Below are 42,350 nucleotides of genomic sequence, written 5' to 3'. Positions count from 1 at the left end.
ACGCCGACGACGGCGCTCCGGCTCGGTCAGAACTTCAATGCTTTCCACGATTTGCCTAGGCTTGAAACTAGTCACAAGACTCCCTCTTATTTTAAGGGGTGTCTCGTGTCCTGAGAATCAAGGGGCTACTCCACCCACTGCGCGAGCGCTCGCGCGTATCGGCCGCTGCCGTGCGCAATAGCGAGTTCCTCTGTGAGTCGCGGCATCTTGAGATAGGCCACCGTGTAGCCTAAGCGGCATGCCTGATTGGCAAGCGCGCATCCGAGCCAGGTCTTACCGAGGCCGGTCGCGCCGATAATCAGCGTGTTGTGCTTCTCCCGAATCCATTCGCCGGTCAGCAAGCGGCCCATGAGTGCGCGATCAAGCCCGCGCGGGGTGCGGTAGTCGATGTCTTCGGCCACGGCATCGGAGAACTTCAGCCTGGCACGCCGAAGGCGCGATGAGGTTTGCCTCGATTCGCGTTCGCTCGCTTCGCGCTCCACAAGCAAGCCCAGGCGCTCTTCGAAACCCAGCGCTTCGATATCGGGGTTATTCTGCTGTTGCGCCAAGGCGGCTGCCATGCCGTTCAGCCTCAGCGCGTGGGACTACCGATCCAGCGTCTAATGGTTGATTTGCGACTGAAGTCCTGCGTGCGAGTCAAGAAGTATCGCGCCTACAAGGGCGAGGTAGGAAAGATTGCGCCAAATGTTCTCGAACGTCAGTTCGATGCAGAATCGCCGAACCAGAAGTGGGTAACAGACGTGACCGAATTCAACGTTCGTGGGGAGAAGCTCTATCTCTCTCCAGTCCTTGACCTTTACAACGGTGAGATCGTTGCATACCAAATGGCACGACGTCCTTTGTTTGACATGGTAGGCACTATGCTGGAAAAAGCATTCGGGCGGCTCAAGCAGAGCGACAAGCCAATCTTACATTCCGACCAGGGCTGGCAATATCAGATGGCGGTGTACCGGCGCCTTCTTGAGAACCGTTCGATCACACAAAGCATGTCGCGCAAGGGCAACTGCTATGACAATGCCGCCATGGAGAGCTTCTTCGGCACCCTCAAAGCGGAGTTCTTTTACCTCAACAAATTTGATAATCTTGACGAGCTGGAGGTCGGCATAAAGGACTATATCCGGTACTACAACAATGACCGTATCAAGCTAAAACTGCAGGGCATGAGTCCCGTAAAATATCGGACTCAATTCGGTCAGGCGTAGCCATCTAACCGTCCAACTTCTGGGGGTCAGTCCATTAAGTGGATACGATGCTCCCAAGACCTTCAATGCAACTCAAGACGGGATGGCTAGGCGCTTACGCACAGGCATCCAAAAACACCTATCTCGCTGCCGCGTCTGATCAGCCGACATAGAAACGCTCAAGAATTAACTCAATTGTTTCAAAGAACATCACAACCGGTAAACCCAAGACAGCAACGGCAATCACCGCTCTGGTACCTGTCAACAAGCGCGTTTCGCTGAGCCGACGACTGACAAACGGTACGATGACCATCGCAAGCAACGGGAAAATCGGCAAAAAGTAACGTCCTTGAACCCCTTCTATTTCCTTTGCGCCGACCGCCGACCAGAAGGCGTATAGGCCATAAAATATAAGCGCACATGAAGCAAGAAAGGAAAGGAATGGCCAGAGCGGCGTAAACAGTGACGACGGATTGCGGTCATCCGCACTCCGACGCAGAGCGCCGTAGACGATTGTCAGCAGGATAATCACCTTCGCCACCGAATACACACCTGTCGGAAAGTACGTATCGAGCCAACCTAACACGCCGACAAAAGACCGCACATACAAGCCACCGTACGTAATGAACGTCTGGCGTATCAGTTCCGGTATCGAAGAAAGGTGTGTAAGAACATACTGAGTCTGTGCACCCATCGATCTACCCGACCGCATATTCCCGCTCGCCAAATGTGTTTGAACCAGATAGATGATCGCAATTGCCACAAACGTCGGCGCAGCCCAAACCAGACGCCGCAACCATCCGTAACCTTCGCTGGATGCCGTTACTCTGATCGAAGGATGCAAGAAGAGGAGCATGAACGCGATGTAAGGTATCCGCGCGATCGATGCTGTCGTGATCAACACTGCGAGACCAATGGCCGTATTGCGAGTAAGGGGTTTCTGTGTAAAGCAAAGAAAGTCGAACCACCCGATGATCAGGAAGCCCAATGGAATAAGCGTCGCATCCTGACTGACCGACGCCATTAGCGACAAGGTCATCGGCAACAGCGCGACGACGAAGATTAGCGGCCGGGTGTGCCGCGCCAAGCGCAAAGCAAGAGCCGTCATGCCGATTGCACAAATGGCATTGAACAAACAAGCGAAACGATATATCCGAAGCAACGAACCATCGCCGTGCCCGAACACGAGAAAGGCGATGGCTTGCGGCAAATAGTTTGGGGCCGGATACGGTGCGGTGTTCGGAAACGCTGTGGGTATCTCTTCTTTTGTCAACTTTGCGTTGACGGCCTCGATCGCGAGCGTGTCAGTCCATTTTCGTTCCTTATGGAACTTAAGGGGCTCCTCGAGGCCACCGAATGCGACAACGCCACTATCGATAAAGCCCCCCGATGATCCCCCCACGTGTTTACCTATGAGGACTCCACGCGATACTTGGTAGGCCCTGAAGAAATGGTTCGGTGCATCTGGTGTCTGAAACGGCGGCGTGGCGATAACAAGAAATCCACAACTGGGTGCCGCGATAGCCAGAAAAACCCAGACAATCCGAGAACCCGCCAAAAAGCGCTCAATCGCCTTTGCCCAGGTCCAAACCGCAAGGAACCGCACGTCAGTCGAACTCATTATATCGGCCCATGGGAAACACCCGAAATTGTGTCGTTATAAGATTGATGTCCGCTATTCGCCCGGGAATCCACCGCGAGCGTAGCACTTGCGCGATATTGACCCGAGCGCCAGCGCCAATAATGGAGGCACAGTTCGCGACTAACCGCACCGTAAGACGGGCTTTTCTCCGCCCGGCGTCCGGTTACTTAGTCGGGCCTTTGCGCAATGCATCACCGTTTGAGTTAGTGGCTTCACTCGAACTACCACTCGTCGGCGCCGTTACTTGATTCATCGAACCCTGCTCGCAATACGGAGCTGGCACCGACAAATAGGCGATCCGTTTCGCCTCCTTACGGCCATGCGTCACCGCGTCGAGGACGATGCCGCAGGTAAATAGAATGGCACCCAGAATCATGATCGCAACGCTCAGCAACGCAGTCGGTATCCTAGGCACCATTCCGGTCGCAAGATATGTATTGAGCAGTGGCAGTGACAAACAAATGGCAATCAACGCACAGAGCGCGAAGCCCGTCGAGAAGAAAGCAAAGGGCTTTTCAGTTTTGAAAAGCCGCAAAATCGTGACCAAAATTCGGAAACCGTCACGATAAGTGTTCAGCTTGCTATGTGAACCCTCCATTCGCGAACCATAGACTGTAGGCATTTCCGCTACTGGCATCCTCATACCCAGCGCATGAACAGCCAGTTCGGTCTCGATCTCGAATCCGTTGGAATGCGCCGGAAAGGACTTTGCATAACGCCGAGAGAAGACGCGATACCCTGACAGCATGTCGTTAAACGAACGCCCGAAGATCGTCGAAGCGCAACGCGTTAGCAGAACGTTGCCAAACCGGTGGCCAAGACGATATGCCTCCTGCTCATCGCTTATACGGGCCCCCACAATCATATCTAGGCCACGTTCGAACAACGCACTGACGAGTTGGGGTGCAGCGAAGGCGTCGTAGGTGGCATCCCCGTCCACCATCACATAGGCATCAGCTTCGACGTCAGCAAACATACGTCGGACGACGTTGCCCTTACCTTGCAAGGTCACGGACACAACGCGGGCGCCCGCTGCCAACGCAATTTCAGCGGTCGCATCGGAAGAGTTATTGTCGAAGACTATAATTTCCGCAAAAGGCAATGCGTCCTGAAAGTCGCGGATAACAGTGGCAATCGCCGTAGCCTCGTTATAACAAGGAATAACAACAGCGATGCGGCTTTTGGCAATATTCATACTTAACCTTCGGTTATATTTTGACTCGCCAAGCTCGACGACAAATGTTCAATCGTAGCCGTGCGAAAACATTGAGACGCGTCAACCAATGCCTAACCTTTCAACGAAGCCTCGTAAGCTTTAACGACATCGTCGACCGGGCCATACGCAAGAACCCGCCCGCGCTCCATCCAGACCGCCTTGTTGCACATCTTCCGGATCACGCCGTTGTCATGCATGGCAAGTAGGACAATCTGCGCGCGCGCGTGGAGATCCAGTAAGCGGTCATTAGCCTTTTGCTTGAATGACGCGTCTCCCACGCCGATAACCTCGTCGAGCAAAAGAATGTCTGCGTCAACGGCTGTAGATACCGCGAACGCAAGGCGTACACGCATGCCGCTCGAGTAAGTGCGGACAGGCAAATCCAGGTAGTCTCCAAGCTCACAAAACTCCGCGATTTCCTCCTGTTTATCTCGCATCTCGCTCTCGCTCATACCAAGCAAAAGTCCACGCAGGCGGATGTTCTGACGTCCCGTCGAATTCTCGTCCATGCCGAGGCTAATGTCGAGAAGCGGGACAACTTTGCCCTCGCGCTGCACCTCTCCGGTAGTGGGCGAATAGATGCCGGCCAGCAACCTCAACAGAGTGGACTTCCCGGCACCATTGTGTCCGATCAGCCCAACACGATCCCCCTCGTTCAACTCGAGATCGATGCTATCGAGCGCCCGTACGATCACGATCCCGTCGTTGTCTTCGGCGATCCGATTTTTACGGCCGAGGCGCATGACCTCCTTTTTGAGTGAACGACCTTGGACATCGTATATTGGCAAATCGAGGGTTGCTTGCGTCAGCTTGATGTACGACATATCTAATCCAAATTGGAGACTGCAGGTACCGAACCGTCGGCAAACTCGGCCTCACACCCAGTAAGCGATCCGCTTGATGTAACGTCCCGTGAAGAGCAGAGCCGCGGCCCATCCCACCACGGCCATGCACAAACAAATGCCCCACGTCGTCGGCGTGGGCACCTCGCCAATGAGAGGTTGTCGCACGATGTTCAAGAGATACGATAACGGATTAAAATGGACAACCCATGAAAAACGAGTGAGCGAATTTGGACGATAAACAATAGGAGTTATGTAAAAAGCGACTTGCAAAAGCGCGTTCACGATTTGCGGCAAGTCACGGAAGCGAGCAGCTAGCAAGCCCGTAATCATCGCAACCCAGGTTGCATTCAAAACGAACAGGAGGAGGCCTGGGATGAACAACGGTAAAGTCCACCAGTCTTTCGTGCCGAATACGGCGAGCAGACAAATGACAATGATGAAATTGTGGCAAAGAATCACCAGATTTCGCCACACCACCTGCAAGATATAAATCAGCTTGGGGGTAGCAGCCTGTCTAATATAGTTCGCACTGTTGATATACGCGGTGGCCCCTTCCGAGACTGTTTGCGCAAAGAGGCCCCACATGACCAGACTTATCGAAATGAACGGCAGATAGTCCCGCAGCTTTTGGCCGAAGAGCGTCCCGTAGACCACGCCGATGGAGCCGATCATGACTGCCATGCTGATAGTCAGCCAGAATGGGCCGAAGCGCGACCGAGCATAACGCTGGCGAATTTCCAGCCAACCCAGCAAAGTCCATAAGCGCCACGAGGCGATGCTCTCACGGAGATCGTTAATTGCAGTAGTTATCATAGAGCGTGATATAGTCGTTTAGCGGTGCGCGCGGGTAACAGGATGGGACGGTTCGCAGCATCACGAAAGCCCGGATTGTACAGTCGCAGCCAAGCTCAGGGAAACCTGGCACGGTGGTCCGTCCAGTCGCCCCGGACACTCGAAGAAGGATGCTGTTTCCACGTGCCATAAGGCATAGCATGTCAATACTGTTGCTTATAAGCGCCCAGACGTCCGCGCAACCCGTCGAAGATGCCGCGTAACGCCATAGTCAGGTGAGCCGTCCGCTCTGACGGCATGAGCGAGTAAATGAGCAAGCGCACTGGCAGCTTAACGAGCTCTGTCGATTTCCATGTCCATGGCACGTATGACCTTAAAACGAGCGCTGTCACGTTGCGAAACAAGTAATAGTGGCGTAGGGGGCTATGCATCGGGTAAGAACGCCCAAACACCCGGACCGGCTCGCCTCCGAGCTCGTGGTTCATCTTTATCCACGGTACGCCAAGGACGCGATATCCCGCCCGCTTCGCCTTGACACACCACTCGAGGTCGACCAGGTCGATGAAGAGCGAATCGTCCATGGCCCCCACCTCCGGCCAGCAAGCCAGATTGATACAGGACCCGGAGGTGATGAGAAAGTCGACGTCGACGACGTTATGTCCGGTGGCCGGCACGCGCTCAAGTTTGAACGGTTTGAACCGTACGAACGGAGCAACGCCACCAAGGCGGACGTCGTTATATGCGGGCGCAACCACGGCGACACGCTCGCCGCGACCTACCATCCTTGTCAATATCGATGGAAGTTCACGAATCAATTCGACCGATGGATCGCTATCCTGGTCAAACAACAAACCCGTTCTACAACCTTCGCACACAAGCTCGGCGATGCCGCGGTTCAACGCCGTGGCAATACCCAGATTCTTCCCCGCAGGCAGATAGCGAACGCTGGGGTTCAGCCCCGGCACGGAATCGGCACCTGGCGTATTGTCCACCACTACGCAAAAGGTACTTTCAGCGAGTCGGTTGGCGTGCTGTATACAGGCCTCGTCAGGATGAAAAAAAACGATAACCGATCCGGATGATGCATTCCTGCCCTGCATCGTCATCGTCGCTCCATGCACAAACGCAACGCGTCACGCCAGTCGGGTGCCCGCACGCCGAACGTCGCAGCCAGCCTGTCATTTGACATCCGCGAATTACCAGGCCGCGCAGCAGGCGTCGGATAAGCCGAAGCCGGGATCGGCGTCACCGAAGGCTTTTCTGCCAAATCCGAAAACTCGAAAATCGCCGCAGCAAAACCATGCCACGACGTCGCACCAGACGCCGTCAGATGATAGATGCCGGAATGTTGCTGCCACCAGTCGCCATCACTCATCACCGGAGCCTGCGCGAGCACATTCGAGCTCAACGCGGCAATGGTGTTCGACCAAGTCGGCGCACCGAACTGATCCGCCACCACGCTCAGCTCGTCGCGGTCAGCGCCAAGGCGCAGCATCGTCAGCAAGAAGTTCTTCCCGCGCGTGCCATACACCCAACTCGTGCGGAAGATCAGATAAGCACAACCCGAAGCCGCAATCGCCTGCTCACCCGCAAGCTTACTCTTGCCGTACACGTTCTGCGGATTGACTGGGTCGCCTTCGACGTAAAAGCCATTTTTCGTGCCGTCGAACACGTAGTCCGTCGAATAGTGAACTAGCGCGGTGCCGAGGCGCTTGGCCTCCTCCGCCAACACACCAGGTGCTTCGGCGTTCAGGCGCATGGCCGCTTCGATGTCGCTTTCAGCTTTGTCGACCGCCGTGTGCGCCGCCGGATTAACGATGATGCCCGGTTTTACCTCACGCACGACCCGACGCACCTGATCCAGATTGGCAAGATCCAGCGAATTGCGATCCAGCGCGACCACTTTGCCCAGACCTTGCAGGCTACGCGCAAGTTCGAAGCCGACTTGCCCATTCACACCGGTCAGCAGAATGGTTTGTTCTTCACGCTTTGCCATTGAAGACCTCACGCGAAATGCTCGGCTTCTGCCAACTGCTTACCCGCAGCATCCTTCGCAGCCAGCAATGGCTCGAAGTCGATCGGCCATTCGATCCCGATCTCGGGGTCGTTCCAGACAATGCTGCGCTCGTGTTCGGGGAACCAGTAATCCGTGGTCTTGTAGAGGAACTGCGCAGACTCGGACAGCACGACGAAACCATGCGCAAAGCCTGGCGGCACCCACAATTGACGATGATTCCCTTCCGACAGGATCACGCCGATCCACTTGCCGAAGTTCGGCGAGCTCTTGCGAATGTCGACCGCGACGTCGAACACTTCGCCTTCCACGACGCGCACCAGCTTGCCCTGCGCATGCGCGATCTGATAATGCAGACCGCGCAGTACGCCCTTCGCCGAACGCGAATGGTTGTCCTGGACAAACTCGACGCCAGCCTCGACGCGTTCGGCGAACTCGCGTCCGTTGAAACTTTCGTAGAAGAAGCCACGCGCATCGCCGAACACCTTCGGCTCGATGATCTTGACTTCAGGCAGAGCCGTAGCGGTTACTTGGATGGCCATGCGACTTGGTCCGTGAGAAGGTTTTGCAGATACTTGCCGTACGCGTTCTTCGCGAGCGGTTTAGCGAGTGCCGAGAGCTGCTCGCCATCAATCCACTGCTGCCGGTAAGCGATCTCTTCCGGACACGCAACGACGAGCCCCTGGCGCTTTTGCAGTGTGGCAATGAACGTCGCCGCTTCAATCAGCGAATCATGCGTGCCGGTATCGAGCCACGCATAACCCCGTCCCATGATCTCGACATTGAGCGCGCCGTTGGCGAGATACCGCGAATTGACATCGGTAATCTCAAGCTCACCGCGCGGCGAAGGCTTGATATCCGCCGCGATATCGCAGACCTGCTTGTCGTAGAAGTACAGGCCCGTTACCGCGTAGTTCGAGCGGGGTTTCGCCGGCTTCTCTTCAATCGACAGCGCACGAAACTGCTTGTCGAACTCCACCACGCCATATCGCTCAGGATCTTGCACGTGATACGCGAACACGGTTGCGCCGTCTGCCTGCTGGTTGGCGCGCTCGAGCTGCTTGGCGAGGTCGTGTCCGTAAAAAATGTTGTCGCCGAGAATCAGCGCCGACGGATCGTTGCCCACGAAATCGCGGCCAATGATGAAGGCCTGAGCCAGACCATCGGGCGACGGCTGAACCGCATACTGGATATTCATGCCCCACTGGCTGCCGTCGCCGAGCATCGTCTCGAAGCGCGGCGTGTCTTGCGCCGTGGAGATAATCAGAACATCACGAATACCCGCCACCATCAGCGTGGACAGCGGATAGTAGATCATCGGCTTGTCGTAGACCGGCAGCAGCTGCTTCGATACGACATGGGTGATCGGATACAGCCGCGTACCCGACCCGCCTGCGAGAATAATGCCCTTGCGCGCCATGACGGTACCCTTACGCGCGCTGCGCGTAGTTGGTCTCAACCCACTTGCGGTACTCACCCGAAGCCACTTCGTCCACCCACTCCTGGCTATCGAGGTACCAGCGTACGGTCTTCGCCATGCCCGTCTCGAACGTCTCAGCCGGCTTCCAGCCCAGCTCGCGCTCCAGCTTGCGGGCGTCGATCGCATAACGACGGTCGTGACCCGGCCGATCCGTCACATACGTGATCTGCTCGCGGTACGAGCCTGCCGCCTTCGGACGCGCTTCGTCGAGCAGGTCGCACAGGGTATGCACGACTTCGAGGTTCTTCTTCTCGTTCCAGCCGCCCACGTTGTACGTCTCGCCCGGCACGCCGCGCGCGAGGACTTCGCGGATTGCGCTGCAATGGTCGCCCACATACAGCCAGTCGCGCACGTTCTGACCGTCACCGTACACCGGCAGTGGTTTGCCAGCCAGCGCGTTGGCGATCATCAGCGGAATCAGCTTCTCGGGGAACTGGTACGGACCGTAGTTATTCGAGCAGTTCGTTGTCAACACCGGCAAGCCGTACGTGTGGTGGTAAGCGCGAACCAGATGGTCGGAACCGGCTTTGGTGGCCGAATATGGACTGTTCGGGGCGTACGGCGTGGTTTCCGAGAACTGCGGGTCGGTCGCGGACAGCGAACCAAATACTTCGTCGGTCGAAACGTGCAGGAAACGGAAAGCAGCCTTGTCGGCCTCGCTCAGTGTGTTCCAGTAGGTACGGGTGGCTTCGAGCAACGCGAACGTGCCCACCACATTGGTTTGTACAAAATCGGCCGGGCCATGAATCGAACGGTCGACGTGGCTTTCGGCCGCGAAGTGCAGCACGGCGCGCGGCTTGTGCTCGGCAAAGAGTGCGTCGAGCGCTGCCCCGTCACAGATATCGGCTCGCACAAAGACATGGCGCGGGTTGTCCGTCTGTGACTTGAGCGTGCGCAGGTTGCCTGCGTACGTCAGTTTGTCCACATTCAGGACTGACTCATCCGAGGTGTTCAACCAGTCAAGCACGAAATTGGCGCCGATAAAACCGGCGCCGCCCGTTACCAGGATCATGAATTTCCCTCTAGATGTTTGTGGCCGACGTGACCGGACTTGCTGATCTGGTCACCCGCGCTGTGGTCATATGCAGCGATTTCTATCGCCTTACGCCTACGCCCCATATGCAAAAAGGCGTCAATAAGCGCTATTTTAGGAAGCCCCGATTATAAAGCGGCGGCGAGCAAAAACTAGAGACCTAACAACTTGAAACAGCTTGACAACATTCATTACCGAACGGTAGGAAAAAAACATATCTTTCCTGAACTTAATACCGATGACATGGACTGCTCCCGGCGCAAATCATCCGACGAAAGCGGACCGGCGGCGACCAATCGTTCTCAAGGGCAAGGCTTACGACACCGAAAGGCCGACGTTGCTCCACAACAACACCCTATGCCGCCAGCATCCACGCCAACGTCTCGCGAAATCCGATCGCCTCAAGGTCCGGCACCAAGTTGCGCAGCTTGACCGGCGACCCGAGCAGCACCTTCACATCGGTTTGCCGCACGAACGCCGGATTCACCCGGATCTCCAGTTCGTGCCCGGTGATTTCACTGGCCATCGACAGAATTTCCCTTAGCGTATAGGGCTGCCCGGTACACACGTTCACCGTCTCGCCGACCGCAGCGGAATCGAGCATCGCCTCATAAGCCCGCGCCACGTAACGCACATCCGAGAAGTCACGCGCCACGTCGATATTGCCCAGCGAGATCTCAGACTCGCGCCGCGCGAAATGCCCGACGATCTTCGGCACGAGAAAGTTCGGCGTCTGGCCGCGGCCCGTGTAATTGAAGGGCCTCGCAATCAGAATGGGCAGCCGGTCGAACCACGTGCGCACCAGCGACTCCATGGCCGCCTTGCTCGCTGCATAGTGGTTGACCGGCGCCACCGGAAAGCTTTCGTCGATGGCGTCGCTGGTCACGTTGCCGTAGACATTCGCACTGCTCGCAATCAGTATCTTGCGCGGCGTATGCCCCACATCCGCGCAGGCCTGCAGCAGATTCAGCGTGCCGAGTACGTTGACGCGGTAAAAGTCGATTGGATCGTCGTGCCCGACAAAGCTGATGGCCGCCAGATGCACGAGGTAGTCGGGCCGCACTTCGTCGATCACGCGCCGGCATTCTTCGGGCGACGTGATATCGAGCCGGCGCCGTGAAGGTGTCAGCGGCGTGCCTTGCCCCGCCACGGTCTCAGTGACGGCATGTCCGCTCGCGAGCAGGTTGCCGATCAGCCAGGCGCCAGTGAAACCGCTGGCTCCGGTAACGAGTGTTCGTGTCAGGCGTTCAGCATGCGTTGCTGGTTTCGTCGTTTCTCCGCTCACCCGCGTTCTCCTGTTTACCGCGTGTTGATAAGCCGTTTGCTCCCGCTATCTGGCACATCACGACAACATCACGACAGCCTTGTATCAAGGTCGTCATCGCGCCGCACCAATCGGGCTATTATGTCACGCTACCGAGTCGCAACTTCCGCCCGCGCATCCCTGATTCCGCCCCAGATGACCGTTTCCAGCCTGCCGAATTCCATCCCCCTTGCCTTCGGTGACCTGCAAGGTTGCCGCACCCAGTACCAGCAACTGCTCGCGAAGGCCTCGCCTTCTCCGGACACGCCGCTGTGGTTCGCCGGCGACCTCATCAATCGCGGTGACGAATCGCTTGCCACGCTGCGCGATGTCATCGCGTTGGGCGAACGGGCGAGGCCGGTGCTCGGCAATCATGACCTGCACCTGCTGTCGGTATCGGCAGGCATTCGCAAATCGAAGAAAGGCGACACGATCGACGAAATTCTCGCCGCGCCCGATGCGCAAGACATGCTGCACTGGGTCCGCCACCGGCCGCTGGCGCATTTCGAGAACGGCATGCTGCTGGTGCACGCTGGCGTATTGCCGCAATGGGATGTGACGCTCACGCTCGAACTCGCCGATGAACTGCAACGCGCACTGCGGGCGCCGAACTGGAAGGAAACGTTGGCGGGTCTGTACGGCAACGAGCCGAATCGCTGGAAGCCGGGCCTGAAGGGCATCGATCGTCTGCGGCTCACTTGCACCGCCCTCACCCGTATGCGCTTTTGCAATCAGGACGGTGCGATGGACTTCAGCACGAGCGGCGGCCTCAACTCGGCGCCGCCGGGCTATATGCCCTGGTTCGACGTGCCGTCGCGCAAGACCGCCGACGTCACCGTGGTGTTCGGCCACTGGGCCGCGCTGGGCCTTCTGATGCGCGACAACCTGATCGGCCTCGATTCCGGTTGCGTCTGGGGAGAAAAGTTGTCCGCCGTGCGACTCGCAGCCAACCCGGCCGATCGCACCCTCACCCAGGTGGCGTGCGAGGGCTGCCGCGCCTCCGCTGATTAGGCGGAACGCCCCTGCTGGTCGGCACCGTCGATCAGCGTCTCTTCCTGTGCACTCAAGCCACCAGTTGCGGTGTTCGTGGCACCTGTCCTGACGACCGCCGGTGCGCTCTCGCGCACGGCCCCGAACGCGTCGGTGCCTTGCAGGTTGCCCTGCAGACCGCCCTGAAGATCGCGCAACGCAGCACCAATCGTCTGCTCCGCCTCTGCCGCCAGCGAGCGCCGGTCGGCGCCGGCTGCCAACGCTTCACCCACATAGACATGCGCCGTCAGCGGCCCGCCGCGTAGCAACGCATCGAGCGACTCGGCGAGCGAAACCTCGCCTATATACGCCAGCGCGGTCGATTGCCGACCCGTTGCGTCCTCGTACATCAGGCAGAGCGGCTGTACCGGGCTTCCCGCCGACACCGCCGCCTGAAACATGTTGGCGTGAAACGGCAGCAACTCGAGGCCATCGGACGTCGTGCCTTCCGGAAACACGCACATCAGTTCGCCCGCGCTCAGCCGGTCCGACAGTTCATGCATGATCCGCTTCGCATCGCTGCGCTTCTCGCGCTGGATGAACACCGTCCCGAGTTGCTGCGCGAGCCATCCCACCACCGGCCACTGCCGGATCTCGGCCTTGGAGACGAACGGCGTCGGCCGCCACGCGTTGATCACGTAGATGTCGATCCACGAGATGTGATTGGCCACCACCAGCGCGCCGGCATCGAGCCGCGCGCTGTCGTTATGGACTACGAGGCGCATGCCGCACAGTCGCAGCATCTTCAGCGACCACGCGCGATTCAGCGCCTCCCGTTGAGCGGCACTCGCGCGCGGAAAACGCGTCGCGACCGTCCACATACCGTGCAGCAGATGAACAACAAGCCGGGCCTTGCGAAATGCGAGCATCATGATTGGTGCTTTCCGTAGGGGTCGCCAGAGGTCAGGTCAGTCAGGTCAATTGAGGTAAGAGGCTTTGACTTCGCGAATCACTGCTGCTCGAAGGCCACGTGCCCGGCGACGATCGTCGCCCGTACCCGCGCCGGCAGTTCGTAGCCGAGGAACGGCGTGTTGTGCCCCTGGCTTTTCAGCGCACGCGGCTCAACCCGCCAGTAAGCGTGGCGATCGAAGAGGCATAGATCGGCGTTCGCGCCGACCGCGAGTCGTCCCGCATCCAGCTTGAGGACACCAGCCGGCGCTGCGGTAATGCGGTTCAACGCCCTCGCGAGCGGCACACCCGTTTCCTCCGCCCACTTCACCGTCAGCGAAAGCAACAGTTCCAGTCCGGTTGCGCCCGGCGTGGCCTCGGCGAATGGCAGCAGCTTTTCGTCGTCGTCGACGGGTGTGTGGTCGGAGCAGATCGCGTCGACCGTGCCGTCCGCGAGTCCCGCGCGGATCGCGGCGCGATCGCGCTGCGAGCGCAGCGGCGGATCGAGGCGGAATTGCGCATCGAAGTAGCCGATATCCAGATCGATCAGATGGATGTGATTCACCGTCACGTCGCACGTCACCGGCAGACCTTCGGCCTTCGCCGCCCGCATCAGTTCGATGCCCGCGGCCGACGACAGATGCGACAGGTGCACCCGCGCGCCCGTCACGCGGACCAGTTCGAAGATAGTATGCAGCGCGATAGTCTCCGCTGAGACCGGCACGCCCGAAAGCCCCAGCCGCGACGCCAGCGGACCACTCGCCGCCACGCCGCCCTTGCCCAGATACGCATCCACGGGACGCAGCCACACGGTATAGCCGTAGGTGTTCGCGTACTGCAGCGCGCGCAGCAGAACCTGCGTGTCCACCACCGGTACATCGGCCTGCGAAAAGCCGATGCAGCCCGCTTCGGTCAACTCGACCATTTCAGTGATGACCTGGCCTTTGAGACCCACCGTCAGCGCGCCCAGCGGATACACATGCGCCTCGTTCAGATTGCGCGCGCGGAACTTGAGCATTTCGACCAGACCGGGCTCGTCGAGCACCGGATCCGTGTCGGGCAGACACACGAGGCTCGTCACGCCGCCCGCGAGTGCGGCGGCCATTTCCGATTCGAGCGTAGCCTTGTGTTCATAGCCCGGTTCGCGCAGCCGCGCGGCAAGATCGACGAAGCCCGGCGCGACCGACAAACCGGCGGCGTCGAGGGTCTTTTCTGCGCGGAAATCGGCGGGCGCGACGCCGAGCGCGACGATCTTGCCCGCCGCAATAAACACGTCCTGCTTGTGTTCGGTGCCGGCCGCCGGATCGATCAGCGTGCCGCCTTGAATATGGATGTTCATGCGCTGCCCTTTTCTGTGTGGTCGTGGAGGCTCAATCGTGATTGCCTGCAACGATCCCCATGACCGCCATCCGGACGGCAATGCCAAACGTCACCTGGTTCAGGATCACCGATTGCGGACCGTCCGCCACCTGCGAGTCGATCTCGACGCCACGGTTCATCGGGCCCGGATGCATCACGATGGCATCGGGCGCCGCCAGCGCGAGACGCTCCGGCGTCAGCCCCCAGCTCTTGAAGTATTCCTGCGCGGACGGCAGCAGCGCCCCGCTCATCCGTTCATTCTGCAGACGCAGCATGATGATGACGTCAACGTCCTTCAGGCCTTGGTCGAGATTGTGGAACACCCGCACGCCCATCTGCTCGAGCCCGCCTGGGAGCAAGGTGCGTGGGCCGATGGCACGCACTTCGGGCACGCCGAGCGTGGTCAATGCATGGATGTCCGAACGCGCCACCCGCGAATGCAGGATGTCGCCCACGATGGCTACGCGCAGATTCGTGAAGTCCTTCTTGTAGTGACGGATCGTGTACATGTCGAGCAGGCCCTGCGTCGGATGCGCATGACGGCCATCGCCCGCGTTGATCACGTGCACATGCGGCGCGCAGTGTTCGGCGATCAGGTAGGGCGCGCCGCTCGACGCATGGCGCACCACGAACATGTCGGCGTGCATCGCGGACAGGTTGTTGATGGTGTCGAGCAGCGACTCGCCCTTACTGGTCGACGACGCATTGATGTTCAGGTTGATCACGTCCGCCGACAAGCGCTTGGCGGCAATCTCGAAGGTGGTGCGCGTGCGCGTCGAGTTCTCGAAGAACAGATTAAATACCGACTTGCCGCGCAATAACGGCACCTTCTTCACCTCGCGGTCCGTCACGCTGACGAACTGCTCAGCGGTATCGAGGATGTGATCGACGATCGCGCGCGGCAAGCCTTCGATCGACAGCAGATGCTTGAGCTCGCCGTTTTTGGTGAGCTGCGGATTGCCCTTCAGGAAGCCGTGCCGAAAGCGGTCCGGCGCCGATGTCGGGCCGGGTGTGTCCTGAGGAACCTGGTTGGCGGTGGTCATGAGAATGAGGTATCTGATTCAAACGTGTGCGAGTCGAGCCGCGCATAACCGGTGGCGGATGGCGTGTGTGGCACGCCTCTCGCCGTCAGCTAGTTAAAGCGTGCTTCGGTGTGAAACGTGAAATGCTCGCCGCCGTCGTTCGCGCGCGCGAGCACCAGATTGGCCTCGGCCGGCACGTCGACCACGCCGCCCACGAAGCGCGCCGCCACCGGCAACTCGCGGCCGCCGCGATCGGCGAGCACCGCCAGTTCGACCGAAGCCGGCCGACCATAGTCGTACAGTTCGTTGAGCGCCGCGCGCACGGTGCGGCCGGTGGACAGCACGTCGTCGACGAGCAGGATACGGCGGTTGTTCACGTCGAACGGCAGCGAGGTCGGGCTCGCTTGCGCGTGCAGCCCTTTCTTCGCGTAGTCGTCGCGATGCAGCGCAACATTAACGACGCCAAAACTGGCGACGTTCAGATCGCGCGCCAGCCGCTCCGCGACCCACGCCCCGCCACTGTGGATGCCGGCCAGCACGACGCCGTCGTTGTCGCCGGGCGCATCGCCATAAACCGTACGAATCTGTTCGAGGACCGAGCGATACAACGCCTCAGCGTCAATGGAACTCATGATCGTCAGAAAGTTCTTCGAAATATTGCTGGAGGATGATGCAGGCGGCTTCGGCGTCGAGCATATCCGCGCGCGCGTTACCGGCGCGAATTTCGGCCTTTGCTTCGACCGACGAATAGCGCTCGTCGACCCAGGTGACCGGCAGATTGAAGCGGCCGTTGAGCTGGTTGCCGAAGCGTTTCGCGAGTTGGGTCATTTCGTGGGGCGCGCCGTCGGGATGCATGGGCAAGCCGACGACCAGCGCATCCGGCTTCCACTCGGCGATCAGCTTGCCGAGCGCTTCGAAGCGATACTCGCGATTGCGGTTTTGCACCACCACGAGCGGCCGTGCGCTTCTGGTCAGCGAATTACCGACCGCCACGCCAATGCGTTTCTCACCATAGTCGAACGCCAGCAAGGTTGCCGCCCGTCCGGCCGTACTGCTCATGCGTGACCTGCTTCGCCCGAGAGCATGGACAAGGAAATACCGAGCAGCGCGAGGGCCGCTTCGAGTCGTTCTTCAGCCGGCACGTCGAACACGATCTTCGGATCCGCTTCCACCGAAAGCCAACCGTTCTTCGAAATCTCTTCTTCGAGCTGACCCGCGCCCCAGCCGGCGTGGCCGAGCGTGAGCAGGAAGCGGTCCGGGCCGGTGCCGCTGGCGACCGCCTCGAGCACGTCTTTCGAGGTGGTCATTTCCAGGCCGCCCGGCACGGACATTGACGATGTATACGGCGTGCCGTCCTTCGGGTAGTGCAGCACGAAGCCGCGCTCGGTTTGCACCGGGCCGCCGAAGTACACGGGGACATGCAACAGGGGTTCGATCTCCAGCTTCAGATCAATGCGACTGAAGAGCGCTTCCAGATCGATGTCGGTCGGCCGGTTGATGACGAGACCGAGCGCACCGCGCTCGCTGTGATCGCAAAGGTAGACCACCGTTCCTGAAAACGTGGGGTCCGCCATGCTCGGCATGGCGATCAGGAACTGGTTGGTCAGATTGATGCGATCGGTACTCTTGGACATAGTTCGGATTTTAGCAAAGACGATGCGGAATGGCGGGCTTTGAGCGTGGGCAGACAAGCTTGCCGCGATCCATGGACGGCGGATCATATTGCCACTCTATCACGCGCTTACACCTTGCCAACTGCGCGTATTCAGGTGCGCATCCGTGACGGTGGCGGATGAGGTGGCACAAGGCGTTGAAACCCGCGCGGCGACGGGTTTGCAAGGGTGGTGGAACGTGGTGGTGGGCCTTTGTGGTGAGCCTTTGTTGTGAGCCTCCGTGGCAGGCCTTCTTGGTGAACCCACCGGCTGGCGAGTTAAGCGCCGCCGCCCTGCTCGATGGCGCGCGTCAGCGCAGCCAGCACAGGACTGCCGCCAGGCGGCGCGATGCCGGCCGCGATCGTGTGCAACATGGCGCGCAGTCCTTCGGCGCCCTGTTCGAGCGCTCGCGCGTCAGGTGCTTCGACGACCACGTGGGCACGCACCGCAGGCGTCGACACGCCCGCGTGCGCGCGGCGCCGCCAGGCGAGCGCAAGCGTGTCCGCCAGCAGGGCGACGTGACCCAGACCCAGCGCACTCGCGGCAGCGCCCAGACGGTAGGCGGCATCGCCGGCTTGCAGTGCTTCGCTCGGATCAGCCTTCTCGGGATGACCCGCCGCCCGTGCGTGCTCGGCGAGAGCGGCGATCGCCCCATCGGCCGTCTGCAGGAAATCCTCATAGGCCTGGGCATTGACGGTGAGTACACCCAGTTCGCGCGTGCGCGCTTCGCGCAACCCTACGCCGGGCCCTTGCGCCTCGGCGGCGCCAGCCTCCCACAACGCCTCCGAATCCTGAGTGCCGGCTACGTGCCAGTCCACCGTCAAACCGTAGTCGCGCAGCAGCTCGACATGCTCGGCATCTTCTGCCGCAGCGCCGAACAACGCGTAATCGCGCCAGAGCAGCGCGAGCGTTGCCCGCACCATCGAGCGCGGCGCCAGCGGCAAGCCACGCGCGTGATCGGCCAGCGCAAGGTTGCAGCGGGCATGAAAACGCCGTGCATCTGCGTCGCCCAGCAGGTGACCACTCTCGCGCAATGCGCGGGCACAGGCTGAGGCGAGGCGCCAGAAGTCGTAGGGATCGGGGCCGGCGAGTTCGGCGAGGCAGGCGTCGAGTTCATCGAGCGCGGCGCGCGTCAGGGCCGCTGCCGCGGCGCTGGCCGCGCCGTCCCTCGAATGCGCCCGCAAGACCGGCAGCAGCGCGCGTTCATAGCGCGCCCGTAAGTGCGCCAGCCGTTGCGCCGGCTGCTTGCTGAACGAGACGGGCGGTAAGGCCCTGGCAGCGAGAGCGAGATCTTCGTATGTGACCGTGAAACCGGGCGTGCGATGCGCGATCAGCGCACTGAGCGCGTGGTAATGCGCGAAAAGGGTCGGCGAGCAAGCGAGCTCGCGCAGACTGCGGCGCCCGATCGCCGCGCGGAAATCATGCAGCGCTGCGGCGAACAACTGGCGGGCATCGGGTTCTTCGGCCGATTCAGCTGCCGTCAGCGGCGACACCAGCACCAGCGCATCGCCGAGACGTTGGGCCGCGTGCCAGCCCGCTTCGCGCAAGGCCTGCACCGCGCGCAACAGCGCCGCCGCCGTACCGCCGCGTTGCTCGAAGGCGAGCAGCGCTTCGGCGAGCGCAAGTTCGGCGGCACGGACCGACCCGCCGCGCGGATTCGGCAGTGCCTCGAAAGAACCGGGAGATGCGGATCCAGGAATCATGGGCAAGCGACATGAACACTGACAGGCCGGCGCACGGCCGTGCGCGCCAAGGAGCACGCGAGCCCGCGACAGTACGATGACGAACTACCCTCGCGACAGAACATGACAACGGATGTTCCGCCCTACCACGCTGCCCGGCCGCCGGACGTACTCAGGCCGCCCGCCGGACGCGCGAACGCTGGATGGTCAGATCTGCACCATCTCGAAGTCTTCCTTGCGCGCGCCGCATTCTGGACAGGTCCAGTTAATGGGAACATCTTCCCAACGCGTGCCCGGCGCGATGCCTTCCTCTGGCAAACCAGCCTCTTCGTCGTAGATCCAGCCGCAGATCAGGCACATCCAGCTTTGATATTCCATTCTTGTATCGCGTCAAAAAAGGGCGTTGAAACGAGAGCCATGATGGTACAGCGTTGCCGCCCTAATGACTAGCAACCGGGAGTCATCATGCTATCGGGTCGCGCAAACGCTGCCTGGCAATCCCCACAAGGCGCGACGCCGTGCATGGCATTAGTGCGAGAAGCCCTTCGCGGATGCGGAAAAACCGCCCTGCCCCCCCGTTAGGCCGCATAATTGAGGCGACCGCGTGCCCTGTGCGCGCTTACATATGCTCATTTCCTGCCAACCATCTTCATGCCCAGCGACACGCCTCCGATCGTCCTTACCTTCGGCCTTTCCGACCCGACGGGCGCCTCCGGCCTGCAAGCCGACCTGATGACGCTGGCCAGCATGGGCTGCCACGGTGTCAGTGTGCTGACCGGCTATACCGTGCGCGACTCGGCAAACTGCGATGAAGTCACCGGGCTGGACCCCGAGGTCGTTGCCACTCAGGCGCGCATGCTGCTCGAAGACATGCCCATCGCCGCCTTCAAGGTCGGCGCCGCGACGCGCGCGGAAGTGGTGAGCGCGATCGCTGAAGTCGTGGCCGACTATGACGACATTCCGCTGATCCTCGCGCCCGATTTCACGCTCGACGACGAACACGTGCTCGCCGCCGACGAACTGCGCGAAGCGATTGCCGACCTGCTTGCGCCGCAAACCACCTTGCTGGTCGCCGATCACGCCACGCTGCTCGCGCTCGCCCAGCCGGACGGCGACGCCGAAGCGCCGAGCCTCGACGCCGCGATCTCGCATCTGCTGTCGCAAGGTTGTGAATATATTTTGTCCACGGAGACTGGCACGCACCGGCTCGTCAATACGCTGTTCAGCGACGACGGGCAGCTGCGCCAGGACATGTGGGACCGCGGGCCGCATCGCATCATGGGGCTGACCGATACGCTCGGTGCGGCGATTGCCGCCTTGCTTGCGAATGGTCAGGATCCTGCTGAGGCTGTACGTGAGGCGCAGGAGTATCTGTATCAGGCAATGCGCAATGCGTTTCGTCCCGGTATGGGTGCGTATCTGCCGGACCGGTTTTTCTGGGCGCGCAGCAGCGAGGAAGAAACGCCGCTGGGTAGCGCCAAGGATGCGCCGCCTGGAGAAGCGCGGCATTGAGGGTGGGGCGTTTCGGGCGGAGTTTGGTCACACAGGACGGCTCGCCCAACACAAAAACTTACATTAACCAAACAAATACATTTCACTTTATCGTCCTCATCACTCGTTCTTGCGCGAACGGCGTGGTGTGGGCGATCGCCTTCCCGTTGCGTCAAGAATGAGATTGAGAGCCTCGCCCCTTCAAACGGTATCGCTCTCGGCGGGAATCGTTAAAGTGGATAGCTCAGACGCCTTCGCCCGCAGCCTTTACGACGCCACGCCGGACACTCCGAACGGTCATTCCGGCGCTCCAACTACTCCCGAAGATCGCCGGTCCATCGCCGCCTCGGGACCTGCGCGACCATTCCTGCAGCGCGTTCACGGTACTGTGAGTGACCATGACCGCGCGCACATGTTCAAGCAGAAAGCCGTCACGGTCTGGCTTACCGGCTTGTCCGGGGCAGGTAAATCCACACTGGCTTATGAACTGGAACGCCGCTTGATTGCGCTGAGTCACCCATGCTATGTGCTCGACGGTGACAACATCCGCCACGGCCTCGCCAGCGACCTCGGCTTTACCAAAGAAGACCGACGTGAAAATATCCGCAGGGTTGCCCACGTCGCCCAGTTGATGAACGACGCCGGCTTGATCGTGATTACCGCGCTGATTTCCCCCATGGACGAAGATCGCGCCATGGCTCGCGAAATCATCGGCGGTGACCGGTTTGTGGAGACGTATCTATCCGCGTCTGTCGACGACTGTGCACGGCGCGACCCCAAGGGCCTCTATGCCAAGGCACGCGCTGGCGCGATCACGTCGTTCACGGGTGTGTCGGCACCCTACGAACCGCCCACCCATCCGGATCTGTGTGTAGATACGGCGAGGCAAAGCAAAGAGGCGAGCGTGTCGGGAATCTTCGACTACCTGCACGAATCATTCTTGATGGACCCCTGACCGCGGAAACGCAGCGCGGACGTGTCCTTGAGTTGACCTCTCGCGCTGCATTCCCTGCGCCAAGATCAAAGCGACCAAGGCGCCAAATCCCACACCACAAAAGAAAAGACCCGCATCGCTGCGGGTCTTTTCTTTTGCGAAGCACACCTTGCAGTGTGCTTCGCCATGCGTTTCGATCGGGCCTCCTCTCGCGAGAGAGGCCCAAAGCGAAATTACATGTCCATGCCCATGCCGCCCATGCCGCCGGGCATACCGCCAGCCATCGGAGCATCTTCCTTCGGCAATTCGCAAACAGCTGCGTCGGTCGTCAGCAGGAGACCTGCCACCGATGCTGCGTTTTGCAGTGCCGTACGCGTGACCTTCGTCGGGTCCACGACGCCTGCATCGACCAGGTCGACGTACTCGCCCGTTGCTGCGTTGTAGCCGTAGTTGCCCGTGCCTGCTGCAACTGCTGCCACCACGACGCTGGCTTCTTCGCCGCCGTTCGTGACGATCTGGCGCAGCGGTTCTTCCATTGCGCGCAGAACGATCTTGATACCTGCGTCCTGATCGGCGTTAGCGCCCTTCAGACCAGCGATTGCCGTGCGAGCGCGGATCAGTGCAACACCGCCGCCAGCCACGATGCCTTCTTCCACAGCTGCGCGCGTTGCGTGCAGTGCGTCTTCGACACGTGCCTTCTTTTCCTTCATTTCGACTTCGGTCGCAGCGCCGACCTTGATCACTGCAACACCGCCGGCCAGCTTGGCCACGCGCTCTTGCAGCTTTTCACGGTCGTAGTCCGACGTTGCTTCTTCGATTTGCGTGCGAACTTGCTTCACACGTGCTTCGATGGTTGCAGCTTCGCCAGCGCCGTCGATGATCGTCGTGTTTTCCTTGCCCACTTCGATACGCTTCGCTTGACCCAGTTCAGCCAGCGTTGCCTTTTCGAGCGTCAGGCCGGTTTCTTCAGCGATGACCTGACCGCCGGTCAGCACTGCGATGTCTTCCAGCATGGCCTTACGACGATCGCCGAAGCCCGGAGCCTTGACAGCCACCGTCTTCAGGATGCCGCGGATGTTGTTCACAACCAGCGTTGCCAGTGCTTCGCCTTCGACATCTTCTGCGATGATCAGCAGCGGACGGCCAGCCTTGGCGACCTGTTCCAGGACCGGGAGGAGGTCACGAATGTTCGACACCTTCTTGTCGTGCAGCAGCACGAACGGGTTGTCGAGCACAGCAACTTGCTTGTCCGGGTTGTTGATGAAGTACGGCGACAGGTAACCGCGGTCGAATTGCATACCTTCGACAACGTCCAGCTCGTCTTGCAGCGACTTGCCGTCTTCAACCGTGATGACGCCTTCCTTGCCAACCTTGTCCATCGCTTCAGCGATACGGTCGCCGATCGACGAATCGCTGTTCGCCGAGATCGCGCCGACCTGAGCGATTTCCTTGTTGGTCGTGCAAGGCTTGCTGATCTTGCGCAGTTCTTCGATAGCGGCCGTCACAGCCTTGTCGATACCGCGCTTCAGATCCATCGGGTTCATGCCCGATGCAACGTACTTCATGCCTTCGCGCACGATGGACTGAGCCAGAACCGTTGCGGTCGTGGTGCCGTCACCTGCGTTGTCGCTGGTCTTGGAAGCGACTTCCTTGACCATTTGTGCGCCCATGTTCTGGAGCTTGTCTTTCAGCTCGATTTCCTTCGCGACCGACACACCGTCCTTGGTGACCGTCGGGCCGCCGAAGCTGCGTTCCAGGACCACGTTGCGACCCTTCGGGCCCAGCGTGACCTTCACAGCGTTCGCGAGGATGTTCACGCCTTCAACCATCTTGGCACGGGCGGAATCACCGAATACGACGTCTTTAGCTGCCATCTTCTAACTCCTTGAATTCTTGGGATATAACCGGGTAAGTAGCGCTTGGCGCTTACTTCTGCACCACGGCCATGATGTCTTCTTCGCGCATCACGAGCAGTTCGCTGCCGTCGACCTTGACGGTCTGGCCTGCGTACTTGCCGAACAGAACGCGGTCACCCACCTTCACGTCGAGCGCGATTTGTGCGCCCTTGTCGTCACGCTTGCCCGGGCCGACTGCCAGAATTTCGCCTTGATCCGGCTTTTCTGCTGCGGCTTCGGGGATCACGATGCCCGACGCAGTCTTGGTTTCTTGATCCAGACGTTTGACGATCACGCGATCATGCAAAGGACGAAGGTTCATACATACTCCTCTCTTGATTGAGACTGAAGAACGCTGAGAAAACCCGGCTGGCAAAGCCAACCGGCGATGTTGTTAGCACTCTCGTGCAGCGAGTGCTAATTATATGGACGGGTGGTGACAAATTCAAGAAGGATGGCGGTGGGAAATTCTTGCTCCAAGGGTTAACCCTGGAATTGGTGCGTACAGACGGGGCAAGCCCGGAGAGAACGTATTCCCGCAATCATAACGGCGAATGGCGGATTGTCACCCAGGGCCGCCCTTGTGTTACCAGAGGACAGAAAATTCCCGCGTCATTTTATTGCGGCTCGGCGGTCAGCCCCGCTCTACCCGTCTGAGCCGCCCCGCCAGCCGAAGCGGCACTGTCCGGCGTCGCATCGTCCACCCCCGCCGCACCCACCACAGCAGGCACATTCGCAGCGCCGCCCGGCAACAACTGCGGAAACCGCGCGACGAACACCCACTGCGCATAACCCTTCTTCCGCTCGAACCCCTGGAATTCCTTCGGGAAATGCGAGATTTGAATCGGATGAGCCATGGACGCGCTATGCAGGCCGACGATCGTCTGTCCGTCCAGCCCCATCACCAGCACCCAATCCGCCTTGCCCGTCATCGGATCCGCGTAGAGCTTGCGCAAGTGGCGCACCGGATTTGGGTAGCGCGGGTCGAGTAGAAGTTCATCGAGCGTGTGCGGCTGCGTCGGCTGTCCCAACGGCGTGGTCTGCGCGTAATCGAGCAGCGCGCGCTGAAATTCGCCGCCGACGTAAAGCAGTTCTTTCTCAGCCACACGCCGCTGATAGATCGCGCCAAGCTGTATCGTCCCGGCCGCCGCCACGCCGATGATGGCAATCGAAATCAGCAACGCCAGATACGCGAAGCCGCGTTGCGCTGCCCGCAAGCCGCTCCTGCCCCGGCTTCTGCTCCGCGTCATGCCCGCCCGCACGACTACAGCGACTCGTACGGCCGACCGTCGAAGCCAGTGCCGGGCGCACCGCTCTTGACGTCGTAGACCTTGCCGGGAAACTGCTCCTCGGGCGGCACGATCTCCCAGGTCGTGGTGCTGCCCGTGACCGGATCGAGCGGCAGCGAGCGCAGGTAATGCTTGTCCACCAGTTCGTCGAGTGAGTCGGGATAGCGTCCTATATCGCCGTAAAACTTGTCGATGGCATCGCGCGTCGCATGCAGGTTTTCCGCGAGGATTTTCTCCTTCGATGCATCGATCGAATGGAAGTAGCTCGGCAATGAAATCGTCAGCATCACCGCAATGATCGCCAGCACGATCAGCAGTTCGATCAGCGTGAAGCCCTTCGCTCTGTGCAAGCGGTGTTTCATGCGTGTCACCAGTTCCGGTAGGCAATGCCATTGAGCCCGACGCCTTTCGAAGTCGAGTACACGTCGTACACGTCGTCGCCTTCCTGGGGGTCGTCGGCTCCGCTCGCGTAGCAGCGCTTGCCCCACACCGCCGCGTCGTCGAGCCCGGCGTCGTTGTTCATCGGATCGCGCGGGATGTGACGCAGGAAGTAGATCTTGCGTCCCTTCGGATCGCTCAGGTCCGGCACACCGTCGACGAGCACATCGAGACTCGGCGGGTAGCCGGTCGCGCCCGCTTCCTTCGCCACCCGGCCCTCCTTGCTCGCGGCCTTGTAAGCGTCGATGGCGTCGCGTATTTCATGCAGTGCGAGCCGCAACTCCTGCTCGCGCTCGCGCTGGCGCATCACCTGCGCCACCGGCACGGTCATGGACGCGAGCACGCCCAGAATGGCAAGCGTGACCAGCAGCTCGATCAGCGTAAAGCCGCGCGCCGCGCGTTTGTCCCTCGCGCGCTTCAACTGCGTGGCGTCACGAGCCTGCGCGTTCGTCATTGCGTTGTCGCCACGCCAAAGGTGTAGGTCGGAGGCGGCGTCATGGTGAACTGCTGGCCGCTCACACCAATGATCGTGCCCGGCTGAGCCTGGATCGAGGTCTGCGCCGCCGCGGCCAGTGCCTTGAAACTCAGTACAGCGAAGGTCCCCTGCGACGAGGCGCCCACGCCGCCTGTGACGGAATCGGCGAGGATCAGTTGACCGCCCTGCACCACACGATCGGAGAAGCTGGTGGTGGCACCGCCCTGCTTCATGAAATCGCCCTCGGTTGCGCCGGTGAACTGCAGTTTCGTGGTGTCGTAGTTGAGAGTGGTAGACGCGCTCGTCAACGGCTGATCCGCCTGCATGGTCACCGCCACGGTCACCGAATCGCCCACCTTGACCTGCGCCGGGCCCTCGATCGTCATCTGTCCCACGCCTCCGCCCGCTGTGCCGCCACCCACGTACGGAACGCCGTCGCCGCCATACGAGCCGCCCGCGTTGCCATAGGCGCTGCCATCCGAATTGCTTGCACCCGTTGCTCCGCCATACGCGCCAGCACCTGAACCGTTCGCGCCATTCAGGCCGCCTTGCGTGCCATTCGCCGTCGCACGATCAGGCGTCGTGTTCGACGCGCCTGTACTGCGCGTGCTGATCGGTGTCACGTGCGGTGAACTACCGAGCCCGTTCGACGTGACGATGCTTTGCATGTTCGTCTCGGTGCCTGCCGAGAAATACGCTGCATCTGCATCGGGGCGCTGGATATTGCGCACCAGGTGCGGCGTGATTGCCAGAACGATCTCGGTGTTCTTGTCGTCGTCCGTGGTCGCGCCGAACAGCCGCCCCAGCACCGGAAGTTGGCCAAGACCGGGAAGCGCATTGCCCGACGTGCGTTCCTCGCTGTCGATCAAACCAGCGAGCACATCCGTCTCGCCGTTCTTCAACTGCAGCACGGTGCTGGCCGTACGCGTGCCGATCTCGTAGGCGGTCGTACCGGACGTCCCCGTGACCGTGTTCAGCAGACTGCTGACCTCCAGCGAGACCTTGATGCCCACCGTGTCGTCCAGGTAGATTGCCGGTTCGACGTTCAGCGTCAGGCCGACGTCGAGATAGTTGACCGACTGCGAGACGAATCCCGTCGACGTCGCCGTCGAGGTGATGTTCGGCACACGTTCGCCGATCAGGATCTTCGCCTTCTCGTGATTACGCACGCGAATACGCGGGTTGGTCAGCAATTTCGCTGTGGAGTCCTGCTCGTTCGCGTTGGCCGTCGCCTCGATCGACGACAGCCCGAGCGTATGGGTCGTCTGATGCAACAGGTCGCTCAGCGCGAGCGAAGGCGTGGAGCCTGTGCTGCCAGATCCGGTGGAACTGAACGAACCATACGGCGAACCCGTCGATGTCCCGCTGCTGCCACTGGTCGCCAGCGCGCTGATCGAAGTGCCCACCGGCAGCGGCGTCACCGTGATCGAACTCGGCCATGCAATGCCGAGATTTTCGACGTTGTCGCGCGATACTTCCAGCACTTCCACCTCCAGCATCACTTCCGGCTCCGCGACATCTTCGAGCGTGACGAGCCGTTCCGCCATCTTGATGACAGCGGGCGTGTCGCGCACGATCACCATGTTGAGCTTCTCGTCGGCCACCACGTCGTGGCACTTCAGGATCGTCTTGAGCGTCTCGGCGATCGTCTTCGCGTCCGCGTTCGAGAGGAAGAACGTGCGCACCGCCAGTTCCTGGTAGTCCTTCTGTTTCGCGGGCGTGTTGGGGTAGATCAGCACCGTGTTCTCGTCGAGCACCTGCTGGGCGAGTTGGTTGGTCACGAGCAGGTACCGCACGGTTGCCTCGATCGTGCTGTTCCTGAGGAAGATCGACGCGCGCTGATCTGTCTTCACGTCCTTGTCGAATACGAAGCTGAGTCCCGAGCCATGCGAGATCGCATCGAAGATCTGCTTCAACGGAGCGTCACGGAAATCGATGCGGATCGGCTTGCGATAAGCGACCGCCAGCGCCTCCTCGACGCGCGCCGCGCCCGAGTCGGCACCGAGTTTGCGCTGCAGCGCGAGCGCGCGTGGATTGGCCGGCGCCTCCGTCAGCACGGTGGCGATCAGACGGCGCGCTTCGTCGCGCTCTTTACCGGCGGCGAGTGTCTCGGCCCGATCGACCAACGCGTCGAGGCGTGCCCCGCTTTCGAGCGCCGATATGCCCGTCAGCGCGCGCTCGTTAGCGGGGTCGAGCGTCAGCGCATGCTGATATGCCTTGCGCGCGGCCGCGCGGGCACCGCTCGCGGCAAGACCGTCGCCCTCCTCGTCGTAACGTCGCAACGCCTTCTCGCGCGTGGCAAGCCACGCCGAGCGATATTGCGCATCTTCCGGCTCGCGAGTGGACGCCTCCTGCAGCTTCGCCAGGCCTTCCTCGATCTTGCCTTGGGCCACGAAGTCCTGTCCCTGCTGATAGGCCTTTTGCGCCGCGCAACCGGCCAAGAGCACCGGTGCAACGATGAGCGCGAGCCAGCGTCGCCTGCGCATAGCGCTGGCAAATGGGCCACGATGCCTGTTTCCTGTCGATTGCATACGCAACGTTTCTATCCTTGTATCGTTCCACTTTCGCGCTGGTTAGTCGGCACTGCCGATATCCAGCGTCTGCACTGCTTTTTGGGGCAAATAAACGAGCTTCATGGTCGGCGGCGTGATCGCTTCCACGCGATAGACCCCGTCGATCACCATCTGCTCGCGCACAATCAACGTATCGTCGCCGCGCGCCAGATAGACCTCCCAGTGACCTTCGGCCTGCTCTTTGCCGAGGTAGGTGAAGGGCATGGCGGGTGTGAGCGGTGCAGTCGGTACCGGTGGTATGTCGGCACTGGCCGCCGCGGCAGAGGGCAGCGGCACGCTGGACAGACTGCCGAACAGATCGTGGTGCGCATCGCTGGCCGCGCCGGCCGCACCGACGAGTTCCGCGCGGGGGCGCAGCGCCGCGATGCTCACCACGCTGCCGGCACCTGGGCGCGCGGCCGAGGTGCCGGAGCGCGTGTCGGCGTGCGGGGTGGCTTCGACGATAGGGTCGGCTGGATCTTTATCGGCGAATGCGAGTACGCCCGCACTACCGACGAACAGCGCGGCGAGGATGAGGTGCTTGCGCTTCATCGCTGCACCTCGACGACCGCGCTACGCGCCATTGACGGAGGCAGCGGCGGCAACACCGCCGACGCTGAAGTCAACGCCGCAGCCGAAGTTGGCCTTGTGCCCGACGCATGTGACGACACCGATGCAGCGCCCGATGCGGAGGCCGCAATCGAAAAGGCTCGTGCTCCCGAGGCAGGCGATGGCACCAACGCAGAACTCGCAGAAGATCCAGCTCTCGCCTTCAAAGCAGGCGATGGCACCCATACCCCTGTATCGGGCCGCAAGAAAACCGTGAAACGCAAACTTGCCTCGACAGCCTGATCGTTGGCGGAATTGCGCGTGAAGCGCATGTCTTCGAGCGCGGCATACGGAATCGCCAGCAAGACCTTCTCGCAAAAGCGCCGCAGATGCGCGTAGTCGCCCTTGACCGGCAGGATGATCGTGTAGGTATCGAAACGTCCTGCGCTTTCATGACCCGGTTTGTACTCAGCCTTGTCCAATACGACGGCGGCATCGGAAGCCGCGTCGAACAGGCGGGTCACGACCTGCTCGGTGTGGCCGCTGCTGCCAAGCGCCGCATAAAACGCCTTCAGATGCGCGCTCGCCAGCGTCTGTGCTGAAACGACCGGCTTGGGCAGCGGCGCCGAACGCGCCTGCACCACGGCCCGCACATGTTCATCGACACGCGCCGCCAGGCCCGGCAACAACACGAACCACAACGCGGCCGCCGCCAGCATGAACACGCCAGCCAGCAGTGTGCCCACGCTGGATCGCGCCAGCGCCAGACGCAAGCGCAACAGCGTCCCTGCGAAATTCGGCTTCGTCACGCGCCCGCCTCCCGCCATTGCGCTTCGATCGAGAAGCGGATGACGCTGTCGACGCCGTCCTTGGCAAGTTCATGCTTGACGAGATTCACGCGTGCGAAGAGCGGCTGCTGTTCGAGCGCCTCCAGGTAGCCGATTATGTCCTGACTGCTGCCTTGGCCGCTGCTCGCCTCCGCTTCGATTCTGATCAACGCGCGGCCGGGTTCAGGCGTGATCGATAGCACTGCGATCTGTGATGGGGTAGCCGACTCGACAGCATCGAGAATGTCGTTCCACGGCAGGTTCAGGCGCGCGACGGCCACATTGACCGCAGCCGCCTGCTTCGCGTCGATGGGTTCGCTGCGCACGGTCGTCGCTGAACGTGCATGCTCCGCGCGCGCCTCGAGCCGGGTCAACTGGCCGTCGAGCGCGTCGAGCCGCACCAGCAGCTTTTGCGCGCGCCCGCCCGCCACCACGCACAGCAGCAACGCGATCAAGGCGAGCGCGCGCGGTGCCGGTCCGAGTCGATACCACTCGCGCCGCACACTGAAGGGCGCGAGGTCGAGATGCAGACGCTTCATGCTGCCACCCCGCGCGAGGCAAATCGCGCCGCCAGCGATTTCTTGTTGCCATAAGCGGCGTGCAGCGCATGACCCGGCGCACACCAGTGCAACGTCAAGCCGGCGACGTCAGTGGCTGTGGCGCTGTCCCGCCACGCGTCGAGCGGCGCGCCGTGAATGTGCAGCACGGATGGCGCCGCCAGGTCATCGAGCAGCGCCGCGCGCGCCATCTGCTCGCGCAGCCATGCCATGGGCGGTGTCGTCTGTGGCAACGCGAGCGTGCGCACCGCAGCAAGGCGAGGCCGCCTGGCATCGGCGACGAGTCCGAGCGTCAGCGCACTTTCACCCAGCGTCGCGAGCCAGGCGTTCGCACTCAACGCGCGGCGCGAGTGATTCCAGGCCGCCACGAAGTCAGGCGTCACCGAAACGAGACAGGCCTTCTGCGCCGCGACCGCCTGCTGCAACGCGACGCAAACTGTTTGCGAAACCGCGCAGGCAAGAAACGGCGTCTCGGCCTGCCAGTCGGCAACCAGTTGCCAGCCGGATGCCGCTTCGCCATACAGCACCTGAAAACGCACGGCGGCGGCGGCGCGCAAATCCTGCCTGCGAGCGCTGTTGCCCGGCGGCGTAACGATGAAATAACGCACCAGTTCGTCACCGAGCGTTACATGTACGGGAAGCCCCTTGGCACCCGCCTCTTCGAGTGCGTCCGCGATCTGCGCGGCCAGCGCATCGGGCGCGACCGCACGCGGATCGGCGATGGTCCGCTCCACCGCAACCGGCAATGACTTGTCCGCGTGACGGGAGGCCACCGTGCGCCATACCGCAAGCCTCGTTCGCGACAATTCAATCCGGCACTGCCCGCGCAGCCGGAGACGTCCAGGAACATCAAGCATGGAGCGTCACCCGCTTCACCTCTGCCAGCGTCGTTTCGCCACGCTTGACCACGCCGAGCGCCACCTCGCGCAACTGACGTGTGCCGCCCCTGCGCGCGGCGTCCTTGATCAGGCGGATAGGCTGCTTTTCCACCACCATGTCGCGTATCTCGTCGTCGAGGATCAGGATTTCGGCGATCGCGCGCCGCCCCCGGTAGCCCGTGCCACGGCAATCGCCGCAGCCGGTCCCCTGACGGAAATCAAAGTCGGCCACCTCCGCACGGGACAGGCCGAGGCGAGCCAGTTCGGCGTCGCCCGGAACATAGGGCGCCGCGCAGTGCGCGCAGTTGACGCGCAGCAGCCGCTGGGCCCAGATGCCGTTGAGCGCGGACACGAACGCATAGGGATCGATGCCCATGTGACTGAAACGGCCGAACACATCGAAGACGTTGTTGGCGTGTACCGTCGTCAGCACGAGGTGGCCCGTGAGCGCTGACTGCACGGCGATTTCGGCGGTTTCGCGGTCGCGGATCTCGCCCACCATGATCTTGTCCGGGTCGTGCCGCAGAATCGAGCGCAGGCCGCGCGCGAACGTCAGCCCCTTCTTTTCGTTGACGGGAATCTGCAGGATGCCGGGCAACTGGTACTCGACCGGGTCTTCGATCGTGATGATCTTGTCGCGCCCGTTGTGAATTTCCGTGAGCGCCGCATAGAGCGTCGTGGTTTTGCCCGAGCCGGTCGGACCGGTCACGAGCAGCATGCCGTAGGGCTCTTCCGCGAGGGCGCGCAGCGCCACCAGCGATTCGCTGTCGTAGCCGAGCGCCTCGAGCGTCAACGAACCATACGCTTCGATCATGGCACGCTTGTCGAGAATCCGGATCACCGCATCCTCGCCATGGATGCTCGGCATGATCGACACGCGCAGGTCGATGTCACGCCCGCCCGCGGCCACCCGGAAGCTGCCGTCCTGCGGCACGCGCCGCTCGGCGATATCCAGTTCCGCCAGCACCTTCAGACGCGAAATCACCTGCTCGGCGGCCTCGACGCCGTTGATCGTGGCCGCCGCATCCAGCACGCCGTCCACGCGGTATTTCAAGGCGAGGCCACTCGCCGTGCTCTCCAGATGGATATCGGAAGCGCCTGCCTTGAGTGCGTCGTACAGCGTCGAATTGACGAGTTTGACCGCGGGACTCGCCGCCTCGTTGACCGACTGGAACGACAACACCTGGGTGGTGCGGCCATCGGCCTGCGCCTCGCCGCCATCGGAGACGAGACTGTCGACGGCCCGCGTCGACTCTTCCATGCGCGTGTGATACGCCTGCAGATCGGACGGCAGTGCGAGCCGCAACTCGATCGTCGCGCCCGCCTGCGCGGTGAGCCAGGTTTGCAGGTCGAGATCGAATGGACTCGTCAGTACACCGACAAAAGTGGCATCTGCGCCGCGCAGCAAGGCACAACGACGCTGCATCGCCCGCGAGAGCGGCACGCGGTCGAAGGCCGGCTCGAGCGCCAGCATGTCGGTCGTTTCGATGACCCGCATCGCGACCTGCTGCGCCAGCGCCTGCATCAGCTGACGCGCATCCACGCCGGTCAGCGCCTCGAGTTCCGCCACGATGTGACGTTGCGTGGCGCTAGCGGCCGCGCGCGCACGCGACAGCAATTGCGCATCGAGCAGCGGCTCGATCGGCTCGCGCATCGTCATGACAGACCTTCCGCGAGATCGAAGATAGGCATATAGAGCAACACCACGATCGTGCCGACTACCAGCCCGATCGCAGACATTAAAAGTGGTTCGAACATCCGCGTGAAGCGGTCGATCCAGCGTGTGATCTCGCCGTCGTAGAACGCCGCCGACTGGCTCAGCATCCTGCCCATTTCCCCCGAGCGCTCGCCCACGCGCAACATGCGCAAGGAAATGGGCGTCGCGAGATCCCAGGCCTGAAAGGCGCTGGACAAGGTGCCGCCGGCCTGCACCGCGCCACGGGCTTGCGTCAGCGCGGTGCGCAAGCCTGGCGACACCGTTCCGCTGGCCGTTTCCATGGCGGCGACGATCGGGATGCCACCTTCGAGCAGCATGCCGAGCGTCATGTATAGCCGTGATAGTTGATAGATGCGCAAATGCGGTCCGACAAACGGCATGCGTCCCAGCAGCCCCAGCAATCCTGAGCGGGCGATCGCTGCGCGCCCAGCCATACCGGCTGCGACGGCGACGCCAAGCGCGGCGGCAAACAGCGGCAAACCATGGGCCGCCGCGAATTTTCCCCAATCGAGCAACGCCTGCGACATCCACGGCAGCGACCTGCCGGTGCCCTCGTAGATCGTCGCAAAGCGCGGCACCACGAAGGCGATCAGGAACGTCGCCACGCCACCGCCGACGACCAGCAGAATGCTCGGATAGATCGACGCGCTGACGAGCTTGTTGCGCACCGTGTCGATGCGCATCTGATAATCGACGTAGCGTTGCAGCGCGCGTGGCAGGTCGCTCGTCCCTTCGGCCGCTCGCACGATGCCGACGTAAAGCGGCGGAAATACATCCGGCTGCTCGGCCAGCAGGCTCGAGAAGCGCTTGCCTTCGCGCAGCCCCGCGAGCAGGCGTCCGAGGACGCCGCGCAGGCGCGCTCCACCCTCGCGCTCCAGTAACGCTTCCAGTCCTTCCACGATGGACAGGCCTGCCTGCAGGAGCGCCAGCAATTCCTGGCTGAACAGCACGAGCGAGACGCGGCCGCGTGCAACCGGCATCTGTCGCAGCGTGCGCAACGGCGCGAGTCGCGTCACATGCAGCCCACGTGTTTCGACTTGCGCGCGCGCGTGCGCTTCATCCTGCGCGTCGATCACGAGGGCGATAATCTGATTCTCCGGCGTGAGCGCTCTTACTTCGTATTGCATAGGACCGCGCTACCTCTTGCTGCCGTATCCGAGGCCCCGCATCGGGCGCACTCGCACTGTCTGTTGTCCATCATTCGCTGCTGATGTCCGCATCTTCTCCGGTGCCGCCTGGCCGGCCGTCACGGCCATAGGAGATCACCGCGTAATCGCCCTTCGTGCCAGGCACCTGATACACATAGGGATGTCCCCATGGATCGGGCGGCACGCCTTTCTTGAGGTACGGGCCGGTCCAGTTGTCCACATCGGCCGGCTTCACGACCAATGCGTTCAGGCCTTCCTCGGCGGTCGGAAAGCGGCCGGTGTCGAGGCGGAAGTTGTCGATTGCCTTGGTGAATACATCGATCTGCGCGCGGGTAACGGTCACCTGCGACTTGCCCAACTGCGCGAAATAGCGCGGTCCAACGATCGCTGCCAGCATGCCGATGATGACGAGCACCACCAACAGTTCGAGCAGCGTAAAGCCCCGGCTTTTTCTGGTCCGCACGCCATGTGCGTTTCGTCTGGCCATGCTCTGGCTACTCCGTTCACACCACATCGATATCTCTCTGGTAAAGGGCGCCCTCGCCGAGGGCGCCCGTACTTTTGCTACGGACTACTTCTGGCTGACCGGCTGCTTGACCGCATTCGCCTGCGGCTGTGCGCTGGCGGCGTTGTCGTACACCTGGAACTCATACAGCGAGTAGCCATACTGCGTGTTGCGTTGCGTACCGTACATCCGCACATAACGTGCGTTCACGGTCGGGAAGCTGATGTCCTCGGTGCCGCCCTGACCCGCGGTCTGCGTGTACACCGTGGTCCACTGCTGCAAGTCAGGCGACGTCTGGATCTGATACTGCGTGCCATACGCGTTCTGCCAGAACAGCACCACGCGATTGAACGCCTGCACCGAGCCAAGATCGAGCTGAATCCACGACGGATCGACGAAGGCCGACGACCAGCGCGTATTCATGTTGCCGTCCACGGCAGCCGACGGTGGGTAACCATCGTTTTCGTTGCCGCTCGACGTCGCCGTCGCGCCCAGCGCAAGGTTCACCGCAGCGTTGACCGAACCGAACGTCACGCTGACCGTGTGCGCCGCCAGCACATCGCTGAAGGTGTAGCTGTTGGCGAGACCCACATCCTGACCATCGATCTGCACCTCGGTGACCGCACCACCCGCAGCCGGCGTGAACGTGTAGGTCTGCGAACCGCCCTGATACACCTGCAGGCTGCCGACCGGCGAAATCGTGCCGCTGCCGCTCGCGCTTGCCGTGATCGGGAACTGCGGCGTATTCGCCGTGTTGTAGACCTCGAACTCATACAGCGAGTAACCGTACTGCGTGGCGCGCTGGACCCCTTGCATGCGGATATAGCGTGCCGTGGTGGGTGCGAACGTAATGTCTTCGTTGCCGCCCTGGCCTGCGTTCTGCGTATACACCGTGGTCCATTTCTGCTGGTCCGGCGAGGTCTGGATCTGATACTGCGAACCGTAGGCGTTTTCCCAGCGCAGCACGACGCGATTGAACGTCTGTGCCTGACCGAGGTCGACCGTGAGCCACGCGTTGTCGTTGAAGTCCGACGACCAGCGCGAACCGAGATTGCCGTCGACGGCATTGGCCGGGCCATCGCCCGCATCCTGCTCGCCGCTCGCGGTTGCGACCATGCCCAGTGCCAGGTTGGCGCTCGGCGTGGGCGTGCTGCCACCCGTACCGCCTGTACCGCCCGTGCCACCCGTACCGCCTGTACCACCGCCGTTGCCGCCGGTGCCCGTGCCACCACCATTGCCGTTGCCGCTACCCGCCGCGGATACGGTCAGCGTGACCGTCGCACTCGGCGTCGAGCCTCCACCGTTGCTGACGACGACGCTATAAGTCGCACCGTTGTCGTTCGCCACCGTGGTGGGCGGCGTGGTGTACGACGGCACACTGGTATAGGCAATCACCGCGTTGTTGCGCAGCCATTCATAGCTGAACGGCCCAGTCCCTGTTACGCCCACCGTGAACTGCGCGCTCTGACCTTCGGTTACGGATGCGTTCGCCGGTTGTGCCGTGATCGTGGGAACCGCTGCCGAGGGACCCGACACGCACAGCGACCAGCCCGGTGTGTTGTCGATGATGCCGGGCACGGACTGCCCCGACGAGAACACGAGGTAGTCATCCGTCGACTGGCTTGGCACGGGGGTCGTGGTCCACGTCCCCCACGGCGACGGAAACGCGCACTGCGCATAGTTCGCCCGGGCGATCGTCAATGCTTCCGCCTGGGTCGGCAGGCGCATGCCCACCGCCTGGCAATACTGCTGGGCGATGGTCTGCGTGAACTGCGCGCCTTGCTGCGGGAACGTCGTGTAGTTCTGCTGCCAGAGCAGCCCGCTCACGTTGTCCTGCACGGTAGGAACATACGGGCCAGACGGCAGACCCGCGATGGTCGAGGTCCACGTGCCCGGTTGTGCGCCGAGTACCGTGAAGCGCTCGGTTTGACTGCCGCATTGCGGTGCGTCGAACACCTGGAACTCATACAGTGAATAGCCGTATTGCGTGGCACGCTGCATACCGAGCATCCGGATGTAGCGAGCCGACGTGCTCGGGAAGTAATGCGTTTCCGTGCCGCCAAAGCCTTGCACCGGGCCGCCCAGCACACTGGTCCAGTCCTGGTTGTTGTTGGACACCTGAATGTCGTACTGCGAAGCGTAAGCGTTCTCCCACGCGAGCACGACCTTGTCGAAGGTCTGCACGGAGCCGAGATCGATCTCGATCCACGACGGGTCGATGCCCGGCGCCGACGACCAGCGGGTCGAGAGCGAGCCGTCGATCGCGTACTGCGGGACGAGGCCGCCATTCTGGCTGCTGCTCGCCGTAGCCGTGCCGACCAGCGCGAGATTGCTGGCGTCGGCACCGCTCACCGTGAGCGTCGCCAGCGCACTCTGGACACTGCCTGCACTGTTGTTGATCGTGACCTGGTAGTTACCGGCATCGCTTGCCTGCACCTCCGAAATGGCAATGCTCGCGCTGTTCGTGCCGAACGGCACGCCGTCTTTGGTCCACTGGTACGTCATCGGCTGCGAACCGGTGGCGACCACGTTGAAGGTCACGCCCTGCCCGAACGGCACGGACTGGCCGGCCGGTTGCGATGTGATGACCGGCGGCGTCGCCACGTTCACCGTCAGCGACGCGGTGTTCGAAGTAGCCGTGCCGGCGCTGTTGGTCGCGACGGCGCTATACGCGGTCCCGCTATCGGACGTCTGCATCGCAGGCGTGGTGTACGTCTGTTGCGTCGCGCCCGGGATCGGCGTGTTATTGGCCAGCCATTGATAGGTCAGCACGGGCGAGCCGTTTGCCGCCACGCTGAAGGTCGCGTTCTGCCCTGCCGTGATGCTCTGCGGCACAGGTTGCAAACTGAAGCTCGGTGCCTGCGGCTGAACCACCGTCACGGTCGCCGTTTTCGAGGGGACGCTGCCGCTCGCATTGCTGACCACGACGCTGAACGTTGCGCCCATGTCGCTCATCTGCACGGGTGCCGTCGTGTAGGCATAGCTGGTTGCGCCCGCAATCGGCGCGCCGTTTTTGTACCACTGGTACGAGATCGGCGAAGCACCGGCCGTCAGCACGCTGAATTGCCCGCTCTGTCCCACCGTCACCTGCTGATCCGCAGGTTGCGTGAGAAGCTGCAGTGCGGCCGGCGGCTGCGGACCGACCGTCAGGCCCGTGCCGTTAAGCAGCCCCGCATTCACCGCCGGAACGATGTTGAACGAGGTCGTGCCATTGCCGAGACCGGGCGAAGTCGCCGTCACCGTGACCGTGCCGGGCGTGAATTGCGCTTTGACCGCAACCTTCGTGATGCCGCCTTCGGCCGTGACGTTCGGGTCGCCCGGCGCATGGTACCCATTCGGCTGGTTAGGTGTCACCCAATGATCGGTACCGCCGCGGTAAGTACCCGGACCGCTGACGCTGAACGTCACGATCGCCATCGAATCCGGCACGCGCACACCATTGGCGTCAACCACGGTTGCGGTGATGATGGCCGCATCCGTGCCGTTCGCCGTGACCGCGAACGAATCGCCGTTCGGCTTGACCAGTTCCGGGTCGACCGTGAGCTGGATATGATCGGCGGCACCGGCTGTCACCAGTTGATCCGTTGCCGCGACCTGGCGGTTGTTATCAAGGCATTCGGCAACCAGCGTGCCAGGCGTGAACGTGACGTTGTCCCAGTGCACCTGGCCTGGCAGCAGCGTCGTGTTCTCGGTCAGGTCGGCGCTCGGGTCCGAGTTGGCCGGATTCGGCACCTGCTCGCCACCCACCTGCTGGCCATTGAGCACCAGACGAACCGAAGGACAGTTGCTGAACGCGTTGACCCGCACCGAGCCGGAGAGGTTCCAGGTGCTGGCGAGCTTGACGACCGGCTTGATCTGGAACGGCGTCCAGGCCGCTTCATAGATGTAGTAAAGCAGACGCGGAATGCGGTGCTCGTCCATCATGGACGCGCCATTGCCGCGCACGAGGGTTTGATCCTGACCGTCGAACTGCGTCACGACCTCGCCCGGCGTATCGGCCAGGTACCAGTGCGCGATCCCGAACGACTTGCCGGCGACGCTATGCACCCAGTCGTTGACGGGCGCTGCGGCAAAATCGAGTTCATGCGCGTAGCTCCAGCGAGCCACGCCCCAGCCCCAATACTCCGATCCCCATGCCGGCGAGTTCGGATAGGTCTGCTTGACGCCGACATCGCAACCGTCGCCGCTACAGCCCAGGATGTCGCCGTTGGCCGGATTCGGCGTGCGGTCGGACTGCGCGCGCGTATTGACCGGGTCCCACGTCTTCGAAATAGCCTTCAGGGTTTGCGCAAACGTCGTATCGGTCGCGCCGTTATCCGCCTCCCACGACAGCACCGAGGGGTGGTTGCGATCGTGGACGATCATGTCCTGATGCAACTCTTTCTTCAGTTCGACGTTATCGGGCGTCGTACAGTTCGTTGTGACGCTGCCAGAGCAGATCACGGCAAAGCCGTTCTCACCGTCGCCGCTCGGCTGGATCATCATGATGCCGTATGCGTCCGCAGCGTCGAGGAAATCACGCCCCTGACTCGAGTGCCCCGGCCGGTACAGGCTACCGCCGGCCTGCGCAAGCAGGTTCAGGTCTTTCCATTGAAGCTCCGGCGGCACGGCCGAGCCGAGTGCCGGGTAATCGTAACGGCCCGATGCACCCCACAGGAAATGCGGATGACCGTTGATGTACGGGAAATTCTGGTCCCATGTGATGGTGCGAATGCCCAGCGGCGTGGCTTTCGAATCCACCACCACGCCGTTCATGCTGACCGAGCTGATCACGTGATACAGATACGGGCCGCCGTACACGCTATTGTTCGGATACCAAAGCGTCGGGTTGGCCACCGTCATCACCTGGGTGAACAAGGTCGGATTCAGTTGCCCTGGACCGTTGGCCGGGACCGTGTTGCTGGTCTGCGCGGTCTGCACGACGTTGCCGCTGGCATCCACGATCTGTGTGGTCAAGGTGACCGGCTGATCGGTGGAATACTCGTTCACGACGTTGGTCTGAACCTGGATCGTCGCCGAAGACGGACTCGCCGACACCGTCGAGACGTACGTGCCCCACGTGTTCAGCACCGAATAGATATTCTCGGGAATGTGCACCCGGTCCACGATGTGCAGCCACACCGGGCGGAAAATGCCCGTGTCGTCCTGGCCGAAACGGAATGCGCCGGAGAAGCTCGGGGACTCGAAGAACGAGTCGCCGCGCGAGACCTTCACGGCCATCACATTGTCGCTGCCGTCGAATTTCACGTAGTTCGTGATATCGATGATGAACGGGATGAAACCCACCACGTGAGTCGCCTGGGCATCCAGCGCGACCTTGCTGTTACCCGGGATGAGCTGGCCGTTGATATAGACCTGCACGCCCGTGTGCGCCCCTTCGAACTCGACCAGAACCTTGCGGTTCTGGTACGACGGATCGAGCGTGAAGTGCTTGCGGTACCAGTTGGTGTTGCCAGTCAGGGATCCCTGACCGCCACCCGACTCCATATTGATGAAGGTGTCGTTGTCGGCGGGCGTTTGCGGCACACCGATCGATTGCCACCCCGAGTCGTCGAACGACGGCAGAGGGAAATTGTTCGGGTCGTCGACATCCTTGATGTACTGCCAGGGTGTCGCGCCCATATTGATCTTGACGTGGTTGGACGGCGGCAGACTGGTGCCCGCAAACGATTGCGTCGCGGCGAAAAATAATATCGCCCACAAGATTGCAAACAAACCCGCTTGCTGCCAGGTGGCATGCCTAACGCGATTGCGCATTTTGAAATCTCTGGTTGGTGTCTATGACGTGTGGCATCGCTTCGTCTGGAGGGACGATGGCGCGATCCTTTTTACCCGTGCTGCCTTGAGCCAGAAGGCCCCGGATATCCGCAATGGGACAGAGAGCCGGTGTGAGTCGACAGAGTCGTAGTCGTCATTCTTGTTTTCGGGGGATGGTCGGAGCACGGACTATTTCAGAAGCCCTACGCGGTCATTCTTTAGAAGTGAGGCGAGAAAACCCTCTAATTCTCGTTATCACCACAAAAACATCCGCCAAACCCTGATCTGAACGGGTTGTTTCCTCTCAAGATGCAATGATGTTTTTATTTGCCTACTGAGAAACAATAGATTTTGATAGCTGACCGCGGACCTGGGGAGGTTGCGCGATCAGGCAGGACAGGACAAGGCGAGTCGAGGGACGCTTGCAGGTGGAATGATCGTGCCCAGGTCTGGCACTGCGGCAGTGGCAGTGTTGATCTCCGCGAGGATCGACGAGGGCGCGGGAGGGGATTGCGAGCGGAAGTGAGCTTCGGGTTACAGATGCTCGAAGAGAGTGATCTTCTTGGCCTTGACCATGGCTCTGACCTTCGACATAAACGAAGCCTTCGGGTCTTTCTGGCACTCGGCGAAAACGGCTTCTCCCACGGGGTGAGCGGTATCGATCACGACGGTATCGGTTTCCCTGACGCCGAGCTTGTCGACACCGGCGACCCAATACACCAACGCCGGACGATAAGCCTCGTCGACAGCGGTGAAATCCGCACAGGTCATTTTGGCTGGCGTGACTTTTGTTTCTTGCGCACTAGCGGCGAGAGGAAGGGCCAGGCAGATTGCGACGGTCAGAATCTTTGCGGGCTTCATTACACACTCCATATATTGATCGGATTGGCTTTCTTCGTAGCGTTGCCGGATACACCAGATTGCCAGGTATCAACATTAAGGCCGCAGAATTAGCCACAAATTATTGATATTTCCTTAAATCATGACAACGTTTGAGCGTCTCAATCGTTATATGTCCAGGGCGATCTTGGAGACAGGCTGGCATGGCGCAAAGGCGATTGAGCGAAGCAGCAAAGAAGCGATTGAAGGCAGGTCGACTGCTGCTGGCGGGCAAGGGCTGCGCCGAGGTGGCGTTGGCTGTGGATGTGGCTCGGCAGACGGTGTACACATGAAAACGGCTGCTCGATGAAGGCGGCATCGATGCGCTGCGAGAGGTGCCCGAGCGAGGGCGCCCGGCCCAACTCGATGAGCAACAGTTGGCGGCTGTTCGTGCCGCCCTGCTGCAAGGCGCCACTGAACAAGGATTTGGCACTGAACTGTGGACTCTCAAGCGTGTGGGCGCGGTCATCGAACGGATGCACGGCGTCCGCTTTAGCCAGACGCAGGTCTGGCGCATCTTGGGTTCGCTGGGCTTCAGCCCGCAAAAGCCCGAGAAGCGGGCCATCGAGCGCAACGAGGACGCCGTGCGCAACTGGAAGCGCCGCACCTGGCCGGCCCTTAAAAAAAAGCCCGGCGAGAAGGCCGACTGATTGTCTTCGTGGACGAGTCCGGCATCAGCGAGCGCCCGACCCGAGTCCGCACCTGGGCGCCCAAGGGACAAACGCCCATCATCCAGTTTCACTTCAACTGGAATCACGTCTCGGTCATCGCTGGCCTCACACGCACCAATTGTTTGTTCCGGCTGCACGAGGGCAGCATCAAGAAGGAAGAGATCGTCGAATTCCTCAAAGCGCTCAAGGCCCACTTGAGGCAGCCGTTGCTGGTGATCTGGGACGGCCTGAAGGCGCATCGCAGTCGTTTGGTGCGCGAGTACCTGGACCGCCTGGATGGCCACATCCAGATCGCCTTCCTGCCACCGTACGCGCCGGACATGAACCCGGTCGAATACCTGTGGGCGTGGCTGAAGCGCCATGCGCTGGCCAACTACTGCCCCAACGATCTCGGCGAACTGCACCTCAGCGCCCGCAACAAGCTCAAGAGCGCTCAAAAGCGGCCTTCGATCATCGCCGCTTGCTGGATGCAGGCTACGCTGTGGTGATGTCATGAATTATGGAAGTCTCAATAATCGGCGATCTGTCGCACACCGAATGAAGTCGTTCAAAGAACGGCTCTTTTGAAAATTGTGTGGGTAATGCGGCTCACGAGGCATGCGGGTTGAAGCTGGAGAAATCGAGTTTGCCGGCGATGAGAAAGAGCACGG

Annotated in this window: 36 protein-coding genes and 3 pseudogenes; 5 read left to right on the top strand and 34 right to left on the bottom strand. The window is 61.4% G+C overall.

The features are described from left to right. Positions 1–128 precede the first annotated feature (128 nt). A pseudogene (locus P3T43_RS32835) lies at positions 129–560 on the bottom strand (ATP-binding protein); the annotation flags it as partial. Positions 561–590: 30 nt separating this feature from the next. On the opposite strand from P3T43_RS32835, the pseudogene P3T43_RS32830 reads away from it, so the two are divergent. Further along, positions 591–1,202: pseudogene (locus tag P3T43_RS32830) on the top strand (IS3 family transposase); the annotation flags it as partial. A gap of 139 nt (positions 1,203–1,341) precedes the next feature. Here the strand turns inward: P3T43_RS32830 and P3T43_RS32825 are convergent. The 10 genes from P3T43_RS32825 to P3T43_RS32780 all read right to left on the bottom strand — a co-directional run bounded on the left by P3T43_RS32825 (position 1,342) and on the right by P3T43_RS32780 (position 11,488). Continuing rightward, complete coding sequence (locus P3T43_RS32825; protein WP_429285161.1) at positions 1,342–2,802, bottom strand: DUF2142 domain-containing protein; 1,461 nt, start codon at positions 2,800–2,802, stop codon at positions 1,342–1,344. Positions 2,803–2,986: 184 nt separating this feature from the next. Next, positions 2,987–4,018, bottom strand: a complete 1,032-nt coding sequence (locus P3T43_RS32820) for a glycosyltransferase family 2 protein (protein ID WP_429285160.1) — start codon at positions 4,016–4,018, stop codon at positions 2,987–2,989. Between the two features lie 92 nt (positions 4,019–4,110). After that, positions 4,111–4,863 (bottom strand): ABC transporter ATP-binding protein, encoded by a 753-nt coding sequence (locus P3T43_RS32815; RefSeq protein ID WP_429285159.1) that lies wholly within the window; start codon positions 4,861–4,863, stop codon positions 4,111–4,113. 51 nt (positions 4,864–4,914) lie between these two features. Then, positions 4,915–5,697, bottom strand: a complete 783-nt coding sequence (locus P3T43_RS32810; RefSeq protein ID WP_429285158.1) for an ABC transporter permease — start codon at positions 5,695–5,697, stop codon at positions 4,915–4,917. 182 nt (positions 5,698–5,879) lie between these two features. Then, positions 5,880–6,782, bottom strand: coding sequence for a glycosyltransferase family 2 protein (locus P3T43_RS32805; RefSeq protein WP_429285157.1), 903 nt, complete (start codon positions 6,780–6,782; stop codon positions 5,880–5,882). Beyond that, positions 6,779–7,672: a dTDP-4-dehydrorhamnose reductase gene (rfbD, locus tag P3T43_RS32800; RefSeq protein WP_429285156.1), complete on the bottom strand. Its 894-nt coding sequence runs from the start codon at positions 7,670–7,672 to the stop codon at positions 6,779–6,781. Before rfbD ends, P3T43_RS32805 begins: the two co-directional genes overlap by 4 nt. An 8-nt stretch (positions 7,673–7,680) precedes the next feature. Beyond that, positions 7,681–8,232: a dTDP-4-dehydrorhamnose 3,5-epimerase gene (gene rfbC / locus P3T43_RS32795; RefSeq protein WP_429285155.1), complete on the bottom strand. Its 552-nt coding sequence runs from the start codon at positions 8,230–8,232 to the stop codon at positions 7,681–7,683. Further along, on the bottom strand, positions 8,217–9,110 hold the full coding sequence (gene rfbA / locus P3T43_RS32790; RefSeq protein ID WP_429285154.1) for a glucose-1-phosphate thymidylyltransferase RfbA: 894 nt from the start codon (positions 9,108–9,110) through the stop codon (positions 8,217–8,219). The genes rfbC and rfbA overlap by 16 nt, the downstream gene beginning before the upstream one ends. Positions 9,111–9,120: 10 nt before the next feature. Next, positions 9,121–10,182, bottom strand: coding sequence for a dTDP-glucose 4,6-dehydratase (gene rfbB, locus P3T43_RS32785; protein WP_429285153.1), 1,062 nt, complete (start codon positions 10,180–10,182; stop codon positions 9,121–9,123). A gap of 376 nt (positions 10,183–10,558) precedes the next feature. Beyond that, complete coding sequence (locus P3T43_RS32780; protein ID WP_429285152.1) at positions 10,559–11,488, bottom strand: GDP-mannose 4,6-dehydratase; 930 nt, start codon at positions 11,486–11,488, stop codon at positions 10,559–10,561. Between the two features lie 174 nt (positions 11,489–11,662). On the opposite strand from P3T43_RS32780, the gene P3T43_RS32775 reads away from it, so the two are divergent. After that, positions 11,663–12,517 carry a symmetrical bis(5'-nucleosyl)-tetraphosphatase gene (locus P3T43_RS32775; protein ID WP_429285151.1) on the top strand — a complete coding sequence of 285 codons (855 nt, stop codon included), beginning with the start codon at positions 11,663–11,665 and terminating at the stop codon, positions 12,515–12,517. Here the strand turns inward: P3T43_RS32775 and P3T43_RS32770 are convergent. The 8 genes from P3T43_RS32770 to P3T43_RS32735 all read right to left on the bottom strand — a co-directional run bounded on the left by P3T43_RS32770 (position 12,514) and on the right by P3T43_RS32735 (position 19,516). Next, positions 12,514–13,407 carry a lysophospholipid acyltransferase family protein gene (locus P3T43_RS32770; protein WP_429285150.1) on the bottom strand — a complete coding sequence of 298 codons (894 nt, stop codon included), beginning with the start codon at positions 13,405–13,407 and terminating at the stop codon, positions 12,514–12,516. The two genes, P3T43_RS32775 and P3T43_RS32770, sit on opposite strands and share 4 nt — an antisense overlap. Before the next feature lie 77 nt (positions 13,408–13,484). Beyond that, complete coding sequence (locus P3T43_RS32765) at positions 13,485–14,762, bottom strand: dihydroorotase (RefSeq protein ID WP_429285149.1); 1,278 nt, start codon at positions 14,760–14,762, stop codon at positions 13,485–13,487. A 31-nt stretch (positions 14,763–14,793) separates the two neighbouring features. Then, on the bottom strand, positions 14,794–15,825 hold the full coding sequence (locus P3T43_RS32760; protein WP_429285148.1) for an aspartate carbamoyltransferase catalytic subunit: 1,032 nt from the start codon (positions 15,823–15,825) through the stop codon (positions 14,794–14,796). An 89-nt stretch (positions 15,826–15,914) separates the two neighbouring features. Continuing rightward, positions 15,915–16,436 carry a bifunctional pyr operon transcriptional regulator/uracil phosphoribosyltransferase PyrR gene (pyrR, locus tag P3T43_RS32755; RefSeq protein WP_429285147.1) on the bottom strand — a complete coding sequence of 174 codons (522 nt, stop codon included), beginning with the start codon at positions 16,434–16,436 and terminating at the stop codon, positions 15,915–15,917. Then, positions 16,423–16,863, bottom strand: coding sequence for a Holliday junction resolvase RuvX (gene ruvX, locus P3T43_RS32750; RefSeq protein ID WP_429285146.1), 441 nt, complete (start codon positions 16,861–16,863; stop codon positions 16,423–16,425). The genes pyrR and ruvX overlap by 14 nt, the downstream gene beginning before the upstream one ends. Then, the gene (locus P3T43_RS32745) at positions 16,860–17,438 is read right to left on the bottom strand and encodes a YqgE/AlgH family protein (protein ID WP_429285145.1); all 579 of its coding nucleotides are present in this window, start codon (positions 17,436–17,438) and stop codon (positions 16,860–16,862) included. The genes ruvX and P3T43_RS32745 overlap by 4 nt, the downstream gene beginning before the upstream one ends. A 296-nt stretch (positions 17,439–17,734) precedes the next feature. Then, positions 17,735–19,159 (bottom strand): hypothetical protein, encoded by a 1,425-nt coding sequence (locus tag P3T43_RS32740; protein WP_429285144.1) that lies wholly within the window; start codon positions 19,157–19,159, stop codon positions 17,735–17,737. Between the two features lie 186 nt (positions 19,160–19,345). Further along, positions 19,346–19,516 (bottom strand): rubredoxin, encoded by a 171-nt coding sequence (locus P3T43_RS32735; RefSeq protein WP_007178992.1) that lies wholly within the window; start codon positions 19,514–19,516, stop codon positions 19,346–19,348. Positions 19,517–19,789: 273 nt separating this feature from the next. Here P3T43_RS32735 and P3T43_RS32730 point away from each other — a divergent pair, with 273 nt between their 5' ends. Together P3T43_RS32730 and cysC are read left to right on the top strand one after the other, a co-directional pair. Next, positions 19,790–20,650, top strand: coding sequence for a hydroxymethylpyrimidine/phosphomethylpyrimidine kinase (locus P3T43_RS32730; RefSeq protein WP_429285143.1), 861 nt, complete (start codon positions 19,790–19,792; stop codon positions 20,648–20,650). A 316-nt stretch (positions 20,651–20,966) separates the two neighbouring features. Next, complete coding sequence (gene cysC / locus P3T43_RS32725) at positions 20,967–21,584, top strand: adenylyl-sulfate kinase (RefSeq protein ID WP_429285162.1); 618 nt, start codon at positions 20,967–20,969, stop codon at positions 21,582–21,584. A gap of 212 nt (positions 21,585–21,796) precedes the next feature. Here cysC and groL read toward each other — a convergent pair whose 3' ends face one another. From groL to P3T43_RS32650, 15 genes are all read right to left on the bottom strand, one after another. After that, positions 21,797–23,437, bottom strand: coding sequence for a chaperonin GroEL (gene groL / locus P3T43_RS32720; protein WP_429285142.1), 1,641 nt, complete (start codon positions 23,435–23,437; stop codon positions 21,797–21,799). A gap of 52 nt (positions 23,438–23,489) precedes the next feature. Further along, complete coding sequence (gene groES, locus P3T43_RS32715) at positions 23,490–23,780, bottom strand: co-chaperone GroES (protein WP_025496518.1); 291 nt, start codon at positions 23,778–23,780, stop codon at positions 23,490–23,492. 295 nt (positions 23,781–24,075) lie between these two features. After that, positions 24,076–24,675: a type II secretion system protein gene (locus P3T43_RS32710; RefSeq protein WP_429285141.1), complete on the bottom strand. Its 600-nt coding sequence runs from the start codon at positions 24,673–24,675 to the stop codon at positions 24,076–24,078. Between the two features lie 47 nt (positions 24,676–24,722). Next, positions 24,723–25,109, bottom strand: coding sequence for a type II secretion system protein (locus P3T43_RS32705; protein ID WP_429285140.1), 387 nt, complete (start codon positions 25,107–25,109; stop codon positions 24,723–24,725). A gap of 5 nt (positions 25,110–25,114) precedes the next feature. Further along, positions 25,115–25,639, bottom strand: coding sequence for a type II secretion system protein (locus P3T43_RS32700; RefSeq protein ID WP_429285139.1), 525 nt, complete (start codon positions 25,637–25,639; stop codon positions 25,115–25,117). Then, complete coding sequence (locus P3T43_RS32695) at positions 25,636–28,191, bottom strand: cohesin domain-containing protein (RefSeq protein ID WP_429285138.1); 2,556 nt, start codon at positions 28,189–28,191, stop codon at positions 25,636–25,638. The genes P3T43_RS32700 and P3T43_RS32695 overlap by 4 nt, the downstream gene beginning before the upstream one ends. Before the next feature lie 42 nt (positions 28,192–28,233). After that, entirely contained in the window at positions 28,234–28,764 is a 531-nt protein-coding gene (locus P3T43_RS32690) for a hypothetical protein (RefSeq protein WP_429285137.1), read from the bottom strand. Further along, on the bottom strand, positions 28,761–29,570 hold the full coding sequence (locus tag P3T43_RS32685) for a hypothetical protein (protein ID WP_429285136.1): 810 nt from the start codon (positions 29,568–29,570) through the stop codon (positions 28,761–28,763). Before P3T43_RS32685 ends, P3T43_RS32690 begins: the two co-directional genes overlap by 4 nt. Next, positions 29,567–30,127: a PilN domain-containing protein gene (locus tag P3T43_RS32680; protein WP_429285135.1), complete on the bottom strand. Its 561-nt coding sequence runs from the start codon at positions 30,125–30,127 to the stop codon at positions 29,567–29,569. Before P3T43_RS32680 ends, P3T43_RS32685 begins: the two co-directional genes overlap by 4 nt. Continuing rightward, positions 30,124–30,918, bottom strand: coding sequence for a hypothetical protein (locus tag P3T43_RS32675; RefSeq protein ID WP_429285134.1), 795 nt, complete (start codon positions 30,916–30,918; stop codon positions 30,124–30,126). Before P3T43_RS32675 ends, P3T43_RS32680 begins: the two co-directional genes overlap by 4 nt. 76 nt (positions 30,919–30,994) lie before the next feature. Continuing rightward, a complete protein-coding gene (locus P3T43_RS32670; RefSeq protein ID WP_429285133.1) occupies positions 30,995–32,683 on the bottom strand; it encodes a GspE/PulE family protein in 1,689 nt (562 codons plus the stop codon). Further along, complete coding sequence (locus P3T43_RS32665; protein WP_429285132.1) at positions 32,680–33,867, bottom strand: type II secretion system F family protein; 1,188 nt, start codon at positions 33,865–33,867, stop codon at positions 32,680–32,682. The genes P3T43_RS32670 and P3T43_RS32665 overlap by 4 nt, the downstream gene beginning before the upstream one ends. A gap of 70 nt (positions 33,868–33,937) precedes the next feature. After that, positions 33,938–34,375, bottom strand: coding sequence for a type II secretion system major pseudopilin GspG (gene gspG, locus P3T43_RS32660; protein WP_429285131.1), 438 nt, complete (start codon positions 34,373–34,375; stop codon positions 33,938–33,940). Between the two features lie 84 nt (positions 34,376–34,459). Next, complete coding sequence (locus P3T43_RS32655; RefSeq protein WP_429285130.1) at positions 34,460–40,108, bottom strand: discoidin domain-containing protein; 5,649 nt, start codon at positions 40,106–40,108, stop codon at positions 34,460–34,462. A gap of 576 nt (positions 40,109–40,684) precedes the next feature. Next, positions 40,685–41,011: an HdeA/HdeB family chaperone gene (locus P3T43_RS32650; protein ID WP_429285129.1), complete on the bottom strand. Its 327-nt coding sequence runs from the start codon at positions 41,009–41,011 to the stop codon at positions 40,685–40,687. Positions 41,012–41,193: 182 nt separating this feature from the next. Here P3T43_RS32650 and P3T43_RS32645 point away from each other — a divergent pair. Next, positions 41,194–42,188, top strand: a pseudogene (locus tag P3T43_RS32645) (IS630 family transposase). Positions 42,189–42,350 lie beyond the last annotated feature (162 nt).

This window comes from Paraburkholderia sp. GAS41, from assembly GCF_050436545.1.
Taxonomy (GTDB): Bacteria; Pseudomonadota; Gammaproteobacteria; order Burkholderiales; family Burkholderiaceae; genus Paraburkholderia.
This window is presented reverse-complemented; position numbering and strand designations above follow the sequence as displayed.

Bases quoted from the DNA above. Each gene is read 5' to 3' on its own strand.
- groL (WP_429285142.1), bottom strand. From the start codon at position 23,437: ATGGCAGCTAAAGACGTCGTATTCGGTGATTCCGCCCGTGCCAAGATG.
- rfbA (WP_429285154.1), bottom strand. From the start codon at position 9,110: ATGGCGCGCAAGGGCATTATTCTCGCAGGCGGGTCGGGTACGCGGCTG.
- P3T43_RS32690 (WP_429285137.1), bottom strand. From the start codon at position 28,764: ATGAAGCGCAAGCACCTCATCCTCGCCGCGCTGTTCGTCGGTAGTGCG.
- P3T43_RS32740 (WP_429285144.1), bottom strand. From the start codon at position 19,159: ATGATTCCTGGATCCGCATCTCCCGGTTCTTTCGAGGCACTGCCGAAT.
- P3T43_RS32770 (WP_429285150.1), bottom strand. From the start codon at position 13,407: ATGATGCTCGCATTTCGCAAGGCCCGGCTTGTTGTTCATCTGCTGCAC.
- P3T43_RS32805 (WP_429285157.1), bottom strand. From the start codon at position 6,782: ATGACGATGCAGGGCAGGAATGCATCATCCGGATCGGTTATCGTTTTT.
- P3T43_RS32650 (WP_429285129.1), bottom strand. From the start codon at position 41,011: ATGAAGCCCGCAAAGATTCTGACCGTCGCAATCTGCCTGGCCCTTCCT.
- rfbD (WP_429285156.1), bottom strand. From the start codon at position 7,672: ATGGCAAAGCGTGAAGAACAAACCATTCTGCTGACCGGTGTGAATGGG.
- pyrR (WP_429285147.1), bottom strand. From the start codon at position 16,436: ATGAGTTCCATTGACGCTGAGGCGTTGTATCGCTCGGTCCTCGAACAG.
- P3T43_RS32700 (WP_429285139.1), bottom strand. From the start codon at position 25,639: ATGACGAACGCGCAGGCTCGTGACGCCACGCAGTTGAAGCGCGCGAGG.
- P3T43_RS32695 (WP_429285138.1), bottom strand. From the start codon at position 28,191: ATGCAATCGACAGGAAACAGGCATCGTGGCCCATTTGCCAGCGCTATG.
- P3T43_RS32815 (WP_429285159.1), bottom strand. From the start codon at position 4,863: ATGTCGTACATCAAGCTGACGCAAGCAACCCTCGATTTGCCAATATAC.
- P3T43_RS32735 (WP_007178992.1), bottom strand. From the start codon at position 19,516: ATGGAATATCAAAGCTGGATGTGCCTGATCTGCGGCTGGATCTACGAC.
- P3T43_RS32820 (WP_429285160.1), bottom strand. From the start codon at position 4,018: ATGAATATTGCCAAAAGCCGCATCGCTGTTGTTATTCCTTGTTATAAC.
- P3T43_RS32665 (WP_429285132.1), bottom strand. From the start codon at position 33,867: ATGCAATACGAAGTAAGAGCGCTCACGCCGGAGAATCAGATTATCGCC.
- rfbB (WP_429285153.1), bottom strand. From the start codon at position 10,182: ATGATCCTGGTAACGGGCGGCGCCGGTTTTATCGGCGCCAATTTCGTG.
- P3T43_RS32760 (WP_429285148.1), bottom strand. From the start codon at position 15,825: ATGACCACCGCCAACCAGGTTCCTCAGGACACACCCGGCCCGACATCG.
- P3T43_RS32765 (WP_429285149.1), bottom strand. From the start codon at position 14,762: ATGAACATCCATATTCAAGGCGGCACGCTGATCGATCCGGCGGCCGGC.
- gspG (WP_429285131.1), bottom strand. From the start codon at position 34,375: ATGGCCAGACGAAACGCACATGGCGTGCGGACCAGAAAAAGCCGGGGC.
- P3T43_RS32670 (WP_429285133.1), bottom strand. From the start codon at position 32,683: ATGACGATGCGCGAGCCGATCGAGCCGCTGCTCGATGCGCAATTGCTG.
- groES (WP_025496518.1), bottom strand. From the start codon at position 23,780: ATGAACCTTCGTCCTTTGCATGATCGCGTGATCGTCAAACGTCTGGAT.
- P3T43_RS32775 (WP_429285151.1), top strand. From the start codon at position 11,663: ATGACCGTTTCCAGCCTGCCGAATTCCATCCCCCTTGCCTTCGGTGAC.
- P3T43_RS32825 (WP_429285161.1), bottom strand. From the start codon at position 2,802: ATGAGTTCGACTGACGTGCGGTTCCTTGCGGTTTGGACCTGGGCAAAG.
- ruvX (WP_429285146.1), bottom strand. From the start codon at position 16,863: ATGAGCAGTACGGCCGGACGGGCGGCAACCTTGCTGGCGTTCGACTAT.
- P3T43_RS32730 (WP_429285143.1), top strand. From the start codon at position 19,790: ATGCCCAGCGACACGCCTCCGATCGTCCTTACCTTCGGCCTTTCCGAC.
- P3T43_RS32680 (WP_429285135.1), bottom strand. From the start codon at position 30,127: ATGAAGCGTCTGCATCTCGACCTCGCGCCCTTCAGTGTGCGGCGCGAG.
- P3T43_RS32705 (WP_429285140.1), bottom strand. From the start codon at position 25,109: ATGAAACACCGCTTGCACAGAGCGAAGGGCTTCACGCTGATCGAACTG.
- rfbC (WP_429285155.1), bottom strand. From the start codon at position 8,232: ATGGCCATCCAAGTAACCGCTACGGCTCTGCCTGAAGTCAAGATCATC.
- P3T43_RS32810 (WP_429285158.1), bottom strand. From the start codon at position 5,697: ATGATAACTACTGCAATTAACGATCTCCGTGAGAGCATCGCCTCGTGG.
- P3T43_RS32745 (WP_429285145.1), bottom strand. From the start codon at position 17,438: ATGTCCAAGAGTACCGATCGCATCAATCTGACCAACCAGTTCCTGATC.